A 57,671-nucleotide genomic window follows, 5' to 3' on the forward strand; every position below is an offset into this window, starting at 1 on the left:
GCTATGATCTTTTGGAGAAAATCGGAACGGGAGGCATGGGTAGTGTTTATAAAGCCTTGGACCGGCGCGATATCGAAGCCGGCAATTCAGCCTTTATTGCGGTCAAGGTGCTGAATGACGAGTTCAGGGCTAATCCCGAATTATTGAAGGCTATGCATAGCGAAGCCAGAAAAACCCAATCGCTGGCTCATCCGAATATTTTGACCGTTTACGATTTCGACAGAGACGGTCCGATCGTATTCATGACGATGGAATATCTGGAAGGCGTTACGCTGGACAAAATCGTCAAAAACCATCCGGCAGGGCTCGAACATTCCGAAGCATTGGCGATTATTAGGCAAATTTGCGCTGCATTGAGCCATGCGCATGCAAAAGGGATTATCCATTCGGATTTTAAGCCCTCCAACGTATTCATCGATATTCATAATCGAGTCAAAATATTGGATTTCGGTATCGCACGGCTACAGAATTTTTCCCGGGTGGGAAGTTTCGATGCCGGCGTGCTTGGCGGCATGACGCCTGCTTACGCAACGCTGGAAATGTTGCATGGGGAAAAGCCGGACCCTCGCGACGATATTTATGCGTTGGCTTGCGTGGCTTATGAATTGTTCGCCGGCTTTCATCCGTTCAATCGGCAGCGTGTCGATTATTGTTTACAGAAAAAACTCCAACCCAAACCGATTCGATCGCTCAATGCCCGGCAATGGCATGCATTGAAGAAGGGGCTGCAGTTCAAGCGCGAAGATCGAATCGATAGTGTTGAAGCGTTTTTAAAAGGTTTGGAATCCCGGAACAAACCTTACCAAGCTCTATATTATGTCTTGCCGGTAGCAATATTGCTGGGGGCGTCGGCGATGATTCGGCCCTATTGGGAGCGGTATTCGATCGAAAAACCGGAAAACGAAGCTCTAACCGAAGCACCGATCGATAAAACCGCTGCGCAGCTTGACGCAGAGGAGACGGTCGCCAATGAAGAAACTTCCGAAGTTTCAACACCGTTAAACGGCAAAGTCGATCAAAATTTCTTACCCGAGCATATCTTTACTGTTTCGATTAACAAAACCGATTTTAAAATCGGAGAAAGTTTAATAGTCGATTTTCAGGTCGAGCAAGCCCTATATGTCTACATCGCAGTAATCGATGCGGCGGGTGCCGTGGGTTGGGTGTATCCCAATCCTTATCAGGAAGAGAATTACAGTCTTCCCGGCAAGCGCTACCGGATTCCGCCGGAAGAGGGCGATTTTACGATCGATATTGGAGAGCCGAAAGGTACCGATCAAGTGATCGCGATAGCAAGCCCCGATGCTTTGCCGATCGAGCTCATAGATGTTTTTAATCCGGAAAAACTCAAAGAAAACTACCGGGTCGTCATCAAAATATTGGAATTTACCATTCGCTGAATGTATTAACCTAAATTCGGCAGTTTAACCATGAAGCACATGAAGTTCATGAAGGACTTCAAAAAATTACCTAAATATTCTAGCTAACATTTTTGGAGAGCGAAAGATATATACAAACTACAAATGAATAATAAGTTATTGAATTAACTTCTAATTCTTCATGATCTTCATGGTGAAATGCTTTTTCTAGGTTTAATCGTCATTGTCTTCCCGGTTTGCCAGCGCGACCATTATTGCTCGATATTCATCGGCTTTCGGGCGGTACAGGAAAACGGCCAAAACCGACAACGCGGTAAAAATATAAAGGGTGTTGTAATCGTCTCCCAACAGGAATATCACCAAACCCATCAAAGCGACAGTTTCGGCGAGTCCCATCGATACGATCACTGTAAGCAAATAGCGCTGTTTGGCCGGCTTTAGCCCGGGCATGGTTTGGTTTAGACGCAATTGAATATGACGCAGCAGATTGGTCACCGGAAAACCGATAATGGCCAACACATAAAATAGGGTACGAATTAGGACGCGTTGATCTTCCGGGAGATGAATCCGCCATTGTTCGCCGGCTACATGGCAAAAAATTAAATAGGCCGCTACGGTTGTAAGTGTAAGCCCGGCGACGGTCCAATGAAGTTTGAGATCGTTATTACTGTGTTGTAAAGAATGGTGACTCGACATGAGACTTCCTGTAAGTTTTGATAACCATGTAGATTACGAGAAAATTCCGGTTAAGCGTATATACCTTTCGCACTTCAAATTTCGGCAGTGCCTAAGAAGGCGCCGGGGTGCTCGGTAAAGGCTTTGCCAGCATAGAGCTGGCATAGAGCCTTGTATGATTAATTTAAATGAATTTTAGCCAGGAAATACTTTAAGCTGTACCGAGTTCATTGGGAGGCCGCTTGAGCCTGAGGACTGGATTAAACCAGAGCCTGTCATGTAGATTGGCCCCCGCCCTATTCACCTATACCGCGGAGTATCTGAGGCTTAGAGCCTGCATTCACAAGGATGGTAGGTGCATACGCAGGGTCGGGAACCAATGACTAGTTTACTTTCCTTATCACAGAATAACAATTAAACATGGCAGATCAACAAATTAACAGCGCTTCACTTGACACACAAACCCGTATCTTCGCTGGCGTCGATGTAGGATCTAAAGAACTGGTTTTGGTGGTGCGCAAAAATGGCAAACCTTTCAATCCGCAGAAGTTCTCCAATACCCCAGCTGATCATGCCCGGATGGCCAAGAAATTGAACAAATTGTCCGGCATTATCGTGTGTATGGAAGCCACCGGCAGTTATCATTTCGATTTAGCCGTTGCGCTCCATGATGCCGGGGTCAAGGTAATGGTCATCAATCCCAAGGTCTCTCATAACTTTGCTAAAGTATTGATGAACAATAGTAAAACAGACGATGTGGACGCGAATACTCTGGCGGTGTATGCCGAACGGATGGATTTTGTGCCTTGGTCCCGTCCTTCGAATGAAAAGATCGCTTTACGTTGTTTCTCACGCCGTATTAATGCGCTAACCGATCAAAAAACAGCAGCAAAGAATCAGTTGCATGCCTTAAGCGCAACAGTTGAAACACCCAAAGCCGTGCTAAAAGATGCACAAGCAGCCATCGATCAATTAGATAAGCGTATCGATCAGTTAACGGCTGGCGCCTTGGCATTGATCGAAAAACATCCGGAACTCAGTCGAGCATTAGTTTTGTTCACGAGCATTAAGGGTATTGCCAATACCAGTGCGATTGCTCTCATGGGAGAACTACTGATTTTGCCTGCGGATATGTCGCACCGTGAGTGGGTCAAGTTTGCGGGGCTCGATCCAAGAGCTTTTGATTCCGGCACGAGTGTCCACAAAAAAACGCGTATATCCAAGGCCGGTAACAGCCAGATTCGCGCCGCCCTGTATATGCCTGTCTGGAGCGCTGTGCAGCATGATCGCCATATTAAGGCGTATTACCAACATCTCCTTGAGATGGGTAAATTACCGTTGCAAGCCTGTTGTGCGGTCATGCGTAAATTGTTACATGCGATTCACGGCATGCTCAAGCATGATAAACCATTCGATAACACGCGTTTTTATGCAATTCCGTCAATCGCTGAATAGCAGAAAAATGCCTATTTTTAACTTGATTTTAAACAGAGTATCTACATGGACGTATTCACCCAGCACCTAAATTCTATAGCTCATTGGCTAGGATTAATTGTCCAGGATAATTTAGGTGCTGGGTTCACGGCGTCCTTTGACGGGCACCCCGGCGCCGAATCTTGATCTCCGATGAGTATAGCTATTTGTTTTAGTCTTGAGAGCGCTATGATACCAAAGTCGATAAAACCCTGACATTGCTCGGGAAAATGCTATAGTCGTTGTGCCCTAGGTATTTCTTCTAACCCGCAATGATTCTCCTACTCCCTTTTGATTGAAAAACCGTCTAAGAATAAAAGGCATGGGATGTGTCTATCGAGGACCGCCGTGAACCCATCCATGCGGGCTTGACGGCAGCTCCCTGCTGCCGACATCCTCGCTAGCCACACCCCATACCTTCATAAAGTTAGCTAATTTTTGAGTATAAAGAAAGTAATGGCATGACCCAATTTTTAGATTATCGGATCCTCGAAAAGCTTGGCGAAAGCATGCATGCATATGTTTTTAAAGCGCAGCATGTTCGTACTTCGGAATTAGTCGTTTTAAAGGATATCAAGCTTCGTTTTTGCGTGAAGGGTATTGGCGATTATGTTCGGCAACAAATCGACTTGCTCAGCCAGTTAGCCATACCGCATAGCATCATTCCGAAAATCCTCAGCAGGGAAAACGGCAGGTTGGTATTACGGCAGCCTTATATCGATGCCAAGCCGTTATCCGAATGTTTGCCGTTCAGTTCGGAACCCGACATCGAACGTGTGCTGACGATCGCCGTAGCGCTGGCCGAACGGCTCGAAGAGATCCATAAAGCCGGGCATATTCATAAAAGTATCAAGCCGACCAATATTTTGATATGGCCGGATAATTTATCCGTCCAGATAATCGACGACATTCGTATCCTCGATATCAATCAGGTCAGTCATTTCATCTACGATCCGCATTTTCGCACACAAACCCTGCCTTATCTTTCGCCCGAACAAACCGGACGCATCAAATACACGGTGAATTATGCTACCGATTTGTATTCTTTGGGTATGGTGCTTTATGCCTGTCTAACCGGTAAGGCGCCGTTTTCATTTAACGATCCGATCGCAATCGTTCATTCGCATCTTGCCGAAACGCCGGAACCCTTACATCAAATCGACCCGCTAATTCCGACGGCTTTGAGCAATATTATTGCATTGCTTTTGGAAAAAGCACCCGAAAAGCACTATCAAACCGCATCCGGCCTGGCAAACGATCTGCGCATTTGTTTGACGCAGTGGCGGATGGAACGGCATATCGACGATTTCGTTTTGAAGCAACGCGATTTCAGCAACCGGATCACGATCCCTTCGGTAATGGTCGGTCGAGACAGGGAAAAGCAGCAATTGTTGAGTGAGTTCAATAAAGTCTGCTCGGGTGTCTTTCGCGCCGCGTTGATTTCCGGGTGGTCGGGAATCGGCAAGACCCGGCTAATTCAAGAGCTGCAATTGCCCATTGTCGCGCATTCCGGCTATTTCACTTCAGGTAAGTTCGATCAGTTTAAGAAACACATTCCCTACAGCACCTTGATACAAGCATTTACGAGCTTGATCAAAACCTTATTATCCGAGGACAAGGATAGGATCGAATACTGGCGTCAGCGAATCGGCGAGCAATTGGGCGACAACGGTCGCTTGATGATCGATTTGGTGCCGGAATTGGAGCTGATCATCGGGCCTCAGCCGAACGTCGTCGATTTGCCGCCGGTCGAAGCGCGCAATCGATTCAACGATACCGTCGGACGCTTTATCGCCGGGCTGGCCAGTTCTGAAAACCCGTTGACCTTATTCATCGACGATTTGCAATGGTGTGATGCTGCAACCTTCGATGTTCTGGAAAGTTTTTTCGACAATTCGGCGGAATATCCTTGGCTGTTTTGGGTTGGCGCTTACCGGCATAACGAAGTCGATGCCGGCCATCGATTGAATCGCTTGATCGAACGCATCAAGCGTGATGACCGGCCTTTGTTGGAGATTCGTCTGAATGCCTTGGGCTTACATGAAGTCAATTTGATGACGGCCTATATTCTCAATACCTATCCGGTTCGGACCGAAGCATTGGCCGAGATCATATTTCAGACCTCGGCGGGTAATCCGTTGTTCGTCAATGAAAGTTTGCGCTGGTTGCATAGTTACCGGCATTTGCATTTGGGTGATGACGGTATCTGGACTTGGGATGACGAACATTTACGGCATACCGAGATTCCCGATACGGCGTTGGATTTGTTTAAAGACAAAATTTCGAAGCTGGCGTGTCAGACGCTCGACATGTTGATGATTGGCGCCTGTTTGGGCGCGCGCTTTCAAGCCGAAGATTTGGCGCGTGCCGCCGGTATCGAAATGTCGGTGTTATATCAATTACTGTCGGAAGCCTTTGTCGATAACATTTTATTGCGTGAAAAAAATCAACTCTATTTTTTTCACGACCAAGTTCAAGCGGCGGTCGAGAGCTTCATGGATGAAACGAAAAAGCGCGACGTTCACGAACGCATCGCACAAGCCTATATTGAGGCGATCCCCGTAAACGCCAACCTCGAAACACAGCCGAACTTATTCGCGATCGTCGAACATTTGGAGGGAGGTCGCACGCAAAAGCCCAGCGCGGAGCGGCTCAAACAAGAGGCCGTGTTTAATTATCATGCCGGAATTGCCGCGATGAAAGCACTGGCGATGGATAACGCCAATTTTTTCTTTGCGCAGGCGAAAGCCTTGTATCCCGATCCGGACTGGGACAGCGATTATGAATTTTTATTCGATTTACATAAATATCTGGCACGTACCGAAATGGCGCTCGGCAATCAGCCGGCTTCGGAAGCGATACTCAATACCTTGATTGCAAAAGCGAAAAGCGATCTGGACCGGGCCGACTGCTTGTACGAGCAGACTACGGGCTTGTCGTCGATGGGCAAGTTCAAAGAGGCGATTGAATTGGGTAATCGCGGTTTGAGCTATTTTGGGCGCGCGATTCCGGAAGATGACAATGAGGCCTTGCAGCGTGCAGGAAGCATTTTGGAACAAATTCATCAAGGGCATGGCGATGTCTGGCAACAAATTCTCGATATCACGCCCAGCGGCGACCGCGCGACGCGGATCGAAACCGGTATCTATAGCGAATTGATACCGGATTACTACTTGGCCGGCATGGTGCCGCAATTGTATCTTTCCGCGATCCAGTCGACGCAAAACTGTTTGGCCGGCGGTGTCGATGAAACGGTGATTTACGGTTTTTCGATGGTCGGCTTGTATTTACAGCGGCAGGATAAATACGACATGTCGTTTCGCTACGAAGATCTCGGCCTCGCTTTATCGGAGCGCTATCCCGATACCTTCGGCGCGACCAAGGGGATCAATGGCATATTATGGACCAATATGCACAATCGAAGGTCTTCCGAGCACATTATTCAGCAATGCCAGCAAAATATTCACCGCGGTAAAAATTGCGGCGATTTATACAACGCCGGCTTGTCCTACGGGCCTTATCTTTGGCATTTGATCCATCGAGGCAACGATTTGTATCAGGTGATAAGTGTGGCCGAAGAGTGCCGGCGTTTTTCGAAAAAATTTAATCTGTCGTTATCGCTCGGGCTTGCCGAAAGCGTATTGGCCGGTTGGGTCGACGAAATGAATGTCGGCCGGAACAAGCTAACCGAGGCGAAAATCGATGCCAAGTTAAATCGCTGGGAACAAGACAAGCATGTCGTTTCGGTCGGCGGATATTTCACTTTAAAAGGAATTAGCAGTCATTATCTCGGCGATTATCGGCAGGCGGCCAGTTGTTTGGCGCGGGCCGAGCCGTATTTACGAGGCTTGAGCGACAATATACTCAACCGGCTCTGGTATGTATTTCGTTACGTCAATGGTTTGAGACTACATCCAACATTGGACGACGAGGAACGAAATTATCTCGAGCGCTGCCTGGAGCGGGTCGAGGTTTGGTCCTCGTTGGGGCCGATTCTCAAGCCCTATTTGCTGTTCATGATAATGGAGCGGGCATGTCACGACGACGACTTCAGTCAAGCCCGGCGCTATGGCTTGGATGCGATCGATTCGGCCAAGTCGCGGCAATATTTATTTTTGGAAGCGTTTTTACACGAGCGGTTGGGACAGATTCTGCTCGATAAACAACACGATCATGCTTCGTATCATTTGAATCGGGCCGTTAAAATTTATCGTCAATGCGGCGCCGATATCAAAACGGCGCAACTTGCACAGCAATATTCGTTCACGGTTACCGAAAGGCGGAAACAGACAGAGCAATCGTTGGCGCAATTGCTCGATGTCGACTATTTGGTTCGAGCGACTCGAACGATTACGCAACAACTCGACTTTAAACCCTTACTGGTGACGATCATGGAATCGGTGATGGCGCGCTTGGGCGCGAAAACCGGTTATTTGTTGATTGCCGAAAATCAGCAATTAACGGTATTGGCTAAAGGCGCCAAGCATGATCGGGTCGAAGTCGAGATACGCGACGGAGGCGAACTGCAGGCCGATACTCTTAGCCTTGCGATCGTCAATTATGTTTACCGAACCGCCGAACTGGTGGTCTTGAACAATGCCGCGGTCGAAGGTGATTTTAAAACCGATGATACGGTACAGAAAAGGCAACTGAAATCGGTATTATGTTTGCCATTGCAAATGCAACAACAAGTGCTGGGCGTATTGTATCTGGAAAACAATTTGATCAAATCGGTGTTTTCGCTCGAAGATATCGAAATGACTCGGCTATTGATCGCACAAGCGGCGATTGCGCTGCAAAACACCTTGTTGATCGAAAAAATGAAACAAAGCCAGATGCAAATCAATTTACTCAATAAAGAGCTCGAACAACGCGTTGCCGCGAGGACCTCGGCATTGAATAAAGCCAATGAAGAACTGAAAAGTTTTGCTTATGTCGTATCGCACGATTTAAAAGCGCCTTTACGCGCGATCAATCAATTATCCGGCTGGATTGCCGAAGATTACCGTGATGCGTTCGACGATGACGGCAAGGAGCAAATGGCCTTATTGCAAAGCCGGGCAAAACGCATGCATGAGATGATCGACGGTATATTGCAGTATTCGCGGGTTGGGCGCATCAAAGAACCTGACGAACAAGTCGACATCAATGTGTTGTTAATGGAAACGATCAAACATATCGCACCGCCGTCGCATATCGAAATCAAAGTGCAAGCCGGCTTACCGACTATCGTAGGAGAAAAGCTTAAAATATTTCAGGTTTTTCAAAATTTGCTGGATAATGCGATCAAATATAACGATAAAAGCCATGGGGTTATTGAAATAAGTTGCCGCGAACACGAGTCCAGCTGGGAATTCAGCGTTAAAGACAACGGCCCAGGCATTCCTAGGCACTATCAGGAGAAAATCTTCCAACTGTTTCAAACACTCGCGCCAAAGGATCAATCCGATAGCACCGGTATCGGATTAAGCCTGATCGAAAAAATAGTTGACAACTGGGGCGGTCGCATCCGGATCGAGTCCGAGCCGGGTTGCGGTTGCAATTTTTTGTTTACGATACCGAAAGCCGCACAACATGAATAACATACAGCCCATTCTCTTGGTTGAGGATGATCAGGTCGATGTGATGACCGTTCAGCGGAGTTTCAAAAAACTTGGCGTCCTCAATGAATTGTTGGTCGTGCATGACGGCGAACAAGCGCTCGAATATTTACGCAATCCTGAACACGGCTTGCCGGCCATTATTTTGCTCGATATCAATATGCCTAAGATGAACGGTCACGAGTGTCTGAAACATCTCAAAGAGCATCCGGTATTCAGAAATATACCGGTCATGATGCTGACCTCATCGAAAGAAAGGCAGGATGTCGATCGCTGTTTCGACTTAGGCATTTCCGGTTATATTCTCAAACCGGTCGATTACGAACAGTTTCTAGACGCGATCCAGGTGCTTAAGCCTTATTGGACGCAGCGTTCATGACTAGGAAAAAGCCCGTGAGCTTGCTGTTGGTCGAAGACGATTTGGCCGATCAGATGAGTTTCAAGCGCTTTGTCAAACAAGAACAATTACCTTACGACTATACGATTGCAGGATCGGTGGCTGAAGCGGTTGATTTGTTGAAAAAACAGACCTTCGATATCGTATTGGCCGACCATGCGCTCGGCGACGGTACCGCATTCGATATCGTCGATTATATTCCGATGGCAACCCCGATTATTTTTGTGACCGGTAGCGGCAACGAAGCCGTCGCCGTGAAAGCTCTGAAACTGGGTGCCGCCGATTATTTGACCAAGGATATCAACGGCGAATATCTGCATCTCATCCCGATTACAATCGACAATGTTTTAAAAGCGAAAGCGGTCGAAGCGGAACTGGAATCTTATCGCCGGCATCTTGAACAATTGGTTGAAGAACGTACCGCCGAACTGCGTTTGGAAATCGATTACCGCAAGCAGGCCGAGGAAAGGTTGACGCAGGAAAAAGAGCGAGCCCAAGTTACGCTCAAATCGATCGGCGATGCGGTAATCGTTACCGACAATACCGGCCGGATCGAATTCATCAATCCCGCCGCCGAAAAACTGACCGAATGGCGGCATGCCGAAGCGCTCGGCCGTCCTATCGACGAAGTTTTCCATATTATCGATGAAAATACCCGTAATCAATTGCCGAATCCGGTCGCGCAATGTTTATCCGAGGGTGAGTCGAAAATTCTGATGAGCGGCACAGTGTTAATCGATCGTCTGGGCCGCGAATATGCGATACAGGATTCGGCGGCTCCGATTCGCGGGGAAGGTAACGAAATTCAAGGCGTGGTCTTGGTATTCAGCGATGTCAGTCACGCCCGCCGATTATCGAGAGAGCTAGCCTATCAGGCGTCGCACGATCCTTTGACTGGCTTGGTTAATCGCCGCGAATTCGAATCGCGGCTGAACCGCGTATTGCGGACTCGTAAAGTATGCGAAGATCAATTTGCGTTTTGCTATCTCGATCTCGATCAATTCAAAGTGATTAACGATACTTGCGGACATACCGCCGGCGATGAATTACTCAAGCAGGTGACTTCACTGCTGCAGGGCAAGGTACGCAAACGGGATACGTTGGCGCGCTTGGGCGGCGACGAATTCGGGGTGCTGATGGAGCATTGCGCGATCGAGCAGGCTGAACGGTTAGCCGATGAGCTGCGTGAAATCATTGCCGATTATCGATTCAACTGGAACAACCAAAGCTTTCATATCGGTGTCAGCATTGGCTTGATGGCGATTACCGATGAATTTAATTGCTTGAACGATTTGTTAATGGTCGCCGATGCCTCTTGTTATGCCGCGAAAGATGCCGGACGAAATCGGGTTTTTGTCTATCAAAAAAACGACGAGGAAATTCGCCGGCTGTCCGGACAAATGCAATGGGTCGCCAAACTCAACGACGCGCTCGATAATCAACGCTTTCAATTATACCGTCAGCCCATCTGCACGACCGGCACGCAAAATGGCGAGCATTATGAAATTTTGGTCAGGATTATGAGCGCCGACCGGGAAGTTATTTTGCCCGGCGCATTTATTCCGGCCGCCGAGCGCTATGGTCTAATGAACCGAATCGACGAATACATCATCGAAAATACGCTGCTTTGGTTTGCCGAACACTCGGGGGCATTGGCCGATCTATCGATGTGCTCGATCAATTTATCGGGGCAAACGCTCGGTTCCGATTCGGCTCAGCTTTGTATTCAGCAGGCACTAAAAAAATTCAATTTACCGGCGGAGCGCTTTTGTTTTGAGGTGACCGAAACCGCCGCGATTGCCAATTTGAACCAAGCGACTCGATTCATGGGGGCCTTGAAAACACTCGGATGCCGTTTTGCGTTGGACGATTTCGGCAGCGGCTTGTCGTCGTTCGCCTATCTGAAAAATCTGCCGGTGGATTTTCTAAAAATCGACGGAATGTTCGTCAAGGATATTTGTTGCGACCCGGTCGATTTGGCGATGGTCAAATCGATCAATGAAATCGGGCATTTGCTGGGTAAACAAACCATTGCCGAATTCGTTGAAACCGAAGCGATCTATCAGCATTTATTGGAATTAGGCGTCGACTATGCCCAAGGCTTTTGGTTGGGTCGCCCCGAGCCGTTGGGCGAATGAACGCTCGAATGGAAAAACCATGGAAAAAGCTGCGGCTATTCGCTGTCGCGTCGGAACGATTTCATGATCATCAAAAAAGCCAGAAAATCATAAAGCCCGTGAATGATCATCGGCGTCATCAGGTTTCTTTCGCCGCCGAAGTCCATTGCCAAGCCGAGATAAATACCGATTAAGGTTGCCAGTAGCGCATAAAGCGGTGTCACGGCATGGACCAATCCAAAAATGATATTACTGCCGATAAGTCCCGCAGCCATTCCCCAATAGGCTTCGATCCACGGTTGAATCAATCCTCTAAACAATAACTCCTCTGAAAATCCGGCGATCGCGGCGAGAAAAAAAATATCGGTCCAATGGCACGTTTTTAGACCTGATCCCAAGGTGTCGACCAATAGGCTGCGAATTTTACGAATCGATGGGATATTGATTTGCTCAAGGGCGAAAAAAAATATAAATAACGGCACCGTGCCGACAATACCGTAAAAAAACGCTTGTTCGGAAAAATAAAGATCGGCAAAAGGATTAATACCGGCAAACCAGCCAAACAAAGCGGAGACTAGAATCAGCGAGCCTTCAAAATTGCAGGCGGTGGTAAAAAAGCGGGAAGAGTCGAACGAAGATTTGGCCATGAGGGAATCGTTAATTAATCGGCATAGGGATTCTAAACAAAAACAGCTAAAATGCTCAATTCGTTGTCGTTTAAAAGAACTCGATTATGCAGTGTTTTATTTATAAAAGTCTAAAAAAAGAAGAACTTTATTTATACCTCGATAAAAAAGACGATTTTACCGATGTACCGGATACTTTGTTCAAGTCAATGAGTCCGATGCAATTCGTGATGGAACTGGAATTAACGCCGGACCGAAAGTTAGCGCGCGAAAATTCGGAGAGGGTGATAGAAAGTCTTAATGACAAAGGTTTTTTCGTGCAAATGCCTCCGATATTGCTTCCGGGAGATGGTAGAATCCAATGAATGAAAAAGGCATAGTTGCATTGGCTATTTCCCGTAGTCGCACCTTCCTTGAAGCAAAAAACCGACGAGCATTTCGGTAAATATTCAGCCCATCTCTTTGATATAGCGATCGTAGATCAAAATTCGGCACCGGTGTGCCCGTCAAAGGATGCCGTGAACCCAGCACCTAAATTCCATAGTCCATTGGCTATGGTTAACTATCTTGGATAATTTAGGTGCTGGGTGAATACGTCCCTGTAGGCTCTATGCCAGCTCCATGCTGGCAAAGCCTTTACCGAGCACCCCGAGGCCTCCTCCGGCACTGCCGAAATTTGAAGTGCAAAAGGTATAACGTAAATGTAATGATTCACATCCCCTATCGTTTCCACGCAAAGCGTGGGAACGATAATGGCCAGGGGAACTGAATATTTACGAGTAAATTATTGAGATAGGCAATTCTGGAATAGCATGATGTTAAAAATAGGCATTATGGAATGTTAAATAATATTCATAATAGGATTAGATCGATTATCAAAAAACGAGGATTTATACGTTATTTGAATAATATCCTATGGCTAATGAGTGAGAAGGTCTTGCGTATAGTCGCCGGTTTGCTTGTTGGAATATGGGTGGCTCGATTTCTGGGGCCGGAACAATTTGGTGTGTTGAGTTATGTGCTTTCGTTTACCGCTATTTTTGGGTGTGTGGCAAAATTAGGCTTTGACGGGATATTAATAAGGGACTTAGTAAACGAGCCGAATGAACGTGACAAGTATTTGGGAACGGCATTTTGGTTGAAAATTATAGGCGCAATTCTAGCCTTGACATCCATCGCTATTATTCTTCCTTTCACATCAAACGATGCGACAACTAATCTATATATTTTTATTATAGGGGCGGGAATAATTTTTCAAAGTTTTGAGGTTATTGATTTTTATTTTCAATCTAAAGTACAAGGAAAAGTCGTTTCTATTTGCAAGACTATTCAGCTAGCATTGTCGTCACTTATCAAAATATATTTGGTCCTGGTTAAGGCGGAGCTTGTATGGTTTGTACTCGTTGTGCTTGTCGATAGTCTTAGTCTTGCCATCAGTTATATCATCGCCTATCGATTACAAAAAAAACCAACATTTTACCTGATATTCGATTTAGCCATTGCCAGAAAGCTACTTAAAGAATCCTGGCCAATGATACTATCCGGTGTTGCTATATCGGTATATATGAAAATCGATCAAGTAATGATTAAGGAGATTATGGGACCTGTATCGGTGGGTTATTATGCTGTTGCAGTAAGGTTAACAGAAGTATGGTTATTTATTACTGCGGCGGTGACTACCTCATTATTTCCAGCCGTGTTGAATGCAAAAAAAGTCGACGAAAGATTGTATTATCAAAGGCTATTAAACTTATATAGGCTTTTGATACTTATATCAGTTGTAATATCGATAGCAATGACTTTGTTTTCAGTGGAGATTGTAGAAACTGCTTTTGGTTCCGAATACTTGCCGTCAGTCGATATTTTAATTATTTATATATGGTCTAATATATTTATTTTTATGAATAATGGCTCCAGGATGTGGTATACGGCTGAAAATAAGCAAAAGCTGATATCGTTTAATCTAGTTATTGGAGCTGTGATTAATGTTTTTCTTAATTTAATACTCATTAATTATTATGGTCTTATTGGCGCTGCTTTTGCGACTTTAATTTCTTATTTTTTAGCTATCTATTTAGGCAATGCGATATTTAAAGGAACTAGAATAAATTTCAAACTTCAAACTAAGGCGTTGTTAACATTTTATTGGATCGGTTGGGATAAAAATGGAAAGTAAAAAAACAATATTTATTCATGTCGGTTATCCAAAGACAGGGACAACTACCTTACAAAACCATTTTTTTCCAAAAATTGAAGATATACAATATTTAGGTAAGTTTTATGATAAGGAAAATAAATTTGTATTCCAGGATGAGCTGATAGCTAAAATTATTTTCAATAATGAAGTCGGTTCGCAAGTAAGCAGCGTTCTTGATGATAGAACAATAAAAAATAAAGCCATTCTTTCAGAAGAGGCATTTTTATTCGATTGCTTACGGATATCAAGGGTAAATGGAAAAGATTATTTACCTAGTTGTAATAATATTGCCATGGCCTTAAGAAGAGCATTTGATGAAAATCGATATGACGTGAAAATTCTAATTTCAATAAGAAAGCAAGACGACATGATAGCATCTCTTTATGCGCAATCGTATACGCATTATTATTGTAAATATAATAAGACCGATACTTTTTTGAAGTTTATAGATCTTTTTTTGCAAGGTAATGGTAATCATGCATTTAAAAAAGCTCTGGATTATAATGATGTTGTTTCTCAATATAAAAAAATATTTGGCGACAGAAATATCCATGTAATCGTATTCGAACAACTTCAACAGAATCCTCAAGAGTTTTATAACAATTTATGTGATATTTTGGGGGTCGATGGCGCTCACTTGGAAAAAGAATTAATAAATAAACAAGAGAATATTCGAAGCACTAGTCAAGGTCATAAGGAAATAAGGAAAACGACGCTCCTGGATAAGTTGTATTTTTTCAAAGAAAAATATTTGCCTATTGCTAAAATCAAGCTTACAAAAAGACAAAAAGAATGGTTGCGTTCGATTGTGCTTTCAAAAAATGATCATGTTAGCAAGTCCATATCTATGGATTCTGAGCAAAGAAAGGCGATTTTAGGTATCTATGAAAACGCTAACAAAAAATTATCCCAGAGTTTTAAGTTAAGTCTGGGGAATTATGGCTATTACAAGGACTGATAATATGATTGCTTTTGCAAAAGAAAAACTGATTGAATATAAATATTATAAATATTTGCCGAAAAAAACAAAAAATAGCGATATTTATATAGTCGAGTTTCCTAAGAGTGGAGTGACTTGGTTTTCCAGTATCATCGCCAATATCAATTTGATTGAGTCTGGGTCGATTTATAGAGCAACATATTATAATATTTCTCAGATTATTCCGGACGTCCAAGTCTCCCGATCAATTATTGACGAGCCAATGTGGGATATGCCAAAGTTTAGATTCATAAAAAGTCATTACGGATATTGTCCATTTTACAATCATGTTATTTACTTAGTTAGAAACCCTGTAAGCGTCATGAGTAGCTACTATGGGTTTATGGCGCAAAGGCAACAATTCTCAGGTTCACTGATAGATTTTGTTAAAAATAAAAAATATGGTATTCAGGCTTGGAAAAATCATGTAGAAGGATGGCTAAACAAGCCCAAGTCACAAAGAATGCATGTGCTTAAGTTCGAAGATTTAAGAAAAAATACACTCGACGCAATCATTGATTTATACACTAATTTGGGTATCGGTATTTCTTCCGATACTGCAAATGAAGCGATTGAGCTTGTGAGTCTTGAAAGCATGAAACAAAATGAATCTCTCTATAATAAACATGATCCATTGAGAAAGTTGCAATTTGTCGGTACGGGTAAAACTGCCGCCGATATGGATGCGAGTGTTCGGCAATACATAATATCGGAGACAAAAGAACTTATCAATATTCTTGGATACTCGATCGATGAAATATGAGTAGGCCTAACTTTTTGATTGCCGGTGCCGCAAAGTCCGGAACTACATCGCTGGACGGATACTTAAAGCAGCATCCTGATGTTTTTTTGCCAGAGATAAAAGAATGTAGATATTTTTCAAATATCTCGGAAAAGAATATAAATCCATTCTCAAAAAAGAAATGGGCTAAGATAATATCGAATAAAAAAGAATATTATAATTTATTCGTCGATAAGCATAATAAAGCGATTGGCGATATTTCTCCTGATTATCTATATTATTATGAAGAATCAATAAAAAATATCAAATCGGAGTTAGGGGAATCGGTTAAAATTATTTTAATCCTTAGAAATCCTATAGATAGAGCTTATTCAAATTACTTACATATTGTAAGAGATGGATTTGACCAGCTTAGCATTGAGGAGATTTTGAGAAAAGAAGATGACTGGGTTAAGGAGAATATATGGTATGGTTTTTTTATCACAAAACCGGGCTTTTACTATCAGTCAGTCAAGTCTTATCTGGAAAATTTTGACGATGTAAAAATTATAATATTCGATGATTTTCTAAAAGATAAAGAAAATTGTTTAAAAGAATTATGCATTTTTCTTGGTATCGATGAAACATTTCAATTTCGTGATCCGTCATTTAAAAATAAAACAGGGCTTCCAAAGTACAAATTTCTCGATTCAATTATAAAAAGCAAATATCCATTTAAGCCGGCCTTAAAAAAGCTTCTCACTTGGTTTTTTGGAACTGAAAAATTGAATCAAAAATTAGAAAAAATACAAGAGTCGAATTTAGTTAAGCCAACACTAGATAAAGCGACTAAAAAAAGGCTTTTCTATTTATATAAAAACGATATCGAAAGACTTGAAAAATTAATAGACAGGGACTTATCACATTGGAAAATAATATGATTATTTTTCGAACTCGGTTTGTCTTGATAGCTATCTTGGGCCGAGTCTTCACTTTATATGGTAAATATTATGAGTATGCTTGTTAATATCGGATGCGGAGATGTTTATGTCGAAGGCTGGAAGAATTATGATTATATGCCGCATTCTGCTCATGTCAGCCAAGCCGATTTATTAGGACGGCTTCCATTATCGGACGCGCAAGCGGATGTTGTGTATTCCTCGCACTTTATTGAGCATATACCGCGAGAATTAGTTAGCGGCTTCATATCGGAATGTTTTCGTATCACCAAAAGCGGCGGCGTTTTACGTTTGGTCTTGCCGGATTGGGAGGAATTGTGCGATACCTATCTATCTTTGCGTCGTTCAGGAGGCGAACAACACGAAAAGGCCGATTTTTTGATGTTGGAAATGCTAGACCAATGTGTGCGTCGAGTTTCTGGCGGTGAATTGGCTGCCTATTATGCGAGGCTAAACTCCGAGCTTAGTGAACAAAGAGAGATGATTGATTTCGTCCGGCAGCGCACTGGGCATGATCTGCATGCGCCGGTTCGGACTTTGCCGGGGAGTCGTTGGTCAAGACTCATCAAAAACCCTAAAAAGATTCTTAATAAGCTGGAGCAATTTTATATAAAAGGAATTGTGTCGCTATTACCTTCAACCTTTCGGCAACAAAATGTCAGTTTAACCGGAGTCGGGGAAAAACATGCATGGATGTATGATTTTCATACGATTGAATGTTTACTTTTGCAAGCCGGCTTTAAAGATGTGCGGCGAATGTCCGCGACAACATCGGCTATTTCCGATTTTCCATTCGAGCCCTTGGATGTCAATGCGAATGGCTTACTGCGAAAGGGCGCGGAATCGATGTACCTAGAGGCGATAAAACCTTGAAAGTTACCCATCTTAATTGTTCCGATATCAGCGGTGGTGCTGCCCGAGCGGCTTATCGCATCCATCATGCCTTACGGCAGCAAGGTATTGATTCGCGAATGTGTGTTGTCAATGCGCAGGCGGGTGATTGGACAGTAATGGGACCCCAATCAAAATGGTCTAAAGCCCTTAGTAAACTGCGTCCTTTATTGGGCGCTTTGTGCTCAAAGTCTTTGAATTCGGGTAATTCGACATTCAACTCCCTCGCGATATTGCCTTCCAATCGCTCAAAAAATTTGAATGCATCTGATAATGATGTCGTTCATTTGCATTGGGTCAATGATGAAATGATGTCGATCTGCGACATTTCTCGCCTCAACAAGCCTATCGTTTGGACATTGCACGACATGTGGGCATTTAGCGGCGCAGAACATTATCCTGAGCATCAACGATGGCAAGAGGGCTATACAAAAGAAAATAGGCCGAATTCCGAACGAGGACTGGATGTCAACCGCTGGGTTTGGCAGCGCAAGCGCAAACATTGGCAGCGACCGTTCCACATCGTGACTCCAAGTCACTGGTTGGCGGACTGCGTTCGAAAAAGCGTATTGATGGGCGATTGGCCTTTAACGGTGATACCTAACGCAATCGATACCGAAAAATGGTCCCCGGTCGACAAAGCATTGGCACGGCAATTATTACATTTACCCGAAGATGTGCCTTTGTTGTTATTCGGTGCAATAGGAGGGGTAAGCGATTTTCGTAAAGGCTTCGATTTATTGCAAGCTTCTTTGTTGCATTTACAGGGGTTGATGCCGGATTTAGAACTATTGGTGCTCGGACAATTGGCTCCGAAAAAAAACCAGGGATTCGGTTTTCCAATGCATTACACTGGTCATTTGCACGACGATGTGAGTTTGCGTCTTTTTTATAGTGCGGCGGACGCAATCGTCGTACCGTCGCGTCAGGACAACTTACCTAATGCCGGCGTTGAGTCGCTTGCTTGCGGGACGCCGGTGATTGCCTTCGATACCTGCGGCTTGCCCGATATTGTTCGACATAAACACTCCGGTTATTTAGCCCGCGCCTTTGATATTGAAGATTTGGCATTGGGTATTCAATGGGTAATGCAAGACGAAAAGCGTACCGATGAGTTGAGTCAAAATGCGCGGGCGGATGCGGTCGCGCGTTTTTCCTATTCGATCGTGGCCGATCAATATAGCCGGCTTTATCAATCATTAGTCTCGTCAGTTTAATGATGATTCAATCTTTCGTACTTCCAATATTGCCCATTAATTTAGGTAGGCCCGGTTTCGAAATTTAGCCGGCAAAAGTTATATTTATCAAATAATCAAAAATTCCAGTGCGAAGTGACATTAATCGAAATAAGCCAACGCTGAGTATCATAACAGCTACTTACAATGCCGCATCTGTATTGCCAAGATTGATAGAAAGTCTAAGGCTGCAGACCGACCAAGATTTTGAATGGGTCGTTGCTGATGGGGCTTCTACTGATAATACATTAGAGCTATTGGCTCAAGTTAAAGACCTAAATTTAGTGATGGATTCAAGACCGGATTTTGGGATTTATGATGCGTTGAACCGTGCGGTTACGATCGCAAATGCAAAATACTATCTGGTCCTAGGTGCCGACGACAGACTGTTTCCGGATGCAGTGGCGACGTTTCGCCAGGCTATCAACGATTCCGATGCCGATATGATCACGGCAAAGGTTTTCGCGGATGGTATTGTTCATAGTGTAAGGCGGCCTTGGCCTTGGCTGTACGGGCAATTTGCCTATGTCAGCAGCCATGCCGTCGGAACTGTTATTCACAAAGGATTGCATGAAAAATTTGGCCTATATTCTCACCGATTTCCTATGGCGGCGGATCAATTTTTTTTAAAGAAAGTGGGTGATAGCGGCGCTGATATTGTCAAAGCCGATTTTGTTGCGGGGGAGTTTTCTACCGAGGGAACCAGCGGTAACGACATACTGGGTGCGTTAACCGAATGTTTTCGTGTGCAATTAGCGACAGGGGAGCATCGGTTCTTTCAATTGGTGATTTTTTTGGCAAGACTATTTAAGAATTATCGGAGACTTTAACGTGCTGCCAACGATATCCACAGTCATTCCGCTTTATAACAAGGCCCCACATATCGCTCATACGTTAGCTAGTGTCCTTTCGCAAAAAGTGTTGCCATTAGAAATTATCGTGGTCGATGATGGTTCGACAGACAAGGGTGCGGATATCGTAGAAAGTCTTCGAAATCCTTTGGTCAAATTAATACGACAAACGAACCAGGGGGAAAGTAGTGCGCGAAATACAGGGGTTAGGGAGGCAAAAGGTTGTTATGTCGCCTTTCTAGATGCTGACGATTATTGGTATGACAATCATATTGAGAGATTGCAGCATTTGATCAAATCTTATCCTAACGCGGCTTTGTTTAGTACGATGCACGAAATCGTTCATGATGGAAAAACGATAGTTCCGGGAATGGCATATCCGCAGAATTTTAATGGTTATGTCGATGATTTTTTTTGCCGGTTTGCGAATGGCCTGTCCTTAATCAATTCAACGACAGCGTGTGTTAGAAAAGATGCGATGTTGTCTGTTGGCGGGTTTCCGATCGGTGTAAAAAAGGGGCCCGATTTAATTGCCTGGACAAGATTGGCACTAGATTATGAAGTGGCTCATGCCGCTGTTATCACTGCCGTGTACAATCGTGATGCGGTCAATCGAAGCGTGCGGTTGCGCGAGAGCGAGGCCCCCGGATCCCTGCTTTATCTCAGTCAGTTATTGTCGGAAGTAGAGGACATTCATCGGCGGCAGTCAATTTCGTTACTGTTTTCACGGATTGCTTTTTACACATGCGCGGGAATGTGTGAGACAGGAGATTACGGTAGTGCCATAAGCATTCTAAAATTGGTAAAAGATTTAGGTTTGTGGGGTTTATATATCAAAATCGCATTGTTGTTACCAATACCGCCTAAGTTTCTGACCTATGCGAGGCGCTGGAGACATCGTTTTTAAGCGTATAATAAAGAAATAATGTATTTAAGATTACCGTGGCGGTTTTCATTCTCGAGGCTTTGAGGAATTATTTTGAAAATTGTTTATGTCATTACTCGTTCCGATGTCATGGGAGGAGCGAGTGTACACTTGCTTGATCTGGTTCGAGGGGTTCAAGAGGTGGGGCATGAGGTCTATATTTTGGTTGGCGGACATGGTGTTTTTCAAGAGCGCGCGAAAGCCAATCACTTGTCTTGTATTTCATTGAGTCACATGGTTCGCCAAATTAGCCCCGTTAATGATTGGCGTGGATATTTTGAACTTAAAGAGCTTATTTCAAGAATTAAGCCGGATATACTGCACCTTCATTCGTCAAAAGCCGGTATATTGGGTCGTTTGGTTGCAAAACGGCTGAATATTCCAGTGATCTTTACGGTTCATGGTTGGTCTTTTACCGAGGGCGTTTCTAAAAAAAGGCGTTTGGTTTATCGGCTTATCGAACGATTCATGGCGAATTTTGCGGATAAAATTATTACGGTCTCAAATTATGATAGAAAATTGGCGCTTGATTTGGGAGTTGGTAATCAAAACCTATTAACGACCATTCATAATGGCATACCCGATTCCCTCCGAAAAATTAAAAGAGACCGACCGTTCGGTCATGTTATCAAGTTGATTATGGTTGCGCGTTTCGAGGCCCCAAAAAACCATGACGCCCTACTAACGGCGCTGGCTCGGCTTACACATCTTCCGTGGATAATGGAGTTTGTAGGCGATGGGCCGACCATGCGCAACATGACAGACTTAGCAAGGGATTATGGCTTGGCGGAGCGCGTTAAATTTTTAGGGGCTCGTAATGATGTGGATGCTCTGTTGGACGAGTCGGATATCTTTTGTCTTATCTCTAATTGGGAAGGTTTGCCGTTGACGATTTTAGAAGCCATGCGTGCCGGGTTACCGGTTATTGCATCAAGGGTAGGCGGCGTGCCCGAGGCGGTTCAGGACGGTGAGGCAGGGATATTGGTCGACCGCGATGATGACGATGCGTTGGCTCAAGCCATTACAAGCCTTGTCGAGTCTGAAGCCATGCGGATACAAATGGGGCGAAATGGGCGGCAGCGGTTTGAGAAAGAATTTAGCTTCCAAACAATGCTCCAAAAAACTATGCAGATTTATGATGCAGTAGTTCAGGATAATCGATGAAGCTTCTTGTAACAGGTGTAACCGGATTCATTGGACAAGGTCTTGCTAAGCGACTAACGGATGCGGGAAAGTACGAGGTTACGGGTATCGTTAGACATAAGCGCGCTTCTATCGATTCTATCGATTCGAATATAGAGACGGTAACGGTTAGCGAAATTACCGCCGATACGGATTGGCGAGCGGTTCTGAAGGATGTTGACGGTATCGTCCATTTGGCGGCAAGAGCACACCTTTTGCATGATTCCTCAGCCGATCCCTTGACCGAATTTCGGAAAGTCAATGTTGAAGGCACCTTGAATTTAGCCAGGCAGGCGGCGAGAGCAGGCGTCAAACGCTTTGTCTTTATCAGTTCCATTGGCGTAAACGGCAACAGTAATGAACGGCCTTTTACCGAAATGGATAGGCCTAACCCGGTTGAAGCTTATGCCGTTTCGAAGTACGAGGCGGAGTGCGGTCTTCAAGCGATAGCGAGGGAAACGGGAATGGCTGTCGTAATAATTCGTCCGCCGCTGGTCTATGGGCCCAATGCTCCAGGTAATTTCAGAAGGCTTATGGATTTTGCGGCGAAAAGCATACCGCTTCCGCTCGGTGCGGTCGATAATAAACGCTCGCTGATAGCTCTGGACAATTTAGTGGAGTTTATAGTGATATGTATTGATCATCCCAATGCAGCCAATGAAATTTTTTTGATTGCCGATGGCGAAGATGTGTCGACAATTGACTTACTGAAAATGACCTCTAGGGCGTTCGGAAGAAAACTATTGTTGATTCCGGTGCCGGTGAATTGGTTGTACTTTGCGGCTAAGCTTATCGGGAAGCCAGGGATTGCGAATAGCTTATTGGGCTCATTAAGAGTTGACATTACGAAGGCTAAAAGGCAATTGGGATGGAGTCCGGTCATTACGATGGAAGCGCAATTGCAAAAGGCTGCCGAGGCGTATTTTAAGTAGCAAAAAACATGTTATACCTTTCGCGCTTCAAATTTCGGCAATCCTTGAGGAGGCGCCTGGGTATCCGACAAAGGCTTTGCCAGCATGGAGCTGGCATAGAGTCTACATGGACGTATTCACCCAGCACCTAAATTCCATAGGCCATGGGCTAGGATTAATTGTCTTGGATAATTTAGGTGTAGGGTCGGTTAAGCGAGTGGCCGAACTCTCAACAAAGCTCATAGTTTCAGGGCGTTATTTATCACGAAATTCTAAGTGCAATGAGGCTGCGCTAGGGGGACCCGTCGTTGTATATTTAATTCATTTATGAGACTTGTAAATTAAAATAAGTCGAATGCAGATTGTTGTTGCCGGTTTTTGGTAAACAGATATTCATTAAGAACTTGCCCCAATGATGGGCAGTCATAGGTCGATTATGGTTTTAACGATAGCATTATGTTTATATGTTTTTACGGCAAGTTATCTGTTAACTGGGCTAATTAGACGATACGCATTCAAAAAAAAATTAATAGATATTCCAAATTTACGAAGCTCGCATGATGTTCCGACGCCTAGAGGCGGTGGGTTCGCTGTTGTTATTGTCTTTTTATCCACCATTATAGGGTTAACGGTTATTGATGCACAGGAGGGTGGTCCTCATTCCATACTGGTCTTGATTCTGTCCAGTGCTTTGATTGCCGGAATTGGTTTTTGGGATGATCATCAATCGTTGGCGGTTAAATGGCGTTTTTTGGTGCATTTTATCGCGGCAACCGGCGCATTGTTCTTGTTGCCGGAATTGCCGAGGATACAATTTTTTTCCTGGGTATTGGATAATTCGATAATTTTGTTTTTTTTCTATAGTTTGATGCTCGTTTGGTTATTGAACCTTTATAACTTCATGGATGGTATCGATGGGCTCGCGGGTGTTGAGGCAATGACTACGGCAGGTGCGGTCGCTTTGCTGCTAGGGCTGCAAGGTCAAATGCATTGGGCATTGATTTCATTATTATTGGCCGTTTGCGTAGGCGGTTTTTTAGTGTGGAATTGGCCGCCGGCGAAGATTTTCATGGGTGATGCTTGTAGCGGATTTTTGGGATTTATCTTAGGCTTAATGGCCCTAATGACCTCAATAAGTGGAGGGCTGAATATGTGGTGTTGGTGGATTTTAATGTCGGTATTCATCGTCGACGCCACGACAACATTATGGCGACGAATATTGAGAGGGGAAATTTGGTATCGGGCTCACCGGAGTCATGCCTATCAGATATTATCGAGGCGCTTGAATTCGCATAAAAAGGTAACACAAAGCGTGCTGGCGATAAATGTGTTTTGGCTACTGCCTTGGGCTTATGTGTCGGTGATCTACGAAGCTTGGGCACCGTTGATTTGTATCGTTGCGACAGCGCCTTTGTGTGTTGCAGTTCTGAAGCTTGGTGCCGGCACGACTAATGATTGAATCATGGTGTTTGCGTATGACGCTTTGTTAATCCAGCCTGCCTTTTATTTATACTTGTCGTACTTCAAATTTCGGCAGTGCCAGAGGAGGCGCCTGGGTGTCCGGTCGATTTTCGCTCCTGCAAAATCGACATTCACGCCATCCATGGCGTTCATAAAGGCTTTGCCTGCATGGAGCTGGCATAGAGCCTACATGGACGTATTCACCCGGCACCTAAATAAGCCATGAATTTTGTATCATTGCCAAATACCTATGGAATTTAGATGCTGGTTGAACGGCGGCCCTCGATAGTCACATCCCATACCTTAATTCTTAGCCGGTTTTTCAATCAAAAGGGAGTAGCTTCGATTCGGATCAGGTATAACCGGCACGATTAGCCATTCGGTGAGTTTCATTTTGGAAGGGTAAATAGCATGGAAAATTTAGCGGACTGGTTTTTAAGATTATCGCGGCCTAAAAAAGTAGCGATAATGATGAGTGCGGACGTATTTTTTGCGGTCTTCGCACTTTGGTTGGCATTTTCTTTGCGGTTTGGTGAGTTTTATGTTCTGGAAGACCGCGTTTGGATTTTGTTTGTGTTGGCGCCCTGTATTGTCATTCCGATTTTTATCAGAATGGGGCTGTACCGGGCGATTATTCGTTATATCGGCGTTAGAGCGTTAGCGACGATCGTTCAAGCGGTTACTTTGTATGCTTTGATATTTGCTGCATTGGTGTTTCAATTGAGAGTTGGCTTGGTGCCGAGGACGGTGCCGCCGCTGAATTGGTTGATCATGTTGTTATTTGCCGGTGGGAGCCGGTTTATGGCGCGATGGTGGTTTGGCGAGCAATATGCGCGCATGGCAAGGAGTGCAGATCCGGAATTGTGTCGCCGCAACAATGTCATAATTTATGGTGCAGGAAATGCCGGTGTACAGTTGTCTTCGGCATTGGCGCATGGTCATGATTTTCGACCGATTGCATTTATCGACGACAATGCCTTGTTGCATGGGCAAAAAGTTAACGGTGTTAAAATTCATCCGTTTACCGCGTTAAGCTATCTAATCGATAAATTTGCCGTTACCGATATACTATTGGCAATGCCGTCGGTAGCTAGAAGCCGGAGGAGCGAGATAATTCGCCTATTGGAGCCTTTTCCGGTCCATGTTCGGTCAATGCCGGGAATGTCCGATATAGCGCAAGGAAAGGTGACATTCGATGAATTGCAAGAGGTTGATATTGCCGATTTGCTGGGGCGGGATGCCGTGGATCCGGATCAAACATTATTGACCGCTAATACGACCGGCAAAAAGGTAATGGTTACCGGCGCCGGCGGTTCGATCGGCTCGGAGTTGTGCCGGCAAATTATTCAATTGCAACCGAAGGCATTGATTTTATACGAGCAATGCGAGTTTGCGCTCTATGAGATCGAGAGGGAGTTAAATCTTTATTTGGCAAAATTGGATGTTGTCGATACGCAAATCATCGCCGTTCTCGGATCGGTGGTTAACGGGAGTCGAGTCGAAAAAATTTGCCGGGCATTCGGCGTGCAAACGATCTATCATGCCGCCGCTTATAAGCATGTGCCGATGGTTGAGAAAAACCCGGGCGAAGCGGTTAGGAATAATATATTAGGCACTTTACATACCGCCCGCGCAGCTATCAACGCGAATGTAGAGACTTTCGTATTGATATCGACCGATAAGGCGGTACGGCCAACCAATACGATGGGGGCGACCAAGCGCTTTGCCGAGCTGATTTTACAAGCCTTAAGCATTGAAAATCAAAACCCGCGAGCAACGCGATTTACTATGGTGCGTTTCGGTAATGTATTGGGTTCGTCGGGCTCTGTGGTGCCGTTATTCCGTGAACAAATTGCCAAGGGCGGGCCGGTGACCGTGACCGACCCGAAAATCATTCGCTATTTCATGACGATTCCCGAAGCCGCCCAATTGGTGATACAAGCCGGTGCAATGGGGAAGGGCGGCGATGTTTTTGTCTTGGACATGGGTGAACCGGTCAAGATTTTGGATTTGGCAAAACGTATGATCAAGCTGAGCGGTTTAACGGTCAAGGCTGATGCGCGTCCTGAAGGCGATATCGAGATTGTATTTACCGGTTTGCGATCGGGAGAAAAGCTTTATGAAGAGCTATTGATAGGCGACAATGTTTCCGTAACCGAGCACCCGCGTATCATGCGGGCCGAAGAGGAGGTTGTTGCTTGGAATGAGCTTGAAAAGCTATTGTCGGCAATGGAACAGGCAGCCTTAGTTGACGACTATCGGCAAGTCCGGATGATTTTGAAGCAAGCGGTATCGGGTTTTTCGCCCCAATGTGATATCGATGATTGGCTATTCAACTGCTCGACGAAAAGTTTTGCCGCGACTAACGCATGGCCGGATTTTTTGGAAAAAGTAGCGGAGTAGATATAAAGAGGCAAAAAAAACCTCCCAATGCTTGGAAGCAGAGGGAGGTGAAAAATCAAGCAGAGTTTTGAGGAGGAACTGCTTGTTGGTACTACACCAGGAGGGTTAGAACATGGTAAACGAATCTGCATAGGAATTTTATATCAAGTCGATGTTATTCCGGCGAGCTGCAGTTAAATTCAACGAGTAAGGGTCTCCGATGCATCGGTTTCGTTGGCTATTAGTGAGCCAATGAAGTTTCGCAGCGGGCTTGGGAAATACTATACAGAGTTTATTTCAGCAGACAATAGGTTGATATGTTGATAAATTGTTTCTTAATTAGAAACAAAAGAGCGTGCAAACTAGTCTCTTTTTCTTGAGACTAATTTATCGAGATTTTTGTTTGGAAGATGGAGTCTTGAAATTTTGCTTAAAGCGCTATTATAGCGCCGAAGATATTAAGTAAAAATGAAATAAATGGCAAGCGATAGTTGCGTATGAAAGTAGCGGAGCGATTCTAAAACGGAATTATCGTGAGCAACAGGATATACTCCGCGCGGTCTCATTTTCTGGTAAGCTGACGCGTTTTTTGCCCGGTAGCTGCCGTTGCGAAAACAGTTTCACAGCTTGCTATGCGCCTTTTTCGCGCCTTGCTACCGAACAAAATAGCATTGCCATAAAAGCCGAAAACATGACCGCGCGAAGTATAAGTTGTTGACTCGAGTAATTAAAACTCAAAGAGAGATGAATGGACAAATTAACCAGCATGAATGTTTTCGTTCGGGTGGCTAAGGCCGGTAGTTTCGCCGGCGGTGCGCGCGATTTAGATATTTCGAGAGCCATGGCGACCAAGCATATCATGCAATTGGAAGAACATTTAGGCACTCGGTTGTTCAACAGAACCACACGCAGTCTGAGTCTGACAGAAATGGGCGCATCGTACCTGGAGCGTTGCCAACAGGTATTGGATGATATCGAAGAAATGGAAGCTACGGTAACGCAACTGCAGACCGAGCCGCGCGGAACGCTGAAAATCAGTGCGCCTCAAGTCATCGGCGCCACCCAAATCGCGCCGGCGATATCGGAGTTTCTCAAGTTGTATCCCGATTTGGAGGTGACTATCATTTTGCAAGGCAATATGGGTGACCTGATTGATGAGGGTATTGATCTCGCGATAAATTTGGGCGGCGTCGAAGATTCCAGTATGATTGCGCGCAAACTCGCCAGTTCGCCTTTAGTGGTTTGCGGAGCTCCCGGTTATTTCCAACAATATGGCATTCCTAAAACGCCCGAGGACTTGACCGATCATAGCTGTTTGGTCAATTGGTCGATTCCGCCGAGGGATCAATGGCGGTTCAAGGGGCCTTATGGTGATTTGATGATCAAGGTAAAAGGGCGCATCGTCGCTAACGTGGCCGATCCGATTCGAGTCGGAGCGATAGAGGGCCTAGGAATGGTGATGTTGCCTAGATATATTGTCGGGAGGGATATCGAAAAAGGTAAGTTGATGCCGGTATTGGAAGACTATGAATTGGCGCCCCTGGAGATACACGCCGTTTATCCGCATCGAAAATATCTGTCTACCAAAGTCAGAAAGTTTTTAGATTTTTTGCAGGAGTGGCTGCCTAGGCGAGTCGGTATCGATGGGATCTAACGCAATTAATGAAATTGCGGCAAAATGGGATGCCGTTTACCGTCAAGCCAATATTTCGGAATACAGGCCTGCTGAAGTTTTATCGGAAAATGCTTTTTTGTTGCCGCAAAATGGCGCGGCTTTGGATTTAGCTTGCGGCTTAGGCGCTAATGCTCGATTGCTTGCTGCGGCGGGTTTGTCTGTTTTTGCCTGGGATATATCGACCGTAGCGGTAGAAAAATTGCAGCATGATGCCGACAAGCAAGGCTTGGCTATTCAGGCGAAGCAGTGCGCCATCGATAAAAAATCTTTCTCCGGCTATCGTTTCGATGTCATTGTTATCAGTCGATTTCTTGACCGGAGTCTGTGTGATGCGATAATAGACGCTTTGAATCCAGGCGGTTTGTTATTTTATCAAACGTATACCCGCGAGAAAGTCGTTGAAAGAGGGCCGAACAGTCCCGATTTTTTATTGGCTGAAGGCGAATTATTGGAATTATTTGCCGAATTAAAGCCGATTTATTATCGGGAATACGGATCGATAGGCGACATAGAGTTAGGCCTCAGAAATGAAGCTCAATTCATTGGTAGAAAGTGATATACCGTTCATACTTGAAATTTCGGCAGTGCTGAATTTTAATCTACGACAGGTATAATTTTATTCAAATTCTAACGGCTTTAAAAGCAAGAAATTGAATCCGTCGCGATCTGTTTGAAAAGCATCTCCCGAATACCATCCGTTAAATTTAGTCGATCGATTCCATTATGGTAGAAAACTTAGAACCGAAACAAGCATGGCAATTATTGCAAACCGATCCGAGCGCCGTACTGATCGATGTCAGGACTAAAATGGAACATAGCCACGTCGGGCACCCGATAGGCGCGGTGCATATTCCGTGGAAAGAATATCCGGATTGGCAAGTCAATGCCTCGTTTGTCGAGCAGGTAGCCGAAGCGGTTCCCGATAAAAATGCACCGGTGTTGTTGCTGTGCCGAAGCGGGCAACGATCGTTGGATGCGGCGGCTGCCTTGGAGACGGCTGGGTATTCTCGTCCTATCAATATATTGGAAGGCTTTGAAGGTCCTCTCGACGACGACAAACACCGCGGCAATCGAGGTGGTTGGCGCTTTCATGATTTACCTTGGGAACAAAGCTAACTAATTGTTCAATCTTGCCTTTCTCAATGTTCGGCTTCTGACTCCTCAACCAGAAGTTCAGGTTGCCGCATAATTCATTAATCTTCAGAGTTTATTTAAGTGATCGAAAATTTAAGAAATATCGCAATTATTGCGCACGTAGACCACGGCAAAACCACCTTGGTCGATAAGTTGTTACAACAGTCCGGCACGTTCAAGAGCCATGAAAAGGTTTCCGAGCGGATCATGGATTCGAACGACATTGAAAAAGAAAGGGGTATTACGATTCTGGCCAAAAATACCGCGTTGGATTGGAACGGTTATCATATCAACATCGTCGATACTCCGGGCCATGCCGATTTCGGCGGAGAAGTCGAGCGCGTATTGTCGATGGTCGATTCTGTGCTGTTGTTAGTCGACGCCGTCGACGGGCCGATGCCGCAAACACGTTTCGTGACGCAAAAAGCGTTTGCATTGGGTTTAAAGCCGATTGTCGTGATCAATAAAATCGATCGCCCCGGCGCTCGTCCGGATTGGGTGGTCGATCAAACCTTCGATCTGTTCGACCGTCTTGGCGCGACCGACGAGCAATTGGATTTTCCGATCGTCTATGCGTCGGCACTAAACGGTTATGCCAGTTTGGATACCGATGCGACCGAAGGCGATATGACGCCGTTGTTCGAAACGATTGTCGAAAAAGTCAGTCCGCCGGATGTCGACTTGGACGGGCCGTTCCAAATGCAGGTCAGTAGCCTGGATTACAACTCCTATGTCGGTGTGATCGGGATTGGGCGCATTCAGCGAGGCAAGGTGAAAACCAATATGCCGTTGACGTTGATCAATCGCGAAGGAGCGATCCGCAAAGGCCGTATCTTACAAATTTTCGGTTTCCATGGCTTGGAGCGCGTCGAAGTACCGGAAGCGCAAGCCGGGGACATCATCGCGTTTACCGGTATCGATAAGCTGGAAATTTCCGAAACCTTATGTCATCCCGATACGGTCGAGGCCTTACCGGCCTTGTCGGTCGACGAACCGACCGTGACCATGACTTTCCAAGTCAATACCTCGCCGTTTGCCGGTCGGGAAGGTAAGTTTCTCACTTCGAGACAAATTCACGATCGCTTGCAAAAAGAATTGCAGCATAATGTCGCATTAAGAGTCGAGAGTACCGACGATCCGGATAAGTTCAAAGTGTCCGGACGCGGCGAACTGCATCTATCGGTATTGATCGAAAACATGCGCCGCGAAGGCTTCGAATTGGGTGTGTCCCGGCCGGAAGTCATTATCAAAGAAATCGACGGCGAAAAATGCGAGCCTTTCGAATTCGTGACGATCGAAGTCGAGGAAGCGCATCAAGGAACCATCATGGAAAAACTCGGCGAGCGCAAAGGCGATTTGTTGAATATGGTGCCGGACGGCAAAGGCCGTATTCGGCTGGAGTATATGATCCCGTCACGCGGTTTGATCGGATTCCAAACCGAGTTCATGACATCGACCTCCGGTTCGGGGTTGCTGTATCATGTTTTCGATCATTATGGACCTATTAAGAAGGGTGAATTGGGCGCGCGTAAACGCGGCGTGTTGGTCTCTATGGCGCAAGGTAAAGCATTGGCCTATGCATTGTTTGCGTTACAGGAGCGTGGCGAGTTGTTTTTGGTGCATGCCGATGAAGTGTACGAAGGCATGCTGGTCGGCATTCATTCGCGCAGCAACGATTTAGTCGTGAATCCGACTAAAGCGAAGCAGTTAACTAACATCAGAGCGGCGGGAACCGACGAGAATCTGATTTTAACGCCGATTCAGAAAATGTCGTTGGAGCAAGCCTTGGAGTTTATCGATGAAGACGAACTGGTTGAAGTGACGCCGGTATCGATTCGCTTGCGTAAGAAATTGCTGCAGGAGCATGAGCGCAAAAAGGCATCGAGAGCCGCGGCGGCCTAAGAAACATAAAAAAAGCCTCGAATCGACTAGCGATTCGAGGCGTTTATCGCCGAGTGGTTGGCTTATGCGATCGTCCTTAAGACACCCTGTCGAAATCTATCCCTAACTCCTATGTTTTGGCGACGGCTTATTGTGCCGCAAAATGACTAAAAAAGAAGTCAGTCAAAGCTGAAATTTATGTACGTTTAGGCTTACAAAATAAGATTAGCCTTAGTTTAGCAGCGAATCGCTGCATAATTGATTTTTTTCATAGTAGAATAAGCCCGCTAATTATTAACAACGCAGTCTTTATGACCTCACGAAGCGCGCGAATCGAGCGCAACACACTCGAAACACAAATAGCAGTCGCAATTAATCTGGATGGTACCGGATCCGCGGTTTTTTCGACCGGCGTACCTTTTCTCGAACACATGATGGATCAAATTGCGCGGCATGGTTTGATCGATCTCGATGTTACCGCTAAAGGCGATCTGCATATCGACGATCATCATACCGTCGAAGATATCGGTATTACACTCGGTCAAGCCTTTGCCCAAGCGGTCGGCGATAAAAAAGGCCTGTATCGCTACGGTCATGCTTATGTGCCGCTTGATGAAGCCTTATCTCGCGTAGTGATCGACTTTTCAGGTCGTCCGGGATTGGTGTACGATGTAAAATTTCCTAGAGGCGCGATCGGTCGCTTCGATGTCGATTTATTCCGCGAGTTTTTTCAAGGCTTTGTTAATCATGCCGGCGTGACCTTGCACATTGATAACCTTAAAGGCTCAAATGCGCATCATATTGCCGAAACCATATTTAAAGCGATGGGCCGCGCGTTACGCATGGCAGTTGCGCAAGATCCACGAATGGCCGGAATAATGCCGTCAACCAAAGGAACACTTTAATCCTTCTTCACTATGTCATCAGTCGCAGTTATCGATTATGGAATGGGCAATCTGCATTCCATTGCTAAAGCTTTGCAACATGCGGATCCTAGTGCCGAAGTCAGGGTCGTATCCGATATCGAATCCGTTTTGCGGGCCGATCGCGTCGTTTTTCCCGGCGTTGGAGCGATCGGCGATTGTATGCGGGCGCTTAATGCTTCAGGTTTGGCTTCGGCGATCAAGACCGTCTCGCAAGAAAAACCGATGCTCGGTATTTGTCTGGGTATGCAGGCTTTATTGACCGATAGCGAGGAAAGCGATGCAACAATGTGTTTGAATATCATTCCGGGCCAAGTGCGGCGCTTTTCAGATAACCTTCAGGATAAAAACGGCGAGCGGCTTAAAATTCCCCACATGGGTTGGAATCGGGTTAAGCAACAGCCGCATCCGCTTTGGGAAAATATCGAGCAGGACAGCCGATTTTATTTTGTGCATAGTTATTATGCCGTTCCCGAGGATGAATCAGTCGTATCCGGTACTTCGGATTATCCGAAGCCATTTGCCTGTGCATTGGCAAAGGCAAATATTTTTGCCGTGCAATTTCACCCTGAAAAAAGTCAATCAGCCGGCTTACAGCTGTTGAAAAACTTTTTGCAGTGGGATGGACAATTTAACGTTAATTGATAGGGCGTCCGGTTAATCCGGCATTAAAATCTTGAGGATGTTGATCTTATGTTGTTGATACCTGCAATCGATTTGAAAGAAGGAAAATGTGTCCGTTTGCGGCAGGGCAATATGGACGATGATACGGTGTTTTCGGACGATCCGGTGAGTGTTGCCGGGAAATGGGTCGAAGCCGGTGCGAAGCGCATTCACTTGGTGGATTTGGACGGTGCGTTTGCCGGTAAACCGAAAAATGCTGCGATTATCCGGAGTATTGTCGAAGCCTATCCGGATATACCGGTACAAATCGGCGGCGGTATTCGCGACGAGGACACGATTCAGGCGTATCTCGAAGCCGGCGTTCAATATGTCATCATCGGCACTAAAGCGGTCAGCGAGCCGCACTTTATCAAAGATGTTGCAATCGAATTTCCGGGGCATATTATCGTCGGACTCGATGCCAAAGATGGGAAAGTGGCGATCGACGGTTGGTCTAAACTTTCCCATCATGATGTGATCGACATGGCGCAGAAATTTGAGGCGGACGGTGTCGAAGCGATCATTTATACCGATATTTCACGCGATGGCATGATGAGCGGCGTCAATGTCGAGGCGACCGCCGAATTGGCGCGTTCGATCCGAATTCCAGTTATTGCGTCGGGCGGCATAACCAATTTGGACGATATTAAGGCGCTCGGCGAGCATGTCGGCGATGGTATTATCGGTGCGATAACAGGGCGTGCAATCTATGAAGGAACGTTGAATTTTGCCGAAGCTGCGAAATTGGCCGAGTCTTTCGGCGATTGATTTATGAGTCTGGCTAAACGCATTATTCCTTGTTTAGATGTCGATAACGGGCGCGTCGTCAAGGGTGTTAAATTCGTCGATATACGTGACGCCGGCGATCCGGTCGAAATCGCAAGACGCTATGATCGAGAAGGCGCGGACGAACTGACTTTTCTTGATATTACTGCGACGCATCATGATCGCGATACGATCGTGCATGTGGTCGAGCAAGTGGCCGGCGAGGTTTTTATTCCGTTGACGGTCGGCGGCGGTATCAGAACGCTCGACGATATCCGGCGCATGCTGAATGCCGGAGCCGATAAAGTCGGTATCAATAGTGCGGCGGTAAGCAATCCCGAATTTGTGCGCGAAGCGGCTTCGCGATTCGGTTCGCAGTGTATCGTCGTTGCGATCGACGCCAAAAAAGTCAGCGAAGCGGGACAAACCGATCGTTGGGAAATATTTACTCATGGCGGCCGCAAGCCAACCGGTATCGATGCGGTCGAGTGGGCAAAAAAAATGACCGATTATGGTGCCGGCGAAATATTATTGACCAGTATGGATAGGGACGGAACGCGCGAAGGTTTTGATTTGGCTTTGACTCGCGCGGTCAGCGAGGCTGTGGCCGTGCCGGTGATTGCCTCCGGCGGAGTCGGCAATTTGGATCACTTGGCTGACGGCATTCTCGAAGGCAAGGCCGATGCGGTCTTGGCCGCGAGTATTTTTCATTTTGCCGAATATACCGTGCAGCAGGCCAAGGAACACATGGCCGGAAAAGGTATCGAGGTGCGTTTGTCATGAGTGAAAGATGGCTGGATGAAATTCGCTGGACTAGTGACGGCTTAGTTCCTGTCATTGCGCAGCAAGCCGATAGCGGCAAGGTGATGATGTTTGCCTGGATGAACCGCGAATCGCTGGCGTTGACGGTCAGCGAAGGCTATGCGGTGTATTGGTCGCGTTCCCGTAACCGACTATGGCGTAAAGGCGAGGAATCGGGTCATCGGCAAAAAGTGCTCGGTGTTTATCTGGATTGCGATGAAGATGTTATTTTGTTGAAAATTGAACAGCAGGGCGGCATCGCTTGTCATACCGGCCGTGAAAGTTGTTTTTATCGAACCTTGAAAGACGATCAATGGCAGGCAGTCGAACCGGTTTTGAAAGACCCTCAAACGATCTATAAAAAATGAATCAAGTATTGCAAGAGCTGGCTACGATTCTGGAGCAACGTAAACAGGAGTCGGCCGACAAGTCTTACGTCGCAAGCCTATATGCGAAAGGCTTGGATAGTATTTTAAAAAAGATCGGCGAGGAAGCGACCGAGACGGTCATGGCCGCGAAGGATGGCGATAAAGAAAAAATCGTCTACGAAACTGCCGATCTTTGGTTTCACAGCATGGTGATGTTGGCGCATCAAGGACTGGGGCCAAACGATGTGTTGCGCGAATTGCAACGTCGTTTCGGACTGTCCGGACTCGAGGAAAAAGCGAGCCGGGGGAAATAGAGAAGGGTCAATAGTGAATAGTCAATGGATGGGAAAGCCATGTTTATTAGCGGGTTCATTGTGTCCTTCGTTTAAGCTTATGCTGCTGAATAGCCCGATGTATAAAGACAAAAGCTAAAGTACGACTCAATTATCGATTTTCCATTCACTATTCACTAAACAACCGGAGTTAAGAAATGGGCATGAGTGTCACGCAATTGTTGATTATTTTGGTGATCGTGATTGTTTTGTTCGGTACCAAGCGCTTGCGTAATATCGGTTCGGATTTGGGCGGGGCGATCAAAAGTTTTCGTTCGGCGGTAAAAGACGGCGAGGTAGATAAGCAGCTGGCCGAGGACGATACCGAAAAGTCAAAAGAAAAAGCGCCGTCGGAGCAGGACAAAGTTTAAATTATGTTCGATGTCGGTTTTTGGGAATTGATTCTGATCGGCTTGGTCAGCTTATTGGTCATTGGGCCGGAGAGGTTGCCGAAAGCCGCTCGCATTGCCGGATTTTGGGTAGGAAAATTACGTAATACCGTTGCCTCGGTGAAAGCGGAAATCAAGCAGGAATTACAAGCCGAGGAAATTCGTCAAGTGCTGAAAGAGCAATCGGCGTTTGATGAGATACAAGCAACTTTGGATGAAACCAAGGGAGCGGCACATTCGATTCAATCCGGTATTGAATCGGCTTCGGAAGATCAAGGCAAACCTAAATAAATCCTATGAGCCGCGAAAATTTTGACGAAACGCAAGAGCAGCCGTTTATTTCCCATTTGATCGAATTGCGAAATCGTCTGTTAAAGGTGGTTTTGTCGGTTTTAGTCGTGTTTCTCGGTTTGGCTTCTTATGCTAATGAAATCTATAGTTATTTGGCGGGGCCGTTATTAGCGCACTTGCCGGAAAACAGCACGATGATCGCGATCGATGTTGCATCGCCGTTTTTTACACCCTTCAAGTTGGCCTTGGTGCTGTCGGTTTTTATTTCGGTACCGATCATTCTGTATCAATTTTGGGCTTTTGTCGCTCCAGGGCTCTATAGAAACGAGCGTCGCATGATTTTGCCGCTCTTGATTGCAAGTACGTTTCTGTTCTATCTGGGCGTAGTGTTTGCGTATTTCGTTGTGTTTCCTTTGATCTTCGGCTTCCTGACCGCAGCCGCGCCGACCGGCGTCGCGGTAATGACCGATATCGCAAAATATCTGGACTTTGTGCTGACCTTGTTTTTTGCCTTTGGCTTGGCATTCGAGGTGCCGATTTTTACGATCGTATTGGTCTGGACCGGCCTGATTACCCCGAAAGCCTTGGCTGAAAAACGCCCTTATGTGATTGTCGGCGCTTTTATCATCGGAATGTTTTTGACGCCCCCGGATGCAATATCTCAGACTTTGTTGGCTATTCCGATGTGGCTTTTGTTCGAACTCGGTTTGTTGTTTTCCCGATTATTTGTGCGTAAGCCCGCCGAGGCGTTATCGGGTCAATTGCAGAGTTTTAACGATAGCGACAAAGATTGATATTTTTCTAAATTTTACTGTGAAAGTTCGTGGATTAGGGCTCTTTATCTAATTTTTCGATATGAAAAACAATGTTGGTTCCGAAGAGGGTGCGGTTGCTCGACCGGCAAGCGTCGGCGGCAGGGCAGATTATTGCTCCTGCAAAATCTGCATTCATGCCATCCATGGCAATCAGTCGCCGCCGTCGAGCCTACATGGACGTATTCACGGCGCCCTGTCGGGCGAGTGACCGCACCCTCCGCTACCGAGAACTTTCATTAGCCGGGGCGGTGACGGCTTCTTCATGATCGTTAGGCTGGCGCTAACGCGCCTGTTTTGATCAATAAATCTCGGATTTTTTCAGCGAGCTTTTTGTAGCCGGCAGGATTCAGATGAACCGGGTCCGATTTGAATTCGGTACTACCGAGTAATTCAGGCAGCGTATTCAGATCTGCCGGAATGGCATGTTGTTCGGCTACGGTGCGATAAAATTCCGCACTATCCAACAAAAATAACGCGGGCTTAGGGACGCCCACCATAATCACGCCGATATTGCGTTGCTGCGCTTCTGCGATCATCGAGTTGAGATGATCGATGGTTTCCTGGGCGGGGATTTTCCGTAGCATGTCGTTACCGCCGTGAATCAAGATCAACAAGTCCGGGCGATATTCGTCGAGTAAGGCCGGCAGGCGTTGCGCGCCCGATTGACTCGTTTCTCCCGGGAGACCTTCGTTGATGACTTCGCGGCCTATCAATTCGGATAATACGCGAGGATAGGCGTCACCGTCAGAGGCGCCGGAGCCATAAGTCAAGCTATCGCCGAACGCGAGAATGACGGCATTTTCGGGTAGTTCTGGAAGCGTGGGTGGCGATTCGCTGCAAGCATTGATTAACAAGTAAAATCCGATGAGTAGTATGGTTTTATTCATAAGCGAGAAGGGGCGTCCGTGCGCAAAAATGTATTGATTACCGGTGGCGCCAAGCGAATTGGCGCGGCCTGTGCGAAATTGTTGCATGAAAGCGGATTTAATATTTTGTTGCATTATAGATCATCGGAGCGTAGTGCTCTGCAGTTGAGCGATCTGTTGAACGACATTCGGCCCGATTCGGCGCAGATAATTAAGGCGGATTTGGCGGTAAAGGCTGAATTGTTATTGTTGGCCGATTATGCGAAAACGGCCTGGGGCGGTATCGATGCCTTGATCAATAATGCGTCTTCGTTTTATCCGACCGGAATCGGCCAAGTTTCCGAGCATGATTGGGATGATTTGATCGGTAGTAATCTCAAAGCGCCGTTTTTTTTAACGCAAGCCTTAGTCGAGGAGCTTTCGGCAAGGCGGGGCTGTGTCGTGAATATTACCGATATTCATGCGGAACGAGGGCTCAAAGGCTATCCTGTTTACAGTATAGCCAAGGCCGGTTTAGTGGCAATGACCCGGGTTATGGCCAAGGAGCTAGGCCCCGACATCAGGGTCAACGCAGTGTCGCCCGGTGCAATTTTATGGCCGGAGCAAGATATGTCGGAAGCGGTTAAGCAGGAAATTGTCGAACGGATTGCACTGAAACGCAACGGCGCGCCCGAGGATATTGCTCGCGCAGTACGGTTTTTAATCAAGGAAGCAGATTACATTACCGGCCAAGTCATTGCGGTCGATGGAGGGAGAACATTGTTTTGCTAAGCCTTCAGCGAACGCATTTAGGGATTCGTCTTTAGGATTTCGTGAAAAATAACTTCCTTGTGCTATTGAGTTTTATAGAGGTTTCGGTAACTCGCTTGACAGGGCGCCGTGAACCCAGCACCTAAATAAGCCATGATATTAAATATAGCCAATGGGCTATGGAATTTAGGTGCTGGATTTAGGTGCTGGGTGAATACGTTCGTGTAGGCTTGGCGGCGGCGACTGATTGCCATGGATGGCATGAATGCAGATTTTTCAGGAGCAAAAATCTGCCCTGCCGCCCGAACCCTTAGTTGCCGTAGTTTCTTAGGGTTTTGAGGGTTTGGTAAGCGTATTTTGCATCTTTTCCTAAATAACGGTGCAGCAAAGCCAGCAGTCCGTAAATCAGCCAAACTTGTCTTGCGAAGGAAAGAGTATTGCGCCAAGTCAATTTAGGCGCCAGTTGTCGGTAGGCTTCGATGGCTTCTAGTATCATAGGTCGATCATCGGCCAGGTATCGATGTAAGCTATGGATATAAAGCAAAGTATCGCGCATCATGCATTGAGCCGGAGTCAGTACACAGCCCGGATCTTCCTCGAAATCTAAAAATCCGAAGAATTGACCATCGTAAGCCATGTCTCTGAAAGCAGGGCGGCCGTGCCAGAGTCCTTGACTGTGAAGCAAGGCCAATTGTTCGGAGGCCTTTTTGACGATTGTGCGTTTTTGTTCTCGCGAAACTTCGGGGTCTCTAATCCAGCCTGTCAATGGGCGGCCGATATCATTAAGCATGAACCAGTCCTTGCCTTCGGCAACGATTTGAGGAACGCTGACGCCTAAAGCCGCAAGCTTTCTCAAGCGGCTAGCCTCGGCTTTCAATGCCTCGGGTCCTCCGGTAGCGACGGTGGGTTTCAGCAAGGGATTGCGGCTCAGTATCGCGACAACCGCTCCGAGCCAATGCCAAATTCTAGGGTGAGCAATCTGGCTCTGTTTAATCCAAAAAGCTTGTTGTTGATAAACAAGCTTGAAGGTCCTCGCGCCTGCGTGTTCTTGCAGTTGTTGCTTCGCCAATCGATGTAAATCCGCGCTAAACGATTCGAGAGATTTATCGAGTCCGCGGTTTGTGTGAGAAATGTTTGAGGTCATCGAAAATTATAACGATTGAGAATGATTTATTTTAGTTAAGTATGAGAAAGTTATAAATGAATAACATATCCCGCTCCCTAAAGTTGGCGAAACTACTCAAAATGAGGTCTGCTGAAAAAAAACAGTCATTGCTTAAGAGGCCAATCGGGTCGTATACGCGTTTGCTTGATATTACTTTTGTCTAGATTTTGCCATAATTCTTTGTAACTTAATCGGCTAATCGGATGTTTGCTGTCCGGAGCAATTTCAGCGAGCGGTTCAAGGACGAAGGCGTATTGTTCGATTTCCTTACGCGGTATTTGTAATCGGCCATCTTCGATAATTAGGTCGTCGTATAACAGTAAATCAAGATCTAGTGTTCGCGCGGAAAATTTTTTACTGTCGCGAACCCTGCCATGCTCTAGTTCGATTTGTTTTAGTATTTTGGCGACGCTCTTGACATCGAGCTCGGTATCGAATCCCACGACAAGATTATAAAAATTATCGCCGCTGAAGCCGACCGCTTCCGATTCGTAAAGACTGGAAATGATCAGTTGGCCGAAATGATGGTCGAGCGCGCGCAAGCTAGAGGGGATGTTGTCATCCCGGTCGATATTGCTTCCTATGCTTATGTAGCATCGGGCCATGATTTATTTTTTACCTCGTTCGATGATAATGCCGACATCGCTGGCTCCGCGAATGGCGCCTTTTTTGTTTAATACGATTTTTACCCAGGGTACATGAAATTCGTTTTGTATCAGTTTGGCAATTTCTTCGATTAATTTTTCGACTAGAAAAAATTCGCTCGCTTCGACAAACGAGATAATGCGTTTGGAAACGGACTTATAGTCGAGGGCATGCTTGATATCGTCGGTCTCGGCTGCTTTGTTAATATCGAAGGCCATTTGGATATCTAGCACTACGGTTTGTTTTTGGGTTCTTTCCCAGTCATAGATGCCAATGATCGTTTCGATTTCCAGACCACCTAAAAAAATGATGTCCATTGAATTTTCCGTTTATTATGTCGTTGAGTTATTATCGATATAAGAATGATATAAGGCCAATTTATAGCAATTGGCCGTAAATATCATCAAATTTATTGAATATTGGGGAAAATACAGTTCTATGTTGATAGGTGAAATAATGCTTGAAGGGTTGTTTGTGCTGTTCGCGTATTTGGCGGGTTCGGTTTCGAGTGCGATTATTGTTTGTCGAATGATGGGTTTACCTGATCCTCGTGAGCAGGGGTCCGGAAATCCCGGGGCGACGAATGTGATGAGAATCGGCGGAAAAAAAGCGGCCGGCATCACGTTGTTAGGCGATATGCTGAAGGGCTTATTGCCTGTGTATTTGGCAAAAATACTGGGCATGCCTGTCGATGCGTTGGCCTTGATCGGTTTGGCGGCATTTCTTGGGCATTTGTATCCGGTTTTTTTTGGATTCAAAGGCGGTAAAGGGGTCGCGACATCGGTTGGTGTATTGCTGGGTTTTTCATGGGTATTAGGCTTCGCGGTTATCGCAACTTGGCTGTTAATTTATAAAATTTCCAAGATTTCGTCTTTATCGGCTTTGATTGCATCGAGCTTATCGTCCGCTTATGCATGGTATATTGTCGAGAGTCCAGGTCTGGTCGGGTCTTGTGTGTTGATGACCGTATTATTATTGTGGCGTCATAAAAGTAACATACAGAGGCTACTGGCCGGCGAGGAGAGCTAAACCAATTGGGGTTCGTTCGGTTTACTTATAATTTTTAGTTAGCAGTTCAGGTGTGTTTGACGAGGGTTTCGGCGCCTCCTTAAGCAATGCCGAAATTTGAAGTGCGAAAGGTATAGCAAGTTAAACCGGCGGCAGTTCTTCAATCGGCCAGCGCGCGCGTGCAAATATAACGCTTCCCTGGTGTTGGTCGGCCATCAATCGTTGGCAACCGGCATAGGCAATCATTGCACCGTTATCTGTGCAAAATTCAGGTCGTGGAAAATAAATTAGGGCTTGTTCTTTGTCGGCCATTTCCGTCAAAGATTGACGAATGGCCGAATTAGCGCTGACGCCGCCGGCCACGACCAGTTTATCCAATCGGGTTTGTTGTAGTGCGCGCTTGCATTTGATGCTCAATGTTTCAGCAACGGCGGTCTGAAATGCGAAGGCGATGTCGGCTTTGTCTTGATCGGATTGCGCTGTGTCGTGCAATGCATTCATTGTGTAAGTTTTTAGGCCGCTGAAACTGAAATCGAGCCCGGGTCGGTCGGTCATAGGCCTTGGGAATTTAAAGCGTGGGGTACCGCGTTTGGCTAGTTCGGATAGTTTGGGGCCTCCGGGATAACCCAGGCCGAGCATTTTGGCGGTTTTATCGAAGGCTTCGCCGGCAGCGTCGTCGAGCGATTCTCCTAATAAGCGATATCGGCCAATACCTGTAACTTCGACCAGCATCGTATGGCCTCCCGAAATCAACAGGGCTAGAAATGGAAATGACGGCGGATTGTTTTCCAGCATTGGCGCGAGTAAGTGTCCCTCCATGTGGTGAACCGCGATCGCCGGTTTACGCCAAGCCCAGGCTAAGCTGTTTGCCGTAGCCGCGCCGACTAGCAAGGCGCCCATTAGTCCAGGCCCCGCTGTATAGGCAATACCGCCGATATCTCGGCTCGTTAGTCCGGCTTCGTTCATGCATTGTTTGATCAGCGGGACGAGTTTGCGAATATGGTCGCGCGAGGCCAGTTCGGGAACGACGCCGCCGTATTCGCTGTGCATGTCGATTTGACTGTAGAGCAAGTGGTTGATGAGACCTTTTTCGGCATGATAAATGGCGACTCCGGTTTCATCGCAGGAAGTTTCTAAGCCTAAAACGTACATGGATTTTTGAAAAAATGCTAAGAGGGCGTATAATAATGAGTTCATTTTTATATAGGGACTATCGTCCCTCGATTTTTAAATATTAACACAGTTGGATCATTAATAATGCCGTCAGTAAAAGTTAAAGAAAACGAACCATTCGATATTGCTATTCGCCGTTTTAAGCGTGCTTGCGAGAAAGCCGGTGTCCTGTCCGAAGTCAGACGTCGTGAATTCTATGAAAAACCCACTGCCGAACGTAAAAGAAAAGGTGCGGCGGCGATCAAGCGTCATTTAAAAAAATTGGCTCGCGAACGTTATGCGTTGAAAAATCTGCGCCGCGGTCGTCCGCAATTATAATTCGGCCGGAATTGATATTAGTATGGAATTACTAAAAGACCGTATCAAGGAAGATATGAAAGCCGCTATGAAGGGCGGCGATAAAGCGAGACTTGCCGTGATACGTTTAATCATGGCGGCCATCAAACAGCGCGAGGTCGATGAGCGTATCGAACTCGATAATGATCAGATCATTGCTGTGCTCGATAAAATGGTCAAGCAGCGCAGGGAGTCGATTAGGCAGTACTCAGGGGCAAGCCGCATGGATTTGGTCGAGGTCGAAGAAGCCGAGATTTTGGTGATTCAGAACTATCTGCCGCAGGCACTAACCGAGCAGGAAATTGATGAAATGGTTGCCGAAGCGGTTGAGCAATCCGGTGCCGAATCGGTTAAGGATATGGGTAAAGTGATGGGGTTGCTGAGGAATAAAATGCAAGGCCGCGCCGATATGGCTATTGTTAGTGCAAAAATTAAAGCCGTTTTAGCAGGGTGATAGTCCGATTCGTCTATTAAAGTTTGAGTTCCGGGTAATCTATGTCCGGTAGAATTCCTCGAGACTTTATTAATGATCTCCTACTGCGAGTTGACATCGTTGATTTAATCGACTCGCACGTTCCTTTAAAAAAAACGGGTAGCAACTTTGTAGCGCGCTGTCCGTTTCACACAGAAAAAACGCCTAGTTTTTCGGTTAATCGTAAAAAACAGTTCTTTTATTGTTTTGGTTGCGGAGCCAGCGGCAATGCCATCAGTTTCTTAATGGATTTTAGCCATTTGGATTTTGTCGAGGCGGTCGAAGATCTGGCTGCATTTGTCGGTGTTTCGGTGCCGCGCGAGTCAATTGTAGCGCCGGCAGGAAGCTCCCGGAGCGATGTCGGGCCGATCTACGAATTGATGGATCAAGTAGCCGCATTTTATGCTGAACAATTAGCGAGCGGAGACGGCAAGAAAGCGATCGATTATTTAAAGCGTCGTGGTGTTAGCGGTGCAATCGCTAAGGCGTATCAATTGGGTTATGCGCCTGAAGGTTGGAATACGTTGGCTTCCCGTTTCAATTTTGAGGCGCTTACTAAAGCCGGGTTGCTTGTTAGCAAGGAGGGCGGGGGTGGATATGATCGCTTCCGCGGGAGAGTCATGTTTCCTATCCGCGATAAGCGTGGGCGCGTCGTGGGTTTCGGCGCGAGGGTATTGGATGATTCTTTGCCGAAATACTTGAATTCACCGGAAACGCCCATATTTTCTAAAGGTAATGAAGTTTACGGGCTTTATGAATTACTGCAAAGCCATTCAAGGCCGGAACGGATTCTGGTGGTCGAGGGCTATATGGATGTGGTGGCTTTGGCTCAGTTCGGTATCGGCTATGCCGTTGCGACCCTAGGTACGTCGACGTCCAAGGCGCATATGGAATTATTGTTCCGGTTCAGTTCGGAATTAGTGTTTTGTTTCGATGGCGACAAAGCCGGAAAAGAGGCGGCTTGGCGTGCGATGGAGGCGACTTTTCCTTGTTTGAAAGATGGTAGGCAGGTAAAAATCATGCTGCTGCCGGAAGGCCAGGATCCCGATTCGTTGATTAGGGCGGAAGGTGTTGCTGCATTCGAGCGTGGTATTGCTTTGGCTGCAACGCTATCCGAATATTTTTTCGGCCGAGTTCAAGACGAATTGTCGCTGGAGTCAATGGAGGGGCGTGCACAGTTGATTAGTCGTTCGAAAAAGTATTTAGAGCAATTGCCGGTCGGCGTATTCAGGGAGATGATGTATCAAAGACTTCAGGATTTATCGGGTTTCAATAAACTGGACGTTTTAGAAAATACGGCTACACTCTCAAGGGTACCCAAGGTTGCTGTCCATAGGGATAAAAAGCGTTTATCTCCTGCAAGGGTGGCTATCTCATTGCTGTTGCAAAATCCCGATTTGATCGAGGTTGTCGAGCAAAAAGAGCTTGATTGGGAGAGTTTGAACTTTCCCGGCAAAGAATTGTTTAAGGAAGTTGTCGATCTGATTTCGAGCGAATATCCGAAAAATCTTTCCATGCTTTTAGAATTGTTTCGTGGACGAAATAGTGAGAAAGTCGTGAAGCAACTGGTCTTTTTGGATGTAATGGTTCCCGAGGATGGGGTTCGTGCCGAATTTTCAGACGCTTTGGAGCGATTGAATGCGCAAGCGAGAGAAAGTCGTATTGAGCAGTTATTAGAAAAAGAGTCGGCGGAAGGCTTAAGTCGAGAGGAGCGAGAAATATTAGGGAGATTACTGGTAAGCCGATAAAAGGGAATTCGTATTAACATAAAAAAGAATATGTTGTATAATTTCCTGTTCAGCGTAATTGTGCTGATCGTATTCTGTGAGTGAGTGATGAATCAAGAACAACAGCAGTCCCAACTTAAACAATTGATAGCCAAAGGTAAAGTGCAAGGTTACTTGACGTATGCCGAGGTTAATGATCATTTGCCCAGCGATATTGCCGATCCGGAACAGATAGAAGATATCATCGGTATGATCAACGACATGGGTATTCAAGTTTATGAGGATGCCCCCGATGAAGACTCGCTTATTACCGACGGCGCTGCGGTTACCGGTGATGAGGATGATGATGACGAAGTAGCGGCCTTAGCCTCGGTTGATAGCGAGTTCGGCAGAACTACCGATCCGGTTCGCATGTATATGAGGGAAATGGGATCGGTTGAATTACTGAACCGGGAAGACGAATTAAAAATCGCCAAACGCATAGAAGAAGGACAGCAACAGGTTGTCAGAGCGATTTCTCGATCCTGTAAAGTCGTTGATGAATTCATTAGTGACTTTGACTCCATATCGGACGAAGAAGGTGGTATTCGTTTGACGGACTTAGTATCCGGCTTCGTTGATCTTAGTGAACCGGAGGCGGTTTTCAGTAGTCAAGCGGCTAATGACGACTCGGTCGATGAGGGCGCCGACGAAGATGAGGTCAAAGGGCTTGAGTATAATGATGTCAAGGAAAAAGTCGAAGTGCTGCGTACGCTGCATAAATCGGCGGCGGCGGCCATCAAGAAACATGGTTACGGTGATCCTAAGGTCAATGAAAAGCTAGATGAGCTTGCGGAAAGCTTCATCGAGTTTAAATGGGCTCCCCAATATTTTAAAAGGTTGACGGCTACCGTTTCAGAGGCGGTCGCTCTTATCCGTGAAAAGGAAAGGTTAATAGCGGATCTGTGTGTCAATGAAGCCAAAATGACACGCAAAGAATTTATTATTGCAATGACCGGTCATGAGACCGATTACGAATGGTTGGTTCAATATCTGCGATCGACGGGAATTGATAATCAGGTCATCGCGGAAAATGAACAGGAAGTCAAGAAGGCGCAAGCGGTATTAGCCGATATTGCCAGTACTTATGGCTTGTCAGTTAGCGATATCAAGGATATCAACCGACGCATGTCGATCGGCGAAGCAAAAGTTCGGCGCGCTAAGAAGGAGATGATCGAAGCGAACTTACGCTTGGTCATTTCGATCGCAAAAAAATATACCAACCGCGGCTTGCAATTCCTGGATTTGATTCAGGAAGGTAATATCGGCTTAATGAAAGCGGTCGATAAATTCGAGTACCGACGCGGTTATAAATTTTCGACTTATGCGACCTGGTGGATCAGACAGGCGATCACGCGTTCGATTGCCGATCAGGCCAGAACGATTAGAATTCCGGTGCATATGATTGAAACGATCAATAAATTAAACCGGATTTCAAGGCAGATTCTGCAAGAATTGGGTCGCGAGGCGACCCCGGAAGAACTAGCCGAGCGCATGGAAATGCCTGAAGATAAAGTTCGTAAGGTGTTGAAAATTGCGAAAGAACCGATTTCTATGGAAACGCCGATTGGAGACGATGAAGATTCTCATTTGGGAGATTTCATAGAAGATGCTAAAGTATTGTCCCCCATTGAATCGGCGACGATTGCAGGCCTTAGAGAGTCGACCCAAAGTGTGTTGGCCGGTTTGACAGCTAGAGAAGCAAAAGTCTTGAGAATGCGATTTGGGATTAATATGAACACCGATCACACTTTGGAAGAGGTTGGTAAACAGTTTGATGTGACTCGCGAAAGGATACGGCAAATAGAAGCAAAAGCATTAAGAAAATTGAGGCATCCGTCGAGATCCGAACAATTGCGTTGCTTCTTGGATGGCGAATAAAAATTTAAGGGCCCTTAGCTCAGTTGGTTAGAGCGTCCGACTCATAATCGGCAGGTCGTAGGTTCAAGTCCTACAGGGCCCACCATCATTTGAAAGGCTGCTGATGCAGCCTTTTGTGTATTAGACATTAGAGAGTAAAGGCGGTGTCGTGAGCAATAATTTTATTTTTACATCAGAATCGGTTTCGGAAGGTCATCCGGATAAAGTCGCGGATCAAATTTCCGATGCGGTGTTGGATGCACTCCTTGAGCAAGATCCGCGCTCGCGGGTGGCCTGCGAAACGATGGTTAAAACCGGTATGGTTATTTTAGCCGGCGAAATCACGACCGATGCATGGGTGGATACTGAAGCACTGGTCAGAAAAGTCGTCTGCGATATTGGCTACGATCATGGCGACATCGGTTTCGACGGACAAAGTTGCGCGGTCTTGAACGCAATCGGCAAACAGTCGTCCGATATCGCGATGGGCGTCGATGAGTCCGATAATCATGAACAAGGTGCGGGCGACCAAGGCTTGATGTTCGGATATGCGACCAATGAAACCGACGTGTTGATGCCGGCTCCGATCACTTATTCTCATTTGTTGGTCAAACGCCAAGCCGAAGTTCGTAAAAATAAAACCCTGCCATGGCTTAGACCGGATGCGAAAAGCCAAATTACTTTCCGCTATGAGAACAATAAGCCGGTCGCGATCGACGCAGTCGTATTGTCGACTCAACACTCTCCGGAAATCGGTGCCAAGCAGATTCATGAGGCTGTCATGGACGAGATTATTTTGCATGTTTTGCCCAAGGAGTGGTTGCACAAAGACACCAAATATTTCATCAATCCGACCGGTAATTTCGTGATCGGCGGCCCCGTCGGTGATTGCGGTTTGACCGGTCGTAAAATCATCGTCGATACCTACGGCGGGATGGCGAGACACGGCGGCGGCGCGTTTTCCGGCAAGGATCCTTCGAAAGTGGATAGATCCGCAGCTTACATGGCGCGCTATGTCGCAAAAAATATTGTTGCGGCAGGTCTTGCCGAGCGTTGCGAAATTCAAGTTTCCTATGCGATCGGTGTTGCCGAGCCGACTTCGATCAGCGTCGAGACTTTCGGGACCGGAAAAGTCGGCGAAGAAAGATTGGTACAGATAATTCGGGAACATTTCGACTTAAGACCGAAAGGTTTAATTGCAGCTTTGGACTTATTGAAGCCGATTTATCAGGCGACTGCAGCATACGGTCATTTCGGTAGAACCGAAGCGTCCTTCAGTTGGGAAAAAACCGATAAAGCCGATGCATTGAGAGATGCGGCCGGGCTTTAAGTAAATATAGGAGATAACAATGACTCAACCGGACTACAAAGTCGCAGATATTAATCTTGCCGAGTGGGGCCGTAAGGAAATCAATATCGCCGAAACCGAAATGCCGGGTTTGATGGCTTTGCGTGAGGAATTCGGCAGTGAGCAGCCGCTGAAAGGCGCGCGCATTGCCGGCTGTTTGCATATGACTATTCAAACTGCAGTGTTGATCGAGACTTTGATCGCACTGGGCGCTGAAGTTCGCTGGTCGTCCTGCAACATTTTTTCGACGCAGGATCATGCAGCTGCGGCAATTGCCGCTAAAGGTATTCCGGTTTTCGCTTGGAAAGGCGAGACCGAAGAAGAGGCTGAGTGGTGTATCGCGCAAACGATAGAAGGGCCGAACGGCTGGCGTCCGAATATGATTTTGGATGACGGGGGCGATTTGACGTTGATGATGCATCAGCAATATCCTGAGCTGATGACCGATGTCAAGGGGCTTTCCGAGGAAACGACCACAGGCGTGTTGCGGCTAACCGAAATGGTTGCCAAAGGCAAACTGATGGTTCCGGCTTTCAATGTCAATGATTCGGTCACCAAGTCGAAATTCGATAATCTTTACGGCTGCCGCGAATCCTTGGTTGACGGTATCAAGCGCGCGACCGATGTCATGATTGCCGGTAAAATTGCAGTCGTCTGCGGTTATGGCGATGTCGGCAAGGGTTGTGCGCAATCGTTACGAGGCTTGGGTGCGACCGTATGGATTACCGAAATCGACCCGATTTGCGCTTTGCAGGCGGCGATGGAAGGCTATCGTGTCGTCACATTGGAAGAAGCCGCGCCGATCGCCAATATTTTTGTCACGGCGACCGGTAATTTTAATGTCATTACGCATGATCATATGGCGGCGATGCGGGATCAAGCCATTGTCTGCAATATCGGGCATTTCGATTCCGAGATCGAAATTTCTTCGTTACGACAATACCAATGGGAAAACATCAAGCCGCAAGTCGATCATGTTATCTTCCCGGACGGCAAACGTTTAATCGTATTAGCCGAAGGGCGGTTAGTTAATTTAGGCTGTGCGACAGGTCATCCAAGCTTTGTCATGTCTAACTCGTTCTGCAATCAGGTTCTGGCGCAAATGGAGCTATGGAATCATGCGGATAAATACGAGAATAAAGTTTATGTATTGCCTAAAAAATTGGATGAAAAAGTCGCGGCATTGCATCTAAACCAATTGGGTGTGAAATTGACCCGGTTGACTGAGAAGCAAGCCGAGTATATCAATGTGTCGATGGATGGACCGTTCAAGCCCGAACATTACCGTTATTGATCGATGTAGACACGGACAAGTCATTGATTGGCTTGTCTGTTGTTTCAATAATCTGAAATCATGCAAACACAACAAAAATATCCCAAGCTGTTCAGTTTCGAATTTTATCCGCCCAAAACCGAAGCCGGCGAGGAAAGTTTGCAGGCCGTGCATGCAAAGTTGAGTCGTTTGAATCCCGATTTTTTTTCGGTGACTTTCGGCGCCGGCGGATCGACGCGGGATAAGACCTTCGATACGGTCGTTAAAATTCAAGAACGCGGCGTTGCTGCGGCGCCTCATCTGTCATGCGTTGCATCGACGCATGAGAATATCAGAGAGATTCTGCACGGTTATCGCTCGAACGGGATAAAAAAAATTGTTGCGTTGAGGGGCGATTTGCCGTCCGGAATGATGTCGGCCGGGCAATTTCGCTATGCCAATGAGTTGGTCGACTTTATTCGTAGCGAAACCGGCGATTATTTTCAGATTCATGTCGCAGCATACCCCGAGACCCATCCTCAGGCGCGAAGTGCTGCCGAGGATTTAAAGAATTTCAAACGCAAAGTCGATGCCGGTGCGAATGCCGCGATTACGCAGTATTTTTATAACGCCGAGTCTTATTTTTATTTTGTCGATGCCTGCGAAAAAATGGGTATCGATATTCCGATTGTTCCCGGCATCATGCCGATTACGAATTATTCGCAATTATTTCGTTTTTCCGATATGTGCGGCGCGGACATTCCACGCTGGCTGAGGAAAAAATTGGAAGGCTTCGGCGACGATAGGGAACAAATCATCGCGTTCGGTTGCGATGTCGTAACCCGTTTATGTCAGCAATTGTTGGATAATGGCGCCCCGGGATTGCATTTTTATACGATGAATCAATCCGCGCCAACGTTGGCGATTTGGAATAATTTGAATTTATCGGATTAATCAAAGAAGGATGGGCGGTTTATCGTGAAAAGGGCGAAAGCCCTTTTTTTGTGACCGCGCGAAGTATAACTCACAGGTCATGGGTATTTGAGATGAGAGTTTCCCGTTTGTATGTGCAAGAAGGCCTTGGTAAAAGTCAGAGCGTAGAGCTTGACAACGATGCGGCTCATTATGTCAGAACGGTTTTACGACTGAAGAAAGATTCGAGATTGATCGTTTTCGATGGTAAAGGCGGCGAATATACAGCGGTTGTTGCTGAAGCGAGCAAAAAAAGAGTTGCCCTGGATTTGGGGCAATGGCGCGACCGGACGGTTGAGTCTAATTTGACGATTAATCTTGGTCTTGCGATATCGCGAGGCGATAAAATGGATTGGGGCATACAGAAAGCAGTAGAGTTAGGGGTTAACAAGATCACTCCGTTGGTGACCGAACGTTGCGTCGTGCAATTGAAAGGTGAAAAGCAACAGCAACGGTTGATGCATTGGCAAAAAATTGTGCAACATGCGGTCGAGCAATGTGGTAGAACCGTTTTACCCGCACTGAATTCAGTTGATGATTTGAGCGATTGGGTCGATAAACAAGCAGGTTTGAGAATTTTTTTGGACCCTTATGCCGAAACCAGTTTGTCTCAGCTTAAGCCGTTAAATGATCAAGTTACCTTGCTATCCGGCCCGGAAGGCGGTTTTGCCGACTATGAGCGGGATATGGCCAAAGCGGCGGGTTTTATAGCGGTTCGTCTAGGGGCCAGAGTCTTGCGTACCGAAACGGCTGCGTTGGCCTCGATCGCCTCTCTACAGATGCTGTGGGGCGATTTCGGAAGTAGTATACAATCATGAAATATCTTGTTTATATTTTAATGCCATTGGCGGTCTTGTTGGCTGCGGCGTCACTGGGTTGCGTGGTAGGCTATTTAATATGGCTGGGTTTCGGCGATCAGTTTCCGCTGCATAAAATCATCAGCAAGGTCGGTAAGTTATTCTTAGTGTTGAGTATTTTTCCGGTCATGGCGGTGCTTCATCTCAAGGGGCGGGATTTGGGCTTTGCCGATAAAGCTACGATGCTGCGGCAGTTCGGTTACGGGTTAGGCTTAGGTGTTTTGACGTTGCTACCGGTTTTTATCGTACTCTATCTTGCGGGCGTTCATGTCATTGATGAGACGCGATCCTGGTCTTTTGCTTGGGTTTTACAAAAATTCGTTACGGGATTTTTATTGGCTTTATTGATATCGCTGGCCGAAGAGCCGATTTTTAGAGGTATTCTGTTCGCTGGCCTGAAACAAAGAATGCCGGTGATCGGAGTCGTGCTGATTAGTTCTTTTTATTACGGCATATTACATTTTCTCGATAGCCATAGCCGTTTTGCGAATGAAGAGGTTACCTTTTTTAGCGGATTCGTTTTGTTGAAAGAGGCGTTGCTAAATGTCATGAATCCCGATATTTTGCCCGCCTTTTTAGCGTTGTTCATGGTCGGAGTTTTTCTGGGAGTCGTTAGGTCGAGGGTGCCGAACAGCTTGGCTTTATGTATTGGTTGTCACACCGCTTGGGTTTGGCAGATAAAGTTTAACAAGTCCTTATTCAACGTCGATCCTGAATCGCCTAATCTTTATTTGGTGAGTAGTTATGACGGTGTGGTCGGTCCGTTGGTGACCGTTTGGATGCTTTTAGCAGTGTTTTGCTATATCGGCTATCGATATTTATACCCGTCGAAGATCAAAATTCGGCGCCTGGGTGCCCGCTAGAGGACGCCGTGAACCCAGCACCTAAATTATCCTGGACAATTAATCCTAGCCAATGAGCTATGGAATTTAGGTGCTGGGTGAATACGTCCATGTAGGCTCTATGCCAGCTCCATGCTGGCAAAGCCTTTATGAACGCCAGGATGGCGTGAATGTCGATTTTGCAGGAGCGAAAATCGACCGGACACCCAGGCGCCTCCTCTGGCACTGCCGAAATTTGAAGTGCGAAAGGTATAAAATTACGGTGATTCGGTTTAATCGCGAAAATTATTGAATTGTAGCGGCATTTCAAAATTTTCCGCCTTGAGCATTTGAATGACTTGTTGTAAGTCGTCTCTTTTATTACCGGTGACCCTTACTTTTTCGCCTTGTATAGCCGCCTGTACCTTAAGTTTTTTATCTTTGACCAACTTGACGATTTTTTTGGCAAGTAGCGATTCAATGCCTTGTTTGAGTTCTATGATCTGTTGAGCCGTTCTGCCGGTAGTTTTGGGTTCGTTGATTTCCATGCAGCTGATGTCGATGCCGCGTTTGGTCAGTTTCATTTGCAAGATATCGAGCATCTGCTGCAATTGAAATTCCGAGCCGGCGCTCATCGTGACTGTATCGTCCTTGAGTTCGTATGTCGCGCCGGAACCTTTAAAATCGAAGCGTGTGGTAACTTCCCTATTAGCCTGGTCGACGGCGTTATGCGCTTCGTGCGAGTCGTATTCGGAAACTATGTCAAAAGATGGCATGGTGTAATTTATCGTTTAAAAGGGCAATATAAGGCGAATGTCTTTTTAATTCAAGACAGGTTTGCATTAGTGTTTTTTTGTTGTTTCAGATTTTCAGTAATCGCATGTATCCTTAACCTGCGAATTGCCGCGCCGATTTGAGCACCTTCCAGGCCGGATTTGAGTACGCCGGAAATATCGATGGCTGCCGCTGCTTTAGCGGCTTCTAAAATGTAACCGGCCTGCGGATAGGCGGTGTTTTCTGTCCCGCCCCTGCCTCTCGCATCCGCCTCGCAAGCTAATAAGAAATCTTTTAGGGTTGAGGTATTTTTAAATGCCCCTAGGTCTAACAACAGGTCGGTTAAGGTAGCAGGCCGCAGTTCGAAAGCTCTATGCGCAAGTGTGTGGTAGCGCATGACCCGTTTAGCGAGCATTCTATAATGATTTGGTACTCGTATTCGGTCAGCTAATTGCTCAAGCAAAGGCAGACCGGTTTTTTCATGACCGTAGTGATGCGGAAGTCGTTCTTTCGGAGATATCGCCTTGCCGAGATCATGCACTAAGACGGAAAAGCGAATTTCGGGTTTCTCGGATAGGCGAGCCGCTTGTTCGAGACTCAGCATCGTATGAATGCCTGTGTCGATTTCAGGGTGATGTTGTCGCGGTTGTGGAATGCCGAAGAGGGCGTCTATTTCCGGGAAAATTTTGGCTAACGCTCCGCATTCTCTGAGGGCATAAAAAAATGCCGATGGCGTTCTTTCGATGAGCGCTTTATATAGCTCGGCCCAGACGCGTTCGGGAACAAGATAGTCGATTTCACCGCTACGAACCATTTGTTGCATGAGTCTCAAGGTTTCATCGGCAATATGAAAGCCTAAATGCGCATAACGAGCAGCAAAGCGTGCAACGCGCAACACTCGGACCGGGTCTTCGCTGAAAGCTGGGGAAACATGGCGTAAAATACGATTTTCTAGATCGGCAATACCGTTATACGGATCGATGACTTTGCCTTCCGAGCTCATCGCGATGGCGTTAATAGTCAAGTCGCGGCGTAGAAGGTCTTGTTCCAGACTGACGTCTGGCGCGCTGTGAATACTGAATCCTTTGTAACCTGGGCCGGTTTTGCGTTCGGTCCGTGCCAGCGCGTATTCCTCCTTGCTCTCGGGGTGTAAAAATACCGGAAAATCTTTGCCTACAGGGTTAAATCCTTTTTTCAGCATTGATTCGGGTGTTTCCCCGAGCACGACCCAATCTCTTTCCGTCACAGGGAGGTTGAGCAGCTGGTCGCGTACCGCGCCGCCGACTAAATAGGTTTTCATGATTATGATTTGTCTTCGTCTTTCTATGATGGCGTTAGTATAACGCTTGATTAGAGTCTTAAAAAAATACGCTGTTAACAAAAGGGGGGCAAGTGGTCGAAATTTTTATATTAAGCATGATTGCCGGCACGGTAAGCGGATTATTAGCAGGATTATTCGGCATCGGCGGCGGACTGATATTGGTGCCGATACTAGTTTTTTTGTTTAAGTCGCAGGATTTTTCAGCCGATTTTATCATGCATATGGCTGTGGCCACGTCATTGTCGACTATCGTGTTGACTTCAATTTCGGCGACTCTTGCGCATCACAGGTTGAAGTCTGTGATATGGCATAAGGTTTACAACTTGGTTCCGGGCATCGTAATAGGGTCGGTTTTAGGCGCCGTCATTGCCGACACTATTTCGGCGGACTCACTGCGTATTATCTTTGCTATTTTTCTGTTGTATATAGGGGTTCAGATGGCATTTCAAATCAAGCCGGAAGCGGTCGTGATGCGGCAATCGCGATTATTGGATGCAGCGGTGGCCATTGTCATCGGAACTCTTTCTTCATTGTTAGGTATCGGGGGCGGGACGATGACGGTGCCTTACTTGGTGCGCGGGCAATATCCAGTTCGCAATGCGGTGGGTATTGCCAGTGCTTGCGGATTGCCGATTGCGTTTGGCGGGACGCTCAGTTATATGTTGTTAGGCTATGGAAAAACCGGCTTGCCCGCAGGCAGTTGGGGTTATGTTTATTTGCCCGCGTTTGCAGGCATTGTATTATTGAGTATGATCACGGCACCGGTAGGTGCAAAATTGGCCCATAAGCTTCCCGCGCAAACCATGAAGAGTTATTTTTCATTATTAATCTTTATTATGGCGGTAAAGTTACTTTCGGAATAATCGGGTTGTTAGCGATTGTCTAACGGTTCGGAAACTATATCGATTAAGCTGATTCTAATGTTAAATATTTCATAGTATAATTTTCGGTTATTTTTCTGACTGTAAGGAGTGAGTATGCGAGTTATTCAGGAAGCTCTCACGTTTGATGATGTATTACTAGTTCCGGCCCATTCGGCGGTGTTGCCTCGCGATGTGGATTTGAAAACCCGCTTGACGCGCGACATTACGCTTAATATTCCTTTGATTTCCGCGGCGATGGATACGGTAACAGAATCGAGGCTCGCCATCGCAATTGCACAGGAGGGCGGAATCGGTATTATTCATAAAAACATGACTGCGGAACAACAAGCGCGGGAAGTGTTGCGAGTCAAAAAATACGAAAGCGGGGTGATCAAGGACCCGATTACGGTATCGCCTAATATTAGTATTCGTGAAGTATTGGCGCTGACACGAGCAAAAAACATTTCCGGCGTGCCGGTTGTCGATGGCGATAATTTAGTCGGTATTGTGACGAGTCGCGATTTACGCTTCGAAACCCGCTTCGATGAGCCGGTTTCGAAAGTGATGACGCCAAAAGAACGCTTGATTACGGTTAATGAAAATGCCGACCACAAGGAAGCTATCGAACTGCTGCACAAATATCGTATCGAGAAAGTATTAGTGGTCAATGATTCATTTCATTTGAAAGGGATGATCACGGTCAAAGATATACAAAAAGCGAAAGACTATCCGCAAGCATGCAAAGATGAGCAAGAACGTCTTCGCGTAGGCGCGGCGGTCGGGACCGGTCAAGGTACCGAAGAGCGCGTTGAAGCATTGGTGAAGGCTGGCGTTGATGTGATTATTGTCGATACGGCTCACGGGCATTCTCAAGGCGTATTGGATCGGGTCGGTTGGGTTAAGCGAAATTATCCGGAAGTGCAGGTGATCGGTGGAAATATCGCCACGGCAGCAGCTGCGAAAGCCTTGGTTGAGGCTGGAGCCGATGCGGTTAAAGTGGGCATCGGGCCTGGCTCGATCTGTACGACTCGTATCGTTGCCGGTGTGGGTGTGCCTCAAATAACTGCAGTCAGTAATGTTGCCGATGCGCTTAAAGGTACCGGCGTTCCGCTGATCGCGGATGGCGGAGTTCGGTATTCGGGGGATGTCGCCAAAGCATTGGCGGCGGGGGCTCATGCGGTGATGTTAGGTGGTTTGTTCGCCGGTACTGAAGAAGCGCCGGGCGAAGTCGAGCTTTATCAAGGACGCTCTTATAAATCGTATCGAGGCATGGGGTCGCTGGGCGCGATGTCGCAATCACAAGGTTCCAGCGACCGATATTTCCAAGAGGAAACCGATAAAGTCGAAAAACTGGTGCCTGAAGGTATTGAAGGCAGAGTACCTTACAAAGGCAGCTTGTATGCGATCATCCATCAATTGTTGGGCGGCATTAGGGCGAGTATGGGTTATACCGGTAGCTGTACGATCGATGACATGCATCAGCGGTCCGAATTTGTTCGGGTAACTAATGCCGGTATGCGTGAAAGTCATGTCCATGACGTTACGATCACCAAGGAAGCGCCTAATTATCATATGGAATAATGGTTAATCCCTTCGGTAAGCTCATTAGGGGTTCATTGGAGCCCTTTTAATTTTTGTCGTTACAATATCGAGTGTCAACGTGAGTCAACAAGCATCGACCAACATTCATCTCTATAAAATCCTGATTTTGGATTTTGGGTCCCAATACACCCAATTGATCGCCCGAAGAATACGAGAAATCGGTGTGTATTGCGAAATACTTTCTTGTGATTGCGGGGTCGACGACATTATTCGATTTGCACCGAATGGCATTATATTGTCGGGTGGGCCGGAAACGGTCACTAGCGATGATACGCCGCGTGCGCCTCAACGGGTTTTTGAATTGGGTGTTCCGGTATTGGGCATTTGCTACGGCATGCAGACCATGACCGAGCAATTAGGAGGTAAAGTCGAGTCGTCCAGTCATCGTGAATTCGGTTATGCGCAAATTCGCGCGCATGCACACTCTAAGTTATTGAAAGGTATTGAGGATCATACATCGCCGGAAGGCTTCGGTTTGTTGGATGTTTGGATGAGTCATGGCGATAGAGTTGTCGAACTGCCGGAAGGTTTTATCCGTATTGCCAGTTCCGATGGCGCGCCTATTGCCGGTATCGCGCATGAAGACAAGTTGTTTTATGGTTTGCAATTTCATCCGGAAGTGACGCATACCCGGCAGGGTTCAAGAATACTATCGCGTTTTGTGCTCGATATTTGCGGTTGCGAGGCGCTGTGGACGGCCGATAATATCATCGAAGACAGTGTTCATGCGGTTCGCCGTAAAGTCGGCTCGGATCGAGTGATTCTAGGGCTTTCGGGTGGCGTGGATTCGTCGGTCGTGGCGGCCTTGTTGCATGAGGCAAT

General features: G+C 46.4%; 55 protein-coding genes and 1 tRNA gene (2 of these 56 cut by a window edge). 47 read left to right on the forward strand and 9 right to left on the reverse strand.

Translation table 11 applies throughout. The features are described 5' to 3' along the window. Nucleotides 1-1,400, forward strand: partial view of a serine/threonine-protein kinase gene (locus WJM45_RS00240; RefSeq protein ID WP_341327010.1) — the 3' portion only. 235 nt of this gene lie to the left of the window's left edge; the window shows 1,400 of its 1,635 coding nt (coding positions 236-1,635); the start codon falls outside the window, past its left edge; its stop codon occupies nucleotides 1,398-1,400. Between the two features lie 192 nt (nucleotides 1,401-1,592). On the opposite strand, the gene WJM45_RS00245 is transcribed toward WJM45_RS00240, so the two are convergent. Continuing rightward, nucleotides 1,593-2,075 (reverse strand): hypothetical protein, encoded by a 483-nt coding sequence (locus WJM45_RS00245; protein WP_341327011.1) that lies wholly within the window; start codon nucleotides 2,073-2,075, stop codon nucleotides 1,593-1,595. Nucleotides 2,076-2,474: 399 nt separating this feature from the next. On the opposite strand from WJM45_RS00245, the gene WJM45_RS00250 reads away from it, so the two are divergent. The 4 genes from WJM45_RS00250 (at nucleotide 2,475) to WJM45_RS00265 (ending at nucleotide 11,662) form a co-directional block, all read left to right on the forward strand. Next, nucleotides 2,475-3,509, forward strand: coding sequence for an IS110 family transposase (locus WJM45_RS00250; protein ID WP_341326431.1), 1,035 nt, complete (start codon nucleotides 2,475-2,477; stop codon nucleotides 3,507-3,509). Nucleotides 3,510-3,988: 479 nt separating this feature from the next. Next, entirely contained in the window at nucleotides 3,989-9,109 is a 5,121-nt protein-coding gene (locus tag WJM45_RS00255) for an AAA family ATPase (protein WP_341327012.1), read from the forward strand. Then, nucleotides 9,102-9,506, forward strand: coding sequence for a response regulator (locus WJM45_RS00260; protein ID WP_341327013.1), 405 nt, complete (start codon nucleotides 9,102-9,104; stop codon nucleotides 9,504-9,506). Before WJM45_RS00255 ends, WJM45_RS00260 begins: the two co-directional genes overlap by 8 nt. A 14-nt stretch (nucleotides 9,507-9,520) precedes the next feature. Further along, nucleotides 9,521-11,662: an EAL domain-containing protein gene (locus WJM45_RS00265; protein ID WP_341327014.1), complete on the forward strand. Its 2,142-nt coding sequence runs from the start codon at nucleotides 9,521-9,523 to the stop codon at nucleotides 11,660-11,662. A gap of 35 nt (nucleotides 11,663-11,697) precedes the next feature. Here WJM45_RS00265 and WJM45_RS00270 read toward each other — a convergent pair whose 3' ends face one another. After that, the gene (locus WJM45_RS00270) at nucleotides 11,698-12,288 is read right to left on the reverse strand and encodes a type II CAAX endopeptidase family protein (protein WP_341327015.1); all 591 of its coding nucleotides are present in this window, start codon (nucleotides 12,286-12,288) and stop codon (nucleotides 11,698-11,700) included. A gap of 86 nt (nucleotides 12,289-12,374) precedes the next feature. On the opposite strand from WJM45_RS00270, the gene WJM45_RS00275 reads away from it, so the two are divergent. From WJM45_RS00275 to WJM45_RS00405, 27 genes are all read left to right on the forward strand, one after another. Next, the gene (locus tag WJM45_RS00275; RefSeq protein ID WP_341327016.1) at nucleotides 12,375-12,632 is read left to right on the forward strand and encodes a YcgL domain-containing protein; all 258 of its coding nucleotides are present in this window, start codon (nucleotides 12,375-12,377) and stop codon (nucleotides 12,630-12,632) included. 473 nt (nucleotides 12,633-13,105) lie between these two features. Then, entirely contained in the window at nucleotides 13,106-14,443 is a 1,338-nt protein-coding gene (locus WJM45_RS00280) for a flippase (RefSeq protein ID WP_341327017.1), read from the forward strand. After that, nucleotides 14,433-15,422 (forward strand): sulfotransferase domain-containing protein, encoded by a 990-nt coding sequence (locus WJM45_RS00285; RefSeq protein ID WP_341327018.1) that lies wholly within the window; start codon nucleotides 14,433-14,435, stop codon nucleotides 15,420-15,422. The genes WJM45_RS00280 and WJM45_RS00285 overlap by 11 nt, the downstream gene beginning before the upstream one ends. Before the next feature lie 4 nt (nucleotides 15,423-15,426). After that, nucleotides 15,427-16,206, forward strand: coding sequence for a sulfotransferase domain-containing protein (locus tag WJM45_RS00290; RefSeq protein WP_341327019.1), 780 nt, complete (start codon nucleotides 15,427-15,429; stop codon nucleotides 16,204-16,206). Continuing rightward, nucleotides 16,203-17,105 (forward strand): sulfotransferase, encoded by a 903-nt coding sequence (locus tag WJM45_RS00295; RefSeq protein ID WP_341327020.1) that lies wholly within the window; start codon nucleotides 16,203-16,205, stop codon nucleotides 17,103-17,105. The genes WJM45_RS00290 and WJM45_RS00295 overlap by 4 nt, the downstream gene beginning before the upstream one ends. Nucleotides 17,106-17,174: 69 nt before the next feature. Beyond that, the gene (locus WJM45_RS00300; protein WP_341327021.1) at nucleotides 17,175-17,996 is read left to right on the forward strand and encodes a methyltransferase domain-containing protein; all 822 of its coding nucleotides are present in this window, start codon (nucleotides 17,175-17,177) and stop codon (nucleotides 17,994-17,996) included. Next, entirely contained in the window at nucleotides 17,993-19,231 is a 1,239-nt protein-coding gene (locus WJM45_RS00305) for a glycosyltransferase family 4 protein (protein WP_341327022.1), read from the forward strand. The genes WJM45_RS00300 and WJM45_RS00305 overlap by 4 nt, the downstream gene beginning before the upstream one ends. A gap of 107 nt (nucleotides 19,232-19,338) precedes the next feature. Further along, nucleotides 19,339-20,079 (forward strand): glycosyltransferase, encoded by a 741-nt coding sequence (locus WJM45_RS00310; protein ID WP_341327023.1) that lies wholly within the window; start codon nucleotides 19,339-19,341, stop codon nucleotides 20,077-20,079. A 1-nt stretch (nucleotide 20,080) separates the two neighbouring features. Beyond that, complete coding sequence (locus WJM45_RS00315; RefSeq protein WP_341327024.1) at nucleotides 20,081-21,007, forward strand: glycosyltransferase family A protein; 927 nt, start codon at nucleotides 20,081-20,083, stop codon at nucleotides 21,005-21,007. Nucleotides 21,008-21,079: 72 nt separating this feature from the next. Then, entirely contained in the window at nucleotides 21,080-22,189 is a 1,110-nt protein-coding gene (locus tag WJM45_RS00320) for a glycosyltransferase family 4 protein (RefSeq protein ID WP_341327025.1), read from the forward strand. Continuing rightward, nucleotides 22,186-23,139, forward strand: a complete 954-nt coding sequence (locus tag WJM45_RS00325) for an SDR family oxidoreductase (protein ID WP_341327026.1) — start codon at nucleotides 22,186-22,188, stop codon at nucleotides 23,137-23,139. Before WJM45_RS00320 ends, WJM45_RS00325 begins: the two co-directional genes overlap by 4 nt. Nucleotides 23,140-23,791: 652 nt before the next feature. After that, on the forward strand, nucleotides 23,792-24,577 hold the full coding sequence (locus tag WJM45_RS00330; RefSeq protein WP_341327027.1) for a glycosyltransferase family 4 protein: 786 nt from the start codon (nucleotides 23,792-23,794) through the stop codon (nucleotides 24,575-24,577). A gap of 413 nt (nucleotides 24,578-24,990) precedes the next feature. Then, entirely contained in the window at nucleotides 24,991-26,982 is a 1,992-nt protein-coding gene (locus tag WJM45_RS00335; protein WP_341327028.1) for a nucleoside-diphosphate sugar epimerase/dehydratase, read from the forward strand. A 727-nt stretch (nucleotides 26,983-27,709) separates the two neighbouring features. Then, nucleotides 27,710-28,615: a LysR family transcriptional regulator gene (locus tag WJM45_RS00340; protein WP_014146591.1), complete on the forward strand. Its 906-nt coding sequence runs from the start codon at nucleotides 27,710-27,712 to the stop codon at nucleotides 28,613-28,615. Further along, the gene (locus tag WJM45_RS00345) at nucleotides 28,605-29,192 is read left to right on the forward strand and encodes a class I SAM-dependent methyltransferase (protein ID WP_341327029.1); all 588 of its coding nucleotides are present in this window, start codon (nucleotides 28,605-28,607) and stop codon (nucleotides 29,190-29,192) included. The genes WJM45_RS00340 and WJM45_RS00345 overlap by 11 nt, the downstream gene beginning before the upstream one ends. Nucleotides 29,193-29,359: 167 nt before the next feature. Then, nucleotides 29,360-29,752: a rhodanese-like domain-containing protein gene (locus tag WJM45_RS00350; RefSeq protein WP_341327030.1), complete on the forward strand. Its 393-nt coding sequence runs from the start codon at nucleotides 29,360-29,362 to the stop codon at nucleotides 29,750-29,752. 99 nt (nucleotides 29,753-29,851) lie between these two features. Beyond that, nucleotides 29,852-31,672 carry a translational GTPase TypA gene (typA, locus tag WJM45_RS00355; protein WP_341327031.1) on the forward strand — a complete coding sequence of 607 codons (1,821 nt, stop codon included), beginning with the start codon at nucleotides 29,852-29,854 and terminating at the stop codon, nucleotides 31,670-31,672. Nucleotides 31,673-31,962: 290 nt separating this feature from the next. Next, nucleotides 31,963-32,556, forward strand: a complete 594-nt coding sequence (gene hisB / locus WJM45_RS00360) for an imidazoleglycerol-phosphate dehydratase HisB (RefSeq protein ID WP_341327032.1) — start codon at nucleotides 31,963-31,965, stop codon at nucleotides 32,554-32,556. Between the two features lie 12 nt (nucleotides 32,557-32,568). After that, nucleotides 32,569-33,219 (forward strand): imidazole glycerol phosphate synthase subunit HisH, encoded by a 651-nt coding sequence (gene hisH / locus WJM45_RS00365; protein WP_341327033.1) that lies wholly within the window; start codon nucleotides 32,569-32,571, stop codon nucleotides 33,217-33,219. 48 nt (nucleotides 33,220-33,267) lie between these two features. Next, nucleotides 33,268-34,005, forward strand: a complete 738-nt coding sequence (gene hisA / locus WJM45_RS00370) for a 1-(5-phosphoribosyl)-5-[(5-phosphoribosylamino)methylideneamino]imidazole-4-carboxamide isomerase (RefSeq protein ID WP_341327034.1) — start codon at nucleotides 33,268-33,270, stop codon at nucleotides 34,003-34,005. Nucleotides 34,006-34,008: 3 nt separating this feature from the next. Next, nucleotides 34,009-34,785: an imidazole glycerol phosphate synthase subunit HisF gene (gene hisF / locus WJM45_RS00375; RefSeq protein ID WP_341327035.1), complete on the forward strand. Its 777-nt coding sequence runs from the start codon at nucleotides 34,009-34,011 to the stop codon at nucleotides 34,783-34,785. Further along, nucleotides 34,782-35,171 carry a phosphoribosyl-AMP cyclohydrolase gene (gene hisI, locus WJM45_RS00380; protein WP_341327036.1) on the forward strand — a complete coding sequence of 130 codons (390 nt, stop codon included), beginning with the start codon at nucleotides 34,782-34,784 and terminating at the stop codon, nucleotides 35,169-35,171. The genes hisF and hisI overlap by 4 nt, the downstream gene beginning before the upstream one ends. Then, a complete protein-coding gene (locus WJM45_RS00385; RefSeq protein WP_341327037.1) occupies nucleotides 35,168-35,485 on the forward strand; it encodes a phosphoribosyl-ATP diphosphatase in 318 nt (105 codons plus the stop codon). The genes hisI and WJM45_RS00385 overlap by 4 nt, the downstream gene beginning before the upstream one ends. A 176-nt stretch (nucleotides 35,486-35,661) precedes the next feature. Further along, a complete protein-coding gene (tatA, locus tag WJM45_RS00390) occupies nucleotides 35,662-35,874 on the forward strand; it encodes a twin-arginine translocase TatA/TatE family subunit (RefSeq protein ID WP_341327038.1) in 213 nt (70 codons plus the stop codon). A gap of 3 nt (nucleotides 35,875-35,877) precedes the next feature. Continuing rightward, nucleotides 35,878-36,183: a Sec-independent protein translocase protein TatB gene (tatB, locus tag WJM45_RS00395; protein WP_341327039.1), complete on the forward strand. Its 306-nt coding sequence runs from the start codon at nucleotides 35,878-35,880 to the stop codon at nucleotides 36,181-36,183. 5 nt (nucleotides 36,184-36,188) lie between these two features. Continuing rightward, a complete protein-coding gene (gene tatC, locus WJM45_RS00400; RefSeq protein ID WP_341327040.1) occupies nucleotides 36,189-36,977 on the forward strand; it encodes a twin-arginine translocase subunit TatC in 789 nt (262 codons plus the stop codon). 61 nt (nucleotides 36,978-37,038) lie between these two features. Further along, nucleotides 37,039-37,206: a hypothetical protein gene (locus WJM45_RS00405; RefSeq protein ID WP_341327041.1), complete on the forward strand. Its 168-nt coding sequence runs from the start codon at nucleotides 37,039-37,041 to the stop codon at nucleotides 37,204-37,206. A gap of 61 nt (nucleotides 37,207-37,267) precedes the next feature. Here WJM45_RS00405 and WJM45_RS00410 read toward each other — a convergent pair whose 3' ends face one another. Continuing rightward, nucleotides 37,268-37,885, reverse strand: a complete 618-nt coding sequence (locus WJM45_RS00410) for a GDSL-type esterase/lipase family protein (RefSeq protein ID WP_341327042.1) — start codon at nucleotides 37,883-37,885, stop codon at nucleotides 37,268-37,270. An 18-nt stretch (nucleotides 37,886-37,903) separates the two neighbouring features. Between WJM45_RS00410 and WJM45_RS00415 the strand changes: the two genes are divergently transcribed. Continuing rightward, nucleotides 37,904-38,635: a pteridine reductase gene (locus tag WJM45_RS00415; RefSeq protein ID WP_341327043.1), complete on the forward strand. Its 732-nt coding sequence runs from the start codon at nucleotides 37,904-37,906 to the stop codon at nucleotides 38,633-38,635. Nucleotides 38,636-38,924: 289 nt separating this feature from the next. On the opposite strand, the gene WJM45_RS00420 is transcribed toward WJM45_RS00415, so the two are convergent. The 3 genes from WJM45_RS00420 to folB all read right to left on the reverse strand — a co-directional run bounded on the left by WJM45_RS00420 (nucleotide 38,925) and on the right by folB (nucleotide 40,741). Next, the gene (locus WJM45_RS00420; protein ID WP_341327044.1) at nucleotides 38,925-39,758 is read right to left on the reverse strand and encodes a hypothetical protein; all 834 of its coding nucleotides are present in this window, start codon (nucleotides 39,756-39,758) and stop codon (nucleotides 38,925-38,927) included. 125 nt (nucleotides 39,759-39,883) lie between these two features. Further along, nucleotides 39,884-40,384 (reverse strand): 2-amino-4-hydroxy-6-hydroxymethyldihydropteridine diphosphokinase, encoded by a 501-nt coding sequence (gene folK, locus WJM45_RS00425; protein ID WP_341327045.1) that lies wholly within the window; start codon nucleotides 40,382-40,384, stop codon nucleotides 39,884-39,886. A 3-nt stretch (nucleotides 40,385-40,387) separates the two neighbouring features. Next, on the reverse strand, nucleotides 40,388-40,741 hold the full coding sequence (gene folB, locus WJM45_RS00430; RefSeq protein ID WP_341327046.1) for a dihydroneopterin aldolase: 354 nt from the start codon (nucleotides 40,739-40,741) through the stop codon (nucleotides 40,388-40,390). Nucleotides 40,742-40,877: 136 nt separating this feature from the next. Here folB and plsY point away from each other — a divergent pair, with 136 nt between their 5' ends. Next, nucleotides 40,878-41,453, forward strand: a complete 576-nt coding sequence (gene plsY, locus WJM45_RS00435) for a glycerol-3-phosphate 1-O-acyltransferase PlsY (RefSeq protein WP_341328990.1) — start codon at nucleotides 40,878-40,880, stop codon at nucleotides 41,451-41,453. A gap of 120 nt (nucleotides 41,454-41,573) precedes the next feature. Here the strand turns inward: plsY and tsaD are convergent, their stop codons facing one another. Beyond that, entirely contained in the window at nucleotides 41,574-42,584 is a 1,011-nt protein-coding gene (gene tsaD, locus WJM45_RS00440; RefSeq protein ID WP_341328991.1) for a tRNA (adenosine(37)-N6)-threonylcarbamoyltransferase complex transferase subunit TsaD, read from the reverse strand. Between the two features lie 105 nt (nucleotides 42,585-42,689). Between tsaD and rpsU the strand changes: the two genes are divergently transcribed. From rpsU to WJM45_RS00490, 10 genes are all read left to right on the forward strand, one after another. Then, entirely contained in the window at nucleotides 42,690-42,923 is a 234-nt protein-coding gene (gene rpsU, locus WJM45_RS00445; protein WP_014146611.1) for a 30S ribosomal protein S21, read from the forward strand. Between the two features lie 22 nt (nucleotides 42,924-42,945). After that, complete coding sequence (locus WJM45_RS00450) at nucleotides 42,946-43,395, forward strand: GatB/YqeY domain-containing protein (protein WP_341327047.1); 450 nt, start codon at nucleotides 42,946-42,948, stop codon at nucleotides 43,393-43,395. 41 nt (nucleotides 43,396-43,436) lie between these two features. Continuing rightward, on the forward strand, nucleotides 43,437-45,161 hold the full coding sequence (dnaG, locus tag WJM45_RS00455; RefSeq protein WP_341327048.1) for a DNA primase: 1,725 nt from the start codon (nucleotides 43,437-43,439) through the stop codon (nucleotides 45,159-45,161). Between the two features lie 87 nt (nucleotides 45,162-45,248). Continuing rightward, nucleotides 45,249-47,060 (forward strand): RNA polymerase sigma factor RpoD, encoded by a 1,812-nt coding sequence (gene rpoD / locus WJM45_RS00460; protein ID WP_341327049.1) that lies wholly within the window; start codon nucleotides 45,249-45,251, stop codon nucleotides 47,058-47,060. 8 nt (nucleotides 47,061-47,068) lie between these two features. Further along, nucleotides 47,069-47,145 (forward strand) — tRNA-Ile (locus WJM45_RS00465). Between the two features lie 63 nt (nucleotides 47,146-47,208). Continuing rightward, nucleotides 47,209-48,369 carry a methionine adenosyltransferase gene (gene metK / locus WJM45_RS00470; protein ID WP_341327050.1) on the forward strand — a complete coding sequence of 387 codons (1,161 nt, stop codon included), beginning with the start codon at nucleotides 47,209-47,211 and terminating at the stop codon, nucleotides 48,367-48,369. Nucleotides 48,370-48,388: 19 nt separating this feature from the next. Then, on the forward strand, nucleotides 48,389-49,681 hold the full coding sequence (gene ahcY, locus WJM45_RS00475; protein ID WP_341327051.1) for an adenosylhomocysteinase: 1,293 nt from the start codon (nucleotides 48,389-48,391) through the stop codon (nucleotides 49,679-49,681). 60 nt (nucleotides 49,682-49,741) lie between these two features. Next, nucleotides 49,742-50,593 (forward strand): methylenetetrahydrofolate reductase [NAD(P)H], encoded by an 852-nt coding sequence (gene metF, locus WJM45_RS00480; protein ID WP_341327052.1) that lies wholly within the window; start codon nucleotides 49,742-49,744, stop codon nucleotides 50,591-50,593. A gap of 92 nt (nucleotides 50,594-50,685) precedes the next feature. Further along, a complete protein-coding gene (locus tag WJM45_RS00485; RefSeq protein ID WP_341327053.1) occupies nucleotides 50,686-51,429 on the forward strand; it encodes a 16S rRNA (uracil(1498)-N(3))-methyltransferase in 744 nt (247 codons plus the stop codon). Next, nucleotides 51,426-52,331 (forward strand): CPBP family intramembrane glutamic endopeptidase, encoded by a 906-nt coding sequence (locus tag WJM45_RS00490; protein WP_341327054.1) that lies wholly within the window; start codon nucleotides 51,426-51,428, stop codon nucleotides 52,329-52,331. Before WJM45_RS00485 ends, WJM45_RS00490 begins: the two co-directional genes overlap by 4 nt. Before the next feature lie 251 nt (nucleotides 52,332-52,582). Here WJM45_RS00490 and WJM45_RS00495 read toward each other — a convergent pair whose 3' ends face one another. Further along, nucleotides 52,583-53,065: a YajQ family cyclic di-GMP-binding protein gene (locus WJM45_RS00495; RefSeq protein WP_341327055.1), complete on the reverse strand. Its 483-nt coding sequence runs from the start codon at nucleotides 53,063-53,065 to the stop codon at nucleotides 52,583-52,585. A gap of 50 nt (nucleotides 53,066-53,115) precedes the next feature. Next, nucleotides 53,116-54,363, reverse strand: coding sequence for a multifunctional CCA addition/repair protein (locus tag WJM45_RS00500; protein WP_341327056.1), 1,248 nt, complete (start codon nucleotides 54,361-54,363; stop codon nucleotides 53,116-53,118). Nucleotides 54,364-54,455: 92 nt separating this feature from the next. Between WJM45_RS00500 and WJM45_RS00505 the strand changes: the two genes are divergently transcribed. The 3 genes from WJM45_RS00505 to guaA all read left to right on the forward strand — a co-directional run. Next, nucleotides 54,456-55,247 (forward strand): sulfite exporter TauE/SafE family protein, encoded by a 792-nt coding sequence (locus WJM45_RS00505; protein WP_341327057.1) that lies wholly within the window; start codon nucleotides 54,456-54,458, stop codon nucleotides 55,245-55,247. A gap of 114 nt (nucleotides 55,248-55,361) precedes the next feature. Continuing rightward, nucleotides 55,362-56,828, forward strand: coding sequence for an IMP dehydrogenase (gene guaB, locus WJM45_RS00510; RefSeq protein WP_341327058.1), 1,467 nt, complete (start codon nucleotides 55,362-55,364; stop codon nucleotides 56,826-56,828). Nucleotides 56,829-56,907: 79 nt separating this feature from the next. Further along, nucleotides 56,908-57,671 carry the beginning of a glutamine-hydrolyzing GMP synthase gene (guaA, locus tag WJM45_RS00515; RefSeq protein WP_341327059.1) on the forward strand. 826 nt of this gene lie beyond the right edge of the window, so only the first 764 of its 1,590 coding nucleotides appear in the window; its start codon is at nucleotides 56,908-56,910; its stop codon lies off the right edge, out of view.

The organism is Methylotuvimicrobium sp. KM2, assembly GCF_038051925.1.
In the GTDB taxonomy this organism is placed as follows: domain Bacteria; phylum Pseudomonadota; class Gammaproteobacteria; order Methylococcales; family Methylomonadaceae; genus Methylotuvimicrobium.

What these genes read in the sequence shown, in the direction of transcription:
- WJM45_RS00325 (WP_341327026.1), top strand. Translation starts at nt 22,186, where the DNA reads ATGAAGCTTCTTGTAACAGGTGTAACCGGATTCATTGGACAAGGTCTT.
- WJM45_RS00345 (WP_341327029.1), top strand. Translation starts at nt 28,605, where the DNA reads ATGGGATCTAACGCAATTAATGAAATTGCGGCAAAATGGGATGCCGTT.
- tatB (WP_341327039.1), top strand. Translation starts at nt 35,878, where the DNA reads ATGTTCGATGTCGGTTTTTGGGAATTGATTCTGATCGGCTTGGTCAGC.
- dnaG (WP_341327048.1), top strand. Translation starts at nt 43,437, where the DNA reads ATGTCCGGTAGAATTCCTCGAGACTTTATTAATGATCTCCTACTGCGA.
- tatA (WP_341327038.1), top strand. Translation starts at nt 35,662, where the DNA reads ATGGGCATGAGTGTCACGCAATTGTTGATTATTTTGGTGATCGTGATT.
- hisF (WP_341327035.1), top strand. Translation starts at nt 34,009, where the DNA reads ATGAGTCTGGCTAAACGCATTATTCCTTGTTTAGATGTCGATAACGGG.
- WJM45_RS00290 (WP_341327019.1), top strand. Translation starts at nt 15,427, where the DNA reads ATGATTGCTTTTGCAAAAGAAAAACTGATTGAATATAAATATTATAAA.
- WJM45_RS00255 (WP_341327012.1), top strand. Translation starts at nt 3,989, where the DNA reads ATGACCCAATTTTTAGATTATCGGATCCTCGAAAAGCTTGGCGAAAGC.
- WJM45_RS00335 (WP_341327028.1), top strand. Translation starts at nt 24,991, where the DNA reads ATGGAAAATTTAGCGGACTGGTTTTTAAGATTATCGCGGCCTAAAAAA.
- rpsU (WP_014146611.1), top strand. Translation starts at nt 42,690, where the DNA reads ATGCCGTCAGTAAAAGTTAAAGAAAACGAACCATTCGATATTGCTATT.
- WJM45_RS00500 (WP_341327056.1), bottom strand. Translation starts at nt 54,363, where the DNA reads ATGAAAACCTATTTAGTCGGCGGCGCGGTACGCGACCAGCTGCTCAAC.
- guaB (WP_341327058.1), top strand. Translation starts at nt 55,362, where the DNA reads ATGCGAGTTATTCAGGAAGCTCTCACGTTTGATGATGTATTACTAGTT.
- WJM45_RS00495 (WP_341327055.1), bottom strand. Translation starts at nt 53,065, where the DNA reads ATGCCATCTTTTGACATAGTTTCCGAATACGACTCGCACGAAGCGCAT.
- WJM45_RS00280 (WP_341327017.1), top strand. Translation starts at nt 13,106, where the DNA reads ATGTTAAATAATATTCATAATAGGATTAGATCGATTATCAAAAAACGA.
- WJM45_RS00420 (WP_341327044.1), bottom strand. Translation starts at nt 39,758, where the DNA reads ATGACCTCAAACATTTCTCACACAAACCGCGGACTCGATAAATCTCTC.
- WJM45_RS00350 (WP_341327030.1), top strand. Translation starts at nt 29,360, where the DNA reads ATGGTAGAAAACTTAGAACCGAAACAAGCATGGCAATTATTGCAAACC.
- hisB (WP_341327032.1), top strand. Translation starts at nt 31,963, where the DNA reads ATGACCTCACGAAGCGCGCGAATCGAGCGCAACACACTCGAAACACAA.
- WJM45_RS00490 (WP_341327054.1), top strand. Translation starts at nt 51,426, where the DNA reads ATGAAATATCTTGTTTATATTTTAATGCCATTGGCGGTCTTGTTGGCT.
- metF (WP_341327052.1), top strand. Translation starts at nt 49,742, where the DNA reads ATGCAAACACAACAAAAATATCCCAAGCTGTTCAGTTTCGAATTTTAT.
- WJM45_RS00450 (WP_341327047.1), top strand. Translation starts at nt 42,946, where the DNA reads ATGGAATTACTAAAAGACCGTATCAAGGAAGATATGAAAGCCGCTATG.
- ahcY (WP_341327051.1), top strand. Translation starts at nt 48,389, where the DNA reads ATGACTCAACCGGACTACAAAGTCGCAGATATTAATCTTGCCGAGTGG.
- WJM45_RS00295 (WP_341327020.1), top strand. Translation starts at nt 16,203, where the DNA reads ATGAGTAGGCCTAACTTTTTGATTGCCGGTGCCGCAAAGTCCGGAACT.
- rpoD (WP_341327049.1), top strand. Translation starts at nt 45,249, where the DNA reads ATGAATCAAGAACAACAGCAGTCCCAACTTAAACAATTGATAGCCAAA.
- WJM45_RS00245 (WP_341327011.1), bottom strand. Translation starts at nt 2,075, where the DNA reads ATGTCGAGTCACCATTCTTTACAACACAGTAATAACGATCTCAAACTT.
- WJM45_RS00410 (WP_341327042.1), bottom strand. Translation starts at nt 37,885, where the DNA reads ATGAATAAAACCATACTACTCATCGGATTTTACTTGTTAATCAATGCT.
- WJM45_RS00385 (WP_341327037.1), top strand. Translation starts at nt 35,168, where the DNA reads ATGAATCAAGTATTGCAAGAGCTGGCTACGATTCTGGAGCAACGTAAA.
- folK (WP_341327045.1), bottom strand. Translation starts at nt 40,384, where the DNA reads ATGGCCCGATGCTACATAAGCATAGGAAGCAATATCGACCGGGATGAC.
- WJM45_RS00270 (WP_341327015.1), bottom strand. Translation starts at nt 12,288, where the DNA reads ATGGCCAAATCTTCGTTCGACTCTTCCCGCTTTTTTACCACCGCCTGC.
- hisI (WP_341327036.1), top strand. Translation starts at nt 34,782, where the DNA reads ATGAGTGAAAGATGGCTGGATGAAATTCGCTGGACTAGTGACGGCTTA.
- folB (WP_341327046.1), bottom strand. Translation starts at nt 40,741, where the DNA reads ATGGACATCATTTTTTTAGGTGGTCTGGAAATCGAAACGATCATTGGC.
- WJM45_RS00405 (WP_341327041.1), top strand. Translation starts at nt 37,039, where the DNA reads ATGAAAAACAATGTTGGTTCCGAAGAGGGTGCGGTTGCTCGACCGGCA.
- tsaD (WP_341328991.1), bottom strand. Translation starts at nt 42,584, where the DNA reads ATGTACGTTTTAGGCTTAGAAACTTCCTGCGATGAAACCGGAGTCGCC.
- WJM45_RS00340 (WP_014146591.1), top strand. Translation starts at nt 27,710, where the DNA reads ATGGACAAATTAACCAGCATGAATGTTTTCGTTCGGGTGGCTAAGGCC.
- hisH (WP_341327033.1), top strand. Translation starts at nt 32,569, where the DNA reads ATGTCATCAGTCGCAGTTATCGATTATGGAATGGGCAATCTGCATTCC.
- WJM45_RS00275 (WP_341327016.1), top strand. Translation starts at nt 12,375, where the DNA reads ATGCAGTGTTTTATTTATAAAAGTCTAAAAAAAGAAGAACTTTATTTA.
- hisA (WP_341327034.1), top strand. Translation starts at nt 33,268, where the DNA reads ATGTTGTTGATACCTGCAATCGATTTGAAAGAAGGAAAATGTGTCCGT.
- WJM45_RS00485 (WP_341327053.1), top strand. Translation starts at nt 50,686, where the DNA reads ATGAGAGTTTCCCGTTTGTATGTGCAAGAAGGCCTTGGTAAAAGTCAG.
- tatC (WP_341327040.1), top strand. Translation starts at nt 36,189, where the DNA reads ATGAGCCGCGAAAATTTTGACGAAACGCAAGAGCAGCCGTTTATTTCC.
- WJM45_RS00260 (WP_341327013.1), top strand. Translation starts at nt 9,102, where the DNA reads ATGAATAACATACAGCCCATTCTCTTGGTTGAGGATGATCAGGTCGAT.
- WJM45_RS00250 (WP_341326431.1), top strand. Translation starts at nt 2,475, where the DNA reads ATGGCAGATCAACAAATTAACAGCGCTTCACTTGACACACAAACCCGT.
- WJM45_RS00300 (WP_341327021.1), top strand. Translation starts at nt 17,175, where the DNA reads ATGAGTATGCTTGTTAATATCGGATGCGGAGATGTTTATGTCGAAGGC.
- WJM45_RS00285 (WP_341327018.1), top strand. Translation starts at nt 14,433, where the DNA reads ATGGAAAGTAAAAAAACAATATTTATTCATGTCGGTTATCCAAAGACA.